Genomic DNA, 55,420 nt, shown 5'->3' on the forward strand with positions numbered 1-55,420 from the left:
GCGTCGTGGAACTGGTGGTTGCAGGCGTCGAAGCGAAAGCCGTCCACGCCGCGCTCGCACCAGAAGCGCACCTCGCCCAGCAGGGCTTGCTGCATCTCGGCGCAATGGAAGTTCAGGTCGGGCTGCTCGGCCAGGAAGCTGTGCAGGTAGTACTGCCTGCGGCGCGCGTCCCACTGCCAGGCCGAGCCGCCGAACACCGACAGCCAGTTGGTCGGCGGCGTGCCGTCGGGCCGGGGGTCGGCCCACACGTACCAGTCGGCCTTGGGGTTGTCGCGGCTGCTGCGGCTCTCGGCGAACCAGGCGTGCTGGTCGGAGGTGTGCGAGAGCACCTGGTCGATGATGAGCTTCAGGCCCAGCGCGTGCATGCGCGAAAGCATGGCGTCGAAGTCGGCGAGCGTGCCGAAGATCGGATCGACCGCGCGGTAGTCGGACACGTCGTAGCCGAAGTCCTTCATCGGCGAGCGGAAGAAGGGCGAGACCCAGATCGCGTCGACCCCGAGGCTGGCCACGTGGTCGAGCCGGGCCGTGATGCCGGGCAGGTCGCCGATGCCGTCGCCGTTGCTGTCCATGAAACTTCGGGGATAGATCTGGTAGATCACCGCACCGCGCCACCAGTCGCGGTGGCTGTTTCTGCTGTCGCTTTTGCTGCCCATGCCGGTCCCTGTGGTCGAAAAACATTGTGGCATGCGAAATTCGGGCCAGTGATACGGCCTTGTCACGTTCTGCGCGCCGCAGGCTTTGCCCGGGCGCGATAATCCGCGGTTCCCGGCCGCCTTGCGCCGGGCTCTTGCCGAACCGTCATGAACCCCAGCTACAAACCCAGCGACGTCGAGTCCGCTGCCCAGGCGCAGTGGACAGCCGCCGATGCCTACCGCGTCACCGAGGACGCGAGCCGCAAGAAGTACTACGCCTGCTCGATGCTGCCGTACCCCAGCGGCAAGCTGCACATGGGCCATGTGCGCAACTACACCATCAACGACATGCTCACGCGCTACCTGCGCATGAGCGGCTACAACGTGCTGATGCCCATGGGCTGGGACGCCTTCGGCCTGCCGGCCGAGAACGCGGCGCTGAAGAACGGCGTGCCCCCGGCCAAGTGGACCTACGAGAACATCGCCTACATGAAGGGCCAGCTGCAGGCCATGGGCCTGGCCATCGACTGGAGCCGCGAGATCGCCACCTGCGACCCGAGCTACTACAAGTGGAACCAGTGGCTGTTCCTGAAGATGCTCGAAAAGGGCATTGCCTACCGCAAGACCCAGGTCGTGAACTGGGACCCGGTCGACCAGACCGTGCTGGCCAACGAACAGGTGATCGACGGCAAGGGCTGGCGCACCGGCGCCACGGTCGAGCGCCGCGAGATCCCCGGCTACTACCTGAAGATCAGCGACTACGCCGAAGAGCTGCTCGAACACACCCAGCACAAGCTGCCGGGCTGGCCCGAGCGCGTGAAGCTGATGCAGGAAAACTGGATCGGCAAGAGCGAAGGCCTGCGCTTCGCCTTCACGCACGACATCCAGGACGCGAACGGCAAGGCCATTCAGGACGGGCGCATGTACGTGTTCACCACGCGTGCCGACACCATCATGGGCGTGACCTTCTGCGCCGTGGCGCCCGAGCATCCACTGGCCGCGCACGCCGCCACGCTCGACCCCAAGGTCGCCGCCTTCATCGAGGAATGCAAGAACGGCGGCACCACCGAGGCCGAGCTCGCGGTGCAGGAGAAAAAGGGCGTGCCCACCGGCCTCACGGTGACGCACCCGATCACCGAGGAGCAGGTGCCGGTGTGGGTCGGCAACTACGTGCTCATCGGCTACGGCGACGGCGCCGTGATGGGCGTGCCCGCGCACGACGAGCGCGACTTCGCCTTCGCCAACAAGTACGGCATCGAGATCATCCAGGTGGTGCTGGTGGACGACGAGCCGCACTTCGACTATCACAAGTGGCAGGACTGGTACGGCGACAAGCAGCGCGGCGTGACCATCAACTCCGACAACTTCAGCGGCATGACCTACAAGGAGGCCGTGGCCGCCGTGGCGCACGCGCTGGGCCAGAAGGGCCTGGGCGAGCTGCAGACCACCTGGCGCCTGCGCGACTGGGGCGTGAGCCGCCAGCGCTACTGGGGCACGCCGATCCCGATCATCCATTGCGATGAGCACGGCGCGGTGCCGGTCCCCGAGAAGGACCTGCCGGTGGTGCTGCCCACCGACTGCGTGCCCGACGGTTCCGGCAATCCGCTGACCAAGCACGAAGGCTTTCACGCCGGCGTGGTTTGCCCCGTGTGCGGCAAGGCCGCGCGGCGCGAGACCGACACCATGGACACCTTCGTGGACTCGTCGTGGTACTTCATGCGCTACTGCGACCCGAAGAACGACCAGGCCATGGTGGCCGGCGGCGCCGACTACTGGATGCCGATGGACCAGTACATCGGCGGCATCGAACACGCCATTCTTCACCTGCTGTACGCGCGCTTCTGGACCAAGGTGATGCGCGACCTGGGCCTGGTGAAGGCCGACGAGCCCTTCAGCAAGCTGCTGACGCAGGGCATGGTGCTCAACCACATCTTCTACAAGCGCAACGAGAAGGGCGGCAAGGACTACTTCCCGCCCACCGAGGTCACGAACGTGCTCGACGCGCAGGGCCGCATCACCGGCGGCACCACCGCCGACGGCACGAAGGTCGAGTACGGCGGCGTCGGCAAGATGGGCAAGAGCGAGCGCAACGGCGTCGACCCGCAGGACCTGATCGAGAAGTACGGCGCGGACACCGCTCGCCTGTACACCATGTTCACCGCACCGCCCGAAGCCACGCTCGAGTGGAACGACGCGGCCGTGGAGGGCAGCTACCGCTTCCTGCGGCGCGTGTGGAATTTCGGCGCCGCGCAGGCGGATGCCGCCCCGGTGGCCCTCGCCGGCCAGACCTTCGGCAAGGGCGCCCAGGCGCTGCGCCGCGAGGTGCACACCCTGCTGCGCCAGGTCGACTACGACTACCAGCGCATGCAATACAACACCGTGGTGTCGGGCGCGATGAAGCTGCTCAATGCGCTGGAAGGCTTCAAGCCCGACGGCAGCAAAGGCGACGCCGCCGCGCTGCGCGAGGGCTTCGGCATCCTGCTGCGCTGCATGTACCCGGCCACGCCGCACATCGCCCAGCAGCTGTGGAACGAACTCGGCTACGACAAGGACCTGGGCGGCCTGCTCGACGCGGCCTGGCCCACGGTCGATGTCGGCGCGCTGGTGCAGGACGAGATCGAGCTCATGCTGCAGGTCAACGGCAAGCTGCGCGGCAAGCTGCTGGTGCCCGCCGGCGCCTCCAAGGACGAGATCGAAAAGCTGGCGCTGGCCTGCGACGACTTCGTCACCTTCGCCGAAGGCGCGCCGCCCAAGCGCGTGATCGTGGTTCCCGGCCGCCTGGTCAACGTGGTTCTCTGACGAACGACTCAAGCATGAACACTCGCAATGTCTCGCTGCCGCGCCGCGGCTTTCTCATGGGCCTGACGGTGGCGGGCGCCTCGCTCGGCCTGGCCGGTTGCGGCTTCGAGCTGCGCAAGGCGCCGGTCTTCGCGTTCAAGACGCTGTCGATATCGGGCAACACGGCCATGATCAACCAGATCCGGCGCGAGCTGCGGGCCACGGGGTCGGTAACGCTGGTGACTGTCGAGCCGCCCGTTGCTGGCAATCCGCCCCCCGTGTCGACCGCCGATGTGGTGCTCGAGATCCTGGGTGAGGAGCGCAACCGCTACGTGATTTCGACCAACTCCGCCGGCCTGGTGCGCGAGGTGCAACTTCAGCTGCGTGTGCGCTTCCGCCTGCGCACGCCGGGCGGCAAGGACTTGCTGCCGTCCACCGAGGTATCGCAGACGCGCGACCTGAGCTTCAACGAAACCAATGCGCTGGCCAAGGAAGGCGAAGCCGACCTGCTGTTCCGCGACATGCAGTCGGACATCGCCCAGCAGCTGATGCGCCGCATCGCTGCCGTCAAGGAACTCTGAGCCCTGGCGCCCAGGTCATTCCCCGGTCATTCCATCTCCATGCAACTTGCCAGCGCCCAGCTCGGGGCCCACCTGCAAAAGGGCCTGAAGCCGCTCTACACGATCCACGGCGACGAGCCGCTGCTCGCGCAGGAAGCGGCCGACGCCATTCGCGCCGCCGCGCGCGCGCAGGGCTACACCGAGCGCAGTTCGTACACCGCGGCTGGCGCGCACTTCGACTGGAGCGCGGTGCTGGCGGCCGGGGGCTCGCTCTCGCTGTTCGCCGACAAGCAGATCGTGGAAATCCGCATCCCCTCGGGCAAGCCCGGCAAGGACGGCAGCGCGGCGCTGCAGCACATGGCCGAGGCCGCGCCGGGCAACGACAGCACGCTCACGCTGGTGATGCTGCCGCGCCTGGACAAGGCCACGCGCACCGGCGCCTGGTTCTCCGCGCTGGAGAACAACGGCGCGAGCATCCAGGTCGAGCCGATCGAGCGCAACGCGCTGCCGCAATGGATCGCGCAGCGCCTGGGGCTGCAGGGCCAGCGCGTGATGGCCGGCGACGAAGGCCAGCGCACGCTGCAGTTCTTTGCCGACCGCGTGGAGGGCAACCTGCTCGCCGCGCACCAGGAAATCCAGAAGCTCGCGCTGCTGCATCCGGCCGGCGAGCTGAGCTGGGAGCAGGTGGAAGGCGCGGTGAACAACGTGGCGCGCTACGACGTGTTCAAGCTGTCCGAGGCCGTGCTGGCCGGCAACCCGCAGCGCGTGGCGCGCATGCTCGACGGCCTGCAGGCCGAGGGCGAGGCCGAGGTGCTGGTGCACTACACCATCGCCGAGGACATCCGGGCGCTCAAGCGCGTGAAGGACGCCATGGCGTCGGGCCGCCCGTTGCCGATGGCGCTGCGCGAGAACCGCATCTGGGGCCCGCGCGAGCGCGCCTTCGAGCGCGTGCTGCCGCGGCTGGACGACCGCATGCTGGCGCGGCTGCTGCGTGCCGCTCACCTGGTGGACGGCATCGTGAAGGGCCTGAAGCAGCCCGACTGGCCCGCGAGCGGCTGGCAGTCGCTGCAGCGGCTGGCGCTGATGCTGTGCCGCGCGTGCAGCAGTGCGGCGGCTGCACCGCGACGCGGCTGATCCACGCCAAAGGCGTCTGTTCCGGTGGCGAGAGCCATCAAAAAGCTTGTGTCATCCAGGCCACAGGTTGGCGTGGGAAAATGCACACATGAATGCGTTCAACGTCAGCGAGCACATGCAGACCCTCGGTCTGCAAGCCAAAACCGCTGCATTCCTCATGGCCCGTGCGGATGCAGCTACCAAAAACATAGCGTTGAAGGCGCTGGCCCGGCGCCTGCGCGAAGCCGGCCCCGCGCTGGCCGCCGCCAACGAGAAAGACCTGGCCCGCGCCACGGCCGCCGGCCTGTCGGCCCCGATGGTCGACCGCCTCAAGCTCACGCCCAAGGTCGTCGAGACCGTGGCCCTGGGCTGCGAGCAGCTCGCCGGCATGGCCGACGTGATCGGCGAGATCATCGGCATGAAGCAGCAACCCAGCGGCATTCGCGTGGGCCAGATGCGCGTGCCGATCGGCGTGTTCGGCATGATCTACGAGAGCCGGCCCAACGTGACCATCGAGGCCGCGAGCCTGGCCATCAAGAGCGGCAACGCGGCCATCCTGCGCGGCGGCTCCGAGGCCATCGAGTCGAACAAGGCGCTGGCGCTGCTGGTGTCCGGTGCGTTGGCCGAAGCCGGCCTGCCGGTCGAGGCGGTGCAGCTGGTGCAAACCACCGACCGCGAAGCCGTGGGCCAGCTGATCGCCATGCCCGAGTTCGTCGACGTGATCATTCCGCGCGGCGGCAAGGGCCTGATCGAGCGCATCGCCCGCGACGCCAAGGTGCCGGTCATCAAGCACCTGGACGGCAACTGCCACGTCTATGTGGACGACACGGCCGAGTTCGACATGGCGCTGCGCATCGTCGACAACGCCAAGACCCAGAAGTACAGCCCCTGCAACGCCGCCGAAGGCCTGCTGGTGTCGGCCGCGGTGGCCGAGCACTTTCTGCCCGACATGGCCGCCATCTTCGCGGCCAAGGGCGTGGAAATGCGCTGCGACCCGGCCGCCGCCGCGATCCTGCGGGCCAGCGAGGCGCTGGGCGCTGCCGGTGCCAAGGCCAAGATCCTCGATGCGGTGGAGGCCGACTGGTCCGAGGAATACCTCGCCGCGGTCATCAGCATCAAGGTGGTGTCGGGGGTGGACGAGGCCATTGCCCACATCAACCGCTATTCGAGCCACCATACCGACGCCATCGTCACGCGCGACCACGTGCATGCCCAGCGCTTCCTGCGCGAGGTCGACTCGGCCAGCGTGATGGTCAATGCGAGCACCCGCTTCGCCGATGGCTTCGAGTTCGGGCTGGGTGCGGAAATCGGCATCAGCACCGACAAGTTCCACGCCCGCGGCCCTGTGGGCATCGAAGGCCTGACCTCGCTCAAGTACGTGGTGCTCGGGCAGGGCGAGGTCCGGACTTGATGCGCCTTCGCGCCGTCTTGTCATTGGGGCGGCCATCCCCAAATCCTACAATTCCGCTCCACCTTTAAGCAAAAAACCAACAAGGCCGCCGCATGGTTCCGCATCTCGTCACTGCCCTGACCGGCCCGATCAATGAACTGGAGCAGCGGGTGCTCGACTCGATGCCCGCCATCGAGCGCTGGTTCCGGCTCGAATGGATGGAGCACACGCCGCCGTTCTACAGCGCCGTGGACATCCGCAACGCCGGCTTCAAGCTGGCGCCGGTCGACACCAACCTGTTCCCCGGCGGCTGGAACAACCTCACCAAGGAGATGCTGCCGCTGGCCGTGCAGGCCGCGCAGGCCGCCATCGAGAAGATCTGTCCGGAGGCGCGCAACCTGCTCGTCATTCCGGAAAATCACTCCAAGAACACGTTCTACCTGGCCAACGTTGCGCAACTGGTGCGCATCTTCCATATGGCGGGGCTCAACGTGCGCGTCGGGTCGATCGACCCGGCCATCAAGTCGACCAAGAAGATCGAGCTGCCCAACGGCGAGGTCGTGACGCTCGAACCGGTGGTCCGCACCAAGCGCCGCCTGGGCCTGAAGAATTTCGATCCCTGCACAATCCTGCTCAACAACGAGCTTTCGGCGGGAACCCCCGGCATCCTCGAAGACCTGCACGAGCAGTACCTGCTGCCGCCGCTGCACGCAGGCTGGTCGGTGCGCCGCAAGAGCAACCACCTGCACAGCTACGAAGAGCTGTCCAAGCGCTTCGGCAAGCTGCTGGGCATCGACCCCTGGCTCATCAACCCGATCTATGCGCGCGCCGAGGGCGTGGACGTGGCCGAAGGCCGCGGCATCGACGTGCTGACCAGCCACGTCGACGCGGTGCTGACCAAGGTGCGGCGCAAGTACAAGGAATACGGCATCAACGAGAAGCCGTTCGTGGTCGTCAAGGGCGGCCACAGCGGCAGCGGCAGTCCGGGCGTGGTGACGGTGCGCGACGCCAAGGAGGTCGAGGCGCTGATCGGCAAGTCGCGCACGAGCACGTCGTCGGTCGCCAAGATCTCGGGCGGGCGCGACCTGCGCGAGCCCACCGAACTGATCGTGCAAGAGGGCGTGCTCACCAACGAGCGCGTGCACAACGGCATGGCCGAGCCGGTGGTCTACATGATGGACCGCTACGTGGTGGGCGGCTTCTACCGCGTGCATGCCGAGCAGGCCGCCGACGAGAACCTCAAGCTGCCGGGCGCGAGCTACGTGCCGCTGGCCTTCTCCGAAAGCGCGCACATGCCGCAACCCGGCGCCAAGCCCGGCGCCAGCGCGCCGAACCGCTTCTACATGTATGGCGTGGTCGGCCGGCTGGCCATGGTGGCCGCCAGCTACGAGATGGAGGCGACCGACCCGGACGCCGAAATCTACGAATGAAAATCTAAATGAAGGGCCGCAGCTTGCGGCGGCGGCGGGCAACGGCAAAATAGCGGCCCCACAGCAAAGGAAACAAAAGGGCGGGAGGGGTGATGCGGGCGTGTCTGACGCGTCGATATTCCAGCAGCCGGCCCTTTTCCCATCGACCTCGTGTCAGCCCCCAAAAACCTCTCAGCCGGCCTGATCGTCGGCGCCATCGGCGTCGTCTATGGCGACATCGGCACCAGCGTGCTGTATGCCGTCAAGGAAGTGTTCGGCCACGGCCATGTGCCGTTCACGGTCGAGAACGTCTACGGCATCCTGTCGATGTTCTTCTGGACGCTCACGGTCATCGTCTCCATCAAGTACGTGGTGCTGGTGCTTCGGGCGGACAACGAAGGCGAGGGCGGGCTGGTCGCGATGCTCGCGCTGGCGTCCCGCGCGGTGGCCGACAAGCCCAGGCTGCGCCATGTGCTGCTGGTGGTGGGCATCTTCGGCACCTCGCTCTTCTATGGCGACGGGGTCATCACCCCGGCCATCTCGGTGCTGTCGGCGGTCGAGGGCCTGGAGGTGGTGTCGCCGCACTTCTCTCACTACGTGATTCCCATCACCCTGGTCGTGCTGTTCTGCCTGTTCGCGGTGCAAAAGCGCGGCACCGCGGGCATCGGCAAGTTCTTCGGTCCGGTCACGCTGGCGTGGTTCGCGGCCATTGCGGTGCTGGGTGTGTGGCAGATCCTGCACCACCCCGAGATCGTCAAGGCGCTCAACCCCTGGTATGCGCTGAAGTTCATCTGGGACAACCCGGGCACCAGCTTCATTCTGCTGGGCGCCATGGTGCTGTGCGTGACCGGTGCGGAGGCGCTGTATGCCGACCTGGGCCACTTCGGCAAGAAGCCGATCCGCATCGCGTGGTTCTCGGTCGTCATGCCGGCGCTCACGCTCAACTACCTGGGCCAGGGCGCGCTGCTGCTGGAGAACCCCGAGGCCGTGAAGAACCCCTTCTTCATGATGGCGCCCGAGTGGGCACTGGTTCCGCTGGTGCTGCTGGCCACGCTGTCCACGGTCATCGCGTCGCAAGCGCTCATCACCGGCGCGTTCAGCGTCACGCGCCAGGTCATCCAGCTGGGCTACCTGCCGCGCCTGAACATCGAGCACACCAGCGTGCGCACCGCCGGGCAAATCTACATTCCGCTGGTCAACTGGGGCCTGTTCGTGGCCATCGTGCTGGCGGTGGTGATGTTCCGTACCTCGAGCAGCCTGGCGGCGGCCTACGGCATCGCGGTGACCACCGACATGCTGATCACCACCATCCTGACCTTCTTCGTGATCCGCTACGCGTGGAAGCTGCCGCTGGTGCTGTGCATCGCCTCGACGGCCGTGTTCTTCTTCGTCGACTTCATGTTCTTCGCGTCGAACCTGCTCAAGCTGTTCGAGGGCGGCTGGTTCCCGCTGATGATCGGCGGCTTCGTCTTCACGCTGATGATCACGTGGAAGGAAGGCCGGCGCCTGATGGGCGAGGCGCAGCATGCGGATGCCATCGACCTGAAGTCCTTCCTCGGCTCGGTGTTCGTCAGCCCGCCGGTGCGCGTGGAAGGCACGGCGGTGTTCCTCACGGCCGAGCCCGGCACCGTGCCCAACGCGCTGCTGCACAACCTGAAGCACAACAAGGTGCTGCACGAGCAGAACATGTTCGTCACCGTGCGCAACCACGAGGTGCCCTGGATCCCGATGGACAAGCGCATCGAGATCGACGCGCTGGGCAACCATTGCTGGCAGGTGATGGTGCACTACGGCTTCAAGAACGACATCGACCTGCCGCGCGCGCTCGACAACGCGCGCCTGCGCGGCTGCCAGCTGGAGCCGATGACCACCAGCTACTTCCTGTCGCGCGACGTCGTCATTCCCACGCTGGGCAGCGGCATGGCACCGTGGCGCGAGAAGCTGTTCGCGCAGATGCACCACAACGCCAGCGGGGCGGCCGCCTTCCTGGGGCTGCCGAACAATGCGGTGGTGGAGCTGGGCTCGAAGATCGAGATCTGACGCGGCCGCGGGTGTGTGCGTCGGGGTGCCGGTTCAGCCCAGCCCCAGCATCTGCCCCAGGCTGCGCTGCGCCGCCGGCCGGTCCAGCGCGATGTTCCGCTCGAGCACCAGCAGGTGCGCTTCCATCAGATGCACGGCCGTGTCCGCGTCGCCCCGCGCAATGGCGTCGACCACCTCCGCATGCTCGCCGTGCTCGCACGCGGCGTTGCCTGGCGGCTCGTACAGCGCCACGATGAGCGAGCAGCGCGACATCAGCTCCGTGAGGTAGCGCTCCAGAATCGGGTTGCGCGCGAGCCGCGCCACGCGCAGGTGGAACGCGCTGGCCAGCCGCGCCCACTCGGGCTGCGTGTGGCGGTGCATGGCTGCATGCTCTTCTTTCAGGTGCCGGCGCAGCTCGGCCACTTCGGCCCTGGTCGCGTTGCGCGCCGCCATGCGCACCAGCGCGGCTTCGAGCGCGCGGCGCGCCTCGAAGATCTGCCGCGTTTCTTCCGGCGAAGGCATCGCGACGATGGCGCCGCGGTGGGGCCGCAGGTCCACGATGTGGTCGTGCGCCAGCCGCTGCAGCACCTTGCGCACCAGCGCGCGGCTCACGCCGAACAGCTCGCACAGCGAGGCCTCGGGCAGCTTGGTGCCGGGCGCCAGGCGCTGGTGGGTCACGCCCTCGAAGACCGAGCGGTAGATGCGCTCCTCGATGTCGCCTTCATCGCCTTCGCCCGTGGTCGTTGCGGCTTTCGTGGCCGGCGACGGCTTGCGCCGGGCGGCAGCGGGCTTCGACGGCGAGGGAGAACGGGCCATGGGGTGGAAAGGGGGCGGTGGGAGCGCGCCGATTATCGAGTGCGCCCGCGCACCCCGCGGCTCAGTCGAATTCTCCGGGCCGCTGCGCGGCCAGCTGTGTCATGTGCGCCGCAATGGCCCCCGGCGTGGTGAACCAGATGTCGCCCCGGTCGCGCGCCTGCGCCAGGTGCGCGAGCGCGGTGCGCAGGTGCCGCAGCCGGTAAGGCTGGCCCACGATGTACGGGTGCAGCGCCAGGCCCATCACCAGCGGCTGGCTGCGCGACTGCATGAGCATTTCTTCGAAGTTGTCAACCACCATCGCGCTGAAGTCCTTCGCGTCCATCAGGCGCCCGACGATCATCGGAATGTCGTTGAGCTCCTGCGGGTAGGGCACCGACCACAGCGCACCGCCGCCGCGCGTGCGCATGCGAATCGGCTGGTCGTCGTGGCACCAGTTCAGCGTGTAGCCGTAGCCCGTTTCGGCCAGCAGGTCGGACGTGACGGCGCTCTCCGAGATCCACGGCGACAGCCACCCCGAAGGCGCCTGCCCGCTCTCGCGCACCATGCGCTCGCGGCAGCGCTGCAGCAGCGAGCGCTCGTGCGCCTCGTCGAGCACGCCCTGGCGTTCGGCGTTGCTGTGGCCGTGGCCAATCAGCTCGTCGCCGCGCGCCACCAGCGCCTGCACCAGCTCCGGGCAGTGGTCGTACAGCGCGGTGTTGATCAGCGCACCCGTGGGCAGCGCGAGCGCGTCGAACAACTCCAGGCAGCGCCATGCGCCCACGCGGTTGCCGTACTCGCGCCAGCCGTGGTTGAGCACGTCGGGCTGCGGCGAGGCCGGGCCGATGCACGCACCCAGCCCGTCGCCGAAGGCGAAGTGCTCCACGTTGAAGCCCAGGTACACCGCCAGCCGCGCGCCGTTGGGCCACACGTGGTCGGGCCGCCGCGTGATGGGCCGGTAGTCGAAACGGTCGTGCGAGGGCAGCAGTTCGGGCCAGCGCGTGGTCATGCGCCGGTCCTCACAGCACCGCGAGGCCGGCGCGCACCAGCAGCCATTCGGCGCTGTCGTTCCACACGTCCATCTGCACGATGAGGCCGTGGCTCACCACGTAGCGGTCGACGTAGCGGTTGTCCTCGAACGCGGTGCCGTCGGGCCATGCGCCGTACAGCGTACCCAGGCTGTAGACCACGGTGGCTTCGGGCGTGCCGCCGGCCACCGTTTCGGTTCGCTCGATCTTCTTCTTCACCCACGCATAGCGCTGGGCATTGAAGGCCGAGGTGTCGCCGGGCGCCTGCATGGCCCGGTTGCCGGTGAAGCGGATGCGGATGCCGGGCGCGGTGAAGCGCGAGGCCGACTGCGGGTCGGGAATCATCACCAGGCGAAGGAACTCGTCGACCACGGCGGCGGGGTCTGGCGTGTGGGGTGCCGGTGCGGCGGGCGCGGTCATGCGGTGCTCCAGTCGTGGTGGGCCATGGCGGTGCATGGCGGTATGCGATGGCGGTATACGATGGAGAAATCCAGCAATTCCTGTGCCCGATCGTTGACATTCTTGAATTGAGATTGTCGACAATTCGATGGCTGAATTGTCAATGTGGCGTGCCGTTTGCACACGGGTCGAGCCTGCCGCCTGGACGCATGCCGGCATGCCGCAGCACGGCGGCACAATCGCGCGATGCGATTTTTCAAGGACCTGAGCCTTTCGGCTTTCACCGCGGGCTTCGTTGCCGTGCTCGTGGGCTTCACCAGCTCGGTGGCCATCGTGTTCCAGGCCGCCCAGGCGTTCGGCGCCACGCCGGAAATGGCGGCCTCGTGGATGTGGGCGCTGGGCATCGGCATGGGCCTGGCCTCGGCGCTGCCGTCGCTGTGGTGGCGCCAGCCCGTCATGATTGCCTGGAGCACGCCCGGCGCGGCCGTGCTGGCGGTGGCGGGCATGGGCTACAGCATGAACGAGGCGGTCGGCGCCTTCATCGTCTGCGCGGTGCTGATGGTGCTGGCGGGTGCCACCGGCTGGTTCGAGCGCGTCATGAACAAGATCCCGATGGCCATCGCGTCCGCGTTGCTCGCCGGCGTGCTGGCGCGCTTCGGGCTCGGCGCCTTCATCGCGGCGCAAACGGCGCTGCCGCTGGTGCTGCTGATGCTCGGCACCTACCTCGTCGCCAGGCGGCTGATGCCGCGCTACGCGGTGCCGCTCACGCTGCTGGTGGCCATCGTGTTCGTGGCGGCGCGCGGCCAGCTGGCATGGTCGGCGGTGCATTTCTCGCTCACCTGGCCGGTGTTCACGATGCCGGTCTTCAGCTGGCAGGCCATCGTCAGCCTGGCGCTGCCGCTGTTCGTGGTGACCATGGCCTCGCAGAACCTGCCGGGCGTGGCGGCCATCCGCGCGGCGGGCTACGGCGGGCTGCCGGTCGGCAAGCTCATCACCATCAGCGGGCTGACCACGCTGGTGCTGGCACCGTTCGGCGCCTTCGCGCTGAACCTGAGCGCCATCACCGCGGCCATCTGCATGGGCCGCGAGGCGCACGAAGACCCGGCGCGGCGCTACACGGCCGCCGTGAGCTGCGGCGCGATCTACGTGGTGATCGGGCTGTTCGGCGCGGCCGTCACGGGGCTGCTGACAGCGTTTCCCAAGGAACTGGTCGCGGCCATCGCCGGGCTGGCGCTGCTGGGCACCATCGGCGGCGGGCTGGCGGCTGCCGTGCGCGACGAGTCGCACCGCGAGGCGGCGCTGATCACCTTCCTGGTCACGCTCTCGGGCGTGACGCTGGCGGGCATCGGCTCGGCTTTCTGGGGCGTGGTGGCCGGGGCGGTGGCGCTGGCGGTGCAGCAGATCGGCCGCTCGCCAGGCTCGAAAGCCTTTGAAAAGGCCCCGCCCGGCAAGGACATCGCCCCTTCCGGCAACATCGCGCCCGATACCCCTCACGCCGCCGCTCCCGGCGCCGGAAAGAACATCTGATGAAAAACATCCTCTTCGTCGCCGATCCGCTGGCCCAGTTCAAGATCTACAAGGACACCACCTTCTCGATGATGCGCGAGGCCCAGCGCCGGGGCCACCGCATCGCGGCCTGCCTGCCGCAGGACATCCAGTGGAAGTCGGGTGGGCTGGTGACGGCCAACGTGCAGCAGATCACGCTCACCGGCGATGCGAAAGACTGGTACACGGTCGACATCGCCGAAGGCAAGGCGCTGAAGGACTTCGACGCCGTGCTCATGCGCAAGGACCCGCCCTTCGACGCCGAGTACATCTATTCGACGCACCTGCTGCAGCAGGCCGAGCGCGAAGGCGCGCGGGTGGTCAACTCGCCGCGCGCGCTGCGCGACCACCCCGAGAAGCTCGCGATCATGGAGTTTCCGCAGTTCGTGACGCCCACCCTCGTGACGCGCAGCGCGCAAGCCGTGCGCGACTTCCATGCGGAGCACGGCGACATCATCCTGAAGCCGCTCGACGGCATGGGCGGCATGGGCATCTTCCGCGTGAAGCAGGACGCGCTGAACCTGGGCTCCATCGTCGAGACGCTCAACAAGGACGGCGCCGAGACGATCATGGTGCAGCGCTTCGTGCCCGAGGTGGTGCAGGGCGACAAGCGCATTTTGATCATCGCGGGCGAGCCGGCGCCCTTCGTGCTGGCGCGCATTCCGCAGGGCACCGAGGTGCGCGGCAACCTGGCGGCCGGCGGCAAGGGCGTGGCGCAGCCGCTCACCGCGCGCAACCGCGAGATCGCCGAGGCCATCGGCGGCGTGCTGGCACCGCGCGGTCTGCTCTTGATCGGGCTCGACGTGATCGGCGATTCGGTCACCGAGATCAACGTGACCAGCCCGACGTGCTTTCAGGAGATCACCGACCAGACGGGCTTCGACGTGCCGAAGATGTTTGTCGATGCGCTGGAGGCGCACCTCGCGCACCTCGCCAATTAAGTAGCGCGAGGGGCGCAGGCGCCTGCGGTCAGAAGTCGATCGTGCCGCTCACAGCGAAGGTGCGCGGCGCGCCCAGCACCAGGTAGTTGGAGCCTTGCGTGCCGCCCACCGACGCCCAGTACGACTTGTTGAACAGGTTGTCGATGCGCGCGCGCAGCGTGAGCGCGCGTCCGTTGCCCAGGTCGACCAGGTAGCGCGCGCCGATGTCGAAGCGCGTCCACGACGGCACCGACTGCGTGTTGGCGGCGTTGGCGTACTGCTTGGAGGTGTAGAGCAGGCGTGCGTTCAGCGCCAGGTTACGCAGGCCGGGCACGTCCCACTCGGCGCCCAGGTTGGCTTGCTGCCTGGCCACGCCGATGGCGTTCAGGCCGTCGGTGGCGCCGCCTTGGGTGTTCTTCTGCTTGGCGTCGAGCAGCGTCACGCCGCCGAGCAGGCGCAGGCCCTTCACGGGCTGGCCGAACACCGAGAACTCCAGGCCCTGGTTGCGCTGCTTGCCGTACAGGCCGTAGGTCTGGCCCGCGTAGGCGTAGGTGGGCTGGTCGGTGGTGAAGAACGCGGCGCTGGCGCCGAGCGTGCCGCCGTCGTACTTGACGCCGACTTCCTTCTGCTTGGCCTGGTACGGCGCGAAGATCTCGCCGCTGTTGGTGACCGGGCGGTTGTTCGCCGTGCCGGGCGCCACGTTGCCCTTGACCAGGCCTTCGATGTAGTTGGCGTAGGCCGACACGTTCGGCGTGATCTTGAACACGATGCCGGCCACCGGCGTGGTCTTGCTCTTGTCGTAGGTGCTCGTCTGCTTGAGCGTGGTGTAGGCGAAGCTGGTCTGCTCAATGGTCTGGCGGCGCGCGCCGAGCGTGACGAGCAGGCGGTCGTCCATGAAGGTCATGGTGTCGGCGATGGCCACGCTGGAGGTGTCGATCTTGTCGGTCAGGCGCGGGTCTGCCAGCGTGTTGCCGACGAAGCCGCCCGCGCCGTTGGCGATGGGGTACGGCGATGCGTACGGCGCGTAGATGTTGTTGCGCACACTGCCCGACGAGATGGCGTAGGCGTTGTCGCGGTCGTTGCTGTACCTGGCCACCGAGGCCACCACGGTGTGCTTCACCGGGCCGGTGGCGAAGTTGCCGCGCACGCCGAGTTCGGCCGTGCCGATGCGGTCCTTGCGGGTGTTGCTGAAGCGCGTGTTGCTGGTGTCGCCGAAGGCGTTGGTCAGCGTCGGGTTCGACAGCACGTTGTCTTCGTCGCTGCGGCGCACGCCGCCGGCGGCCCAGGCCGTGATGTTGTCGGTGATGTCGACTTCGCCGCGGAAGGTGGCGAACTTGTCCTTTTCCTTGGAGTAGGTCCAGGGCTGGGCGAAGTTGGCGCGGGCGTCGGGCGCGCGCGGAATCGGCAGCGTGGAAGAGGGCGTGACGCTGGGTCGGCCGTCCTTCAGGTCGAAATCCTGGTAGCCGAAGTCGGCCGACAGGCGCACGTTGCGGTTGTGCCAGTCGAGGCCCACGCCGAAGGCGCTGAGCTGCTGGCTCTCGTTCTTGATGCCGGTGCCGCCTTCGCGGCGTACCGCGTTCACGCGCACGCCCAGGCTATCGTCAGGGCCGAAGCGGCGCGCCAGGTCGAGGTTGACGAAGCCCTGGCCGCCGGTCTGCACGCCGAAGCCCACGCGCGTGAGCGGTTCGTTGGGCGCGCGCTTGGGCAGCAGGTTGATGGCACCGCCGATGCCGCTGCCGCCGGGGGCCGCGCCGTTCAGGAAGGTGTTGGCGCCGCGGAACACTTCCACGCGCTCGAAGAATTCGGAGGCGATGTACTGGCGCGGCAGCATGCCGTACAGGCCGTTGTACGAGACGTCGTCCGAGAACACGGGGAAGCCGCGCACCACGTACAGCTCCTGGAAGTTGCCGAAGCCGCGGGCCTGGCGCACCGACGGATCGTTCAGCAGCACGTCGGCCACGCTCTTGGCCTGCTGGTCCTGGATCAGCTCGTTGGTGTAGTTGGTGCTCGAGAACGGCGTGCTCATCATGTCCTGGTTGCCCAGGATGCCGACCCGCCCGCCGCGCGCGACCTGGCCGCCGGCGTAGGGCTTGGTGAGGCCTTCGGCCGAGGCGTCGGCGCTGGCTTCCACGTTCACCGTGGACAGCGTGCCGCTGGAGGCCGCAGCAGCAGCGGGTACGGCCGTGGTGGTCTGGGCCAATGCCGCTACGGCATGGAGCGCAAGCAGCGATGCGGCCACGGTAGGCCGGAGATGGAGCGAAGGAGCGGGCATGGGTCGTCCGAAAAGATGCAAATGAGAACCGTTATTGTTCCCGTGTTCGTACCTGCCCACCGATACTTTCATGCGCTGTTGCTAAAAAGTGTCAGTCCAAAGACCGCACTTTGTTTGCAGTCAGACCCCCGACAAGCGCCCGTCCACGAACACATGCAGCTCACCGGGCACGAACTGCGTCCACGTTTCGTTGGTGGTGAGCGGCGCGGTCACCACCACGGCCACGCGGTCGGTGGGCGTGGTGTGCTGCGCGAAGTCGATGGCCAGGTCTTCGTCCGACAGCTGCGCGGTCACGAAGGGGTGCCGGCGCTCCACGTACCAGAGGTTGGTGGAGGCATGCGCCCACAGTGCCTGGCCGTTGGACAGCATGAAGTTGAAGGTGCCGTGGCTCGCGAGCTGCGGCGCCAGTTCGCGCAGCGTGAGCGTCAGCTCCTCGATGCTCGGCACGCCGGCGTGCGACTTGGCCAGTTCCTGCATCAGCCAGCAGAAGGCGTGTTCGCTGTCGGTGTTGCCCACGGGGTGGAAGTTGCCGTGCAGCCGCGGGCGAAAGTTCTTCAGGTCGCCGTTGTGGGCGAACACCCAGTAGCGCCCCCACAGCTCGCGCACGAAGGGGTGGCAGTTCTGCAGGTTCACCTCACCCTGCGTCGCCTTGCGGATGTGCGCGATGACGTTGCGGCTCTGTATGGGGTAGCGGCGAATGAGCTCCGCCACCGGCGATTCGCACGCCGGCTGGTGGTCGACGAAGTGGCGCAGCCCCAGGTCCTCGAAGAATGCGATGCCCCAGCCGTCCGCATGGTGGTCGGTGCGGCCGCCGCGTTGCGCGAACCCCGTGAAGCTGAAGGTCACGTCGGTCGGCGTGTTGCAGTTCATCCCTAGCAATTGGCACATGGCAGTGATTAGACCGCGATTCGCGCCAGCCCCTGCCCGCCGAACCGCTTGCCTGACCGTCGGACTGCGGCTAGCGGATGAATTTGCCCTCTTTGGTCACCCGCACCATTTCGATGAAGCGCGAACCCGTGTTGCTCGGGCCCGTGAAGTCGATCTCCATGCCCCCGATGCGCAGCTTCATCGCCTTCAGCGCCGTGTGCAGCCGGGCGCGCGTCAGGTCGCGGCCGGTGCGGCGCAGGCCCTCGATCATCACCAGCGCGTTCACATAGCCCTCGTAGGCCAGGTAGCCGATGTCCACCTTGGCGCGTTCGGCCAGCTGGCGGAACTCGCGCGCGGCCGTGTCGACCTCGCTCCACGGGTAGGGCACGATCTGCGAAATGGCCAGCCCGCTGGTTTTGTCGCCCACCAGCTTGGCCGTGACGTCGCCCGGCACGATCGACATGCCGTAGTACATCTGGCGCCCGCCGGCCGCCCAGGCCGCCTTCATCACCTCGCCGCCGATGCCGCCGCCCAGGTACATGATCACGGCCTGCGCCTTGCTGTCGGCCAGCGCCTTGCCCGATGCCTCGTTGGTCGTGCCGTCACCCTTGACCGCCACGGCGGCCTCGGGCTTCAGCTTGAGCGTGGCCAGCGCGGCCTCGACCAGCTGGGCCACTTCGGCGCCGCCGGGGTTGTCGAGGTAGGCCACGCCGATCCGCGTCACGCCGATGGTGGTCAGGTGCTGCACCAGCGCCTGGGCCTCGCGGGCGAAGGTCGCGCGCACGAAGTACCCGGCGCCGCCCATCTTTTCGCGCGCCGTGTCCGACACCGCATAGCCGCCCACCGTCGGCGCGCCGCTCTGGTTCACCACCTTGGCGCCCGCTGCCGTGGTGCCCGAGCCCACGCAGCCGAAGAAGGCGAAGACGCGGTGCTCCGCCAGCAGCTTCTCGTAGTTGGCCAGGGCCTTCTCGGGCTTGAGCTCGTCGTCGAGCGAAACCACCTTGATCTTGCGGCCCGACAGCCCGCCCTGCGCATTGACCGCATCGAAGGCCAGCCCGGCCCCCGCCATCACCACCTTGACCGGCACCCCGAGCGGGCCGCTCAGGATGCCGGTGTGGCCCAGCACGATGTCGGTGTCGGTGACACCGTTCTCGGCGGCGAAGGCGGACGAAACAGGGCCGAGAGGGCCAAAGACGGCCCCGGCCGCGGCCGAGGCGGCGATGAAGTTTCTGCGGTGCATGGGAACCCGAGTGCGATCTGGACCATTTGGATACAACTGATAACAATTGAATGCCAAAGTCCCCGCTTCCGTCGCCGGGGTTTACCCCGTGTTGCGTGCAGGCCCACTGGCCGTCGTGGCCCCTGTGCGCAACTGCCACGCCGCGCAGATCGCCAGCGCGCACAGCCCGGCCAGCATGGCGAACACCTCGTCGAAGGCCGCCAGCCGCGCCGGGCTGGTCATCGGGTTGGCCAGCGAATCGCCGTGCGCCGCCAGCCGCCACTCGAGCACGATGGCGCACAGGCTCACGCCGGCCGCGCCGCCCAGCATGCGCACGAAGTTGATGGCGCTTGCGCCCTGCGGAATCAGCGGCTTGGCCAGCGGGCGCATCGAGCCCAGGTTGAGCGAGGGCAATATGAACCCCAGCCCGATGCGCCCGATGACCGCGAACGCCACCAGCAGCCACAGCGCGCTGTCCAGCCGCAGCACGATCATCAGCGCGAACGACGCGGCCAGCAGCGCCAGGCCGATGGTCACCAGCAGCCAGGTCGGGTGCCGGTCGGCCAGCCGGCCCACGCCGGCGATGGTCAGCGCCAGCACGAGGCCCGCCGGCAGCAGGATGGTGCCCACGTGCGACGCCGACAGCTGCAGCCCCACCTGCATGTACACCGGCAACAGGTAGGTCGAGCCGAACAGCGCCGTGCCATAGATGAAGGCCACCACGCTGCCCATGGCGAACTGCCGGTACCGGAACAGCGCCAGGTTCATCAGCGGCGTGCCGCCCGAGGCCGCCAGCCGCCGCTGCCACCACACGAAGGCGGCGAACCCCGCCAGCGCGCCCAGCAGCAGCAGCGCGGCCTGCAGCGGCGAGTCGCCGCGCAGCGCCACCAGCCCGTTCAGCAGGCACAGCGTGCCCACGGTGCCCAGCGCCAGCCCGCGTGCGTCGAGGCCGCTGCCGCGCACCGCGGCCACGCCGCCCGGCGCCGTCTTGGGCACGAACTTGTAGGCCAGCCAGATCGAGGCCAGGCAGAACGGCACCACCATGAAGAAGATCGAGCGCCAGCCGAACAGGTCGACCAGCACCCCGCCGATGCTCGGCCCGATGGCCGGCGCCAGCACCACGCCCATGCCGAAGATGCCGCTCGCGCGCCCCTGCTCGTGCGGCTCGAAGGCGCGCAGGATGATGATGGCCGGAATGGGCTGCACCACGCCCGCCGCCAGCCCCTCGGCCACGCGCGCGAACAGCACCAGCGAAAAATTGTTGGCCAGCCCGCCCGCGATGCCCCCCGCGAGCAGCAGCAACATGGTGCCGACGTAGGTGCGCCGGTAGCCGTAGCGCGACAGCAGCCACGGCGTGGTGAGCATCGACACCGTCATCGCCACCATGAAGCCAGAGCTCACCCACTGCGCGCGCTCCTGGCCGAGCGAGAAGTGGTGGCTCATGCCGGGAATCGCCACGTTGACGATGGTCGAGGACATGATCGACGCCATCGTTCCCACCATCACCGACAGCAGCAGGTACCAGCGGTAGCGCTCGCCGTAGCGTTCGCGCAGGGTGCCGATGGACGGTGGGGCCGGCGCGGTCGCGGCTTCTGAAGGCTGTGGGGAGGTCATGGGGCGGCGGGATGTCTGGGGGTCCGTCGTCCTACAAGCATATCGGCGATTGCATGGCGGAGGACGCGGTGGGCAATCGCACAATGCAGCGGCTGTCCCCTCCGCGTCAAGACCGATACACCCCATGAACTCCCCCGTGAACGAACAAGCCGCCCTTGCACAGGACGTGGCGTCACAGCCCGAAGGCGCGACCACGCTCGCCACCGAACTTGCCGCACCCACCGTCAGCCGTTCGTACCGCTGCCAGTGCGGGCGCCCCGTGTTCCTGCGCAACAGCCAGTGCCTGGCCTGCCGCACGCCGCTCGGCTATGTGGCCGACCGCTTGGGCGTCATGCCGCTGGCACCGGCGCAAGGCGCGGGCGCACCGCCCGACACCTTCACCGTGTTCGGCGACCCGCAAGGCCCCGTGTACCGCCGCTGCGCCAACCTCATGACCTCCGCGGCCTGCAGCTGGATGGTGCCCGCCGCGCGTGACGGTGAAGCGTTGCCCATCGACATGCACGGCCTGGCGCCGGGCTTCTGCCTGGCCTGCAGCGTGACGCGCACCATTCCCGACCTGTCGCAGCAGGCCAACGGCGTTTTCTGGGGCAAGCTCGAACAGGCCAAGCGCCGGCTCGTCTCGCAGCTGCTGGCGCTGGGCCTGCCGGTGGTGAGCCGCCACGCCGACCCGGTACACGGCCTGGCCTTCGATTTCCTCAGCAACATGCCCGGCGCCCCACACGTGATGACGGGCCACGACGACGGCGTGATCACCCTGAACGCCGAGGAGGCCGAAGACGCGGTGCGCGAGCGCATCCGCGCCGAGATGCGCGAGCCCTACCGCACGCTGCTGGGCCACTTCCGCCACGAGATCGGCCACTACTACTGGGACCTGCTGGTGCTGCCCACGCCGTGGATCGACGACTTTCGCGCGCTGTTCGGCGACGACCGCGCCGACTATGCGACCGCGCTGCAGGTGCACTACGACCAGGGCCCGCCGCCCGACTGGGCCGACCGCTATGTGAGCAGCTACGCCAGCACGCACCCGTGGGAAGACTGGGCCGAGACCTGGGCGCATTACCTGCACATGGCCGACACGGCCGACACCGCCATGAGCTTCGGCGTGGACGCCTCCAACGTCGAGTTGACCAGCGACCTCTTCACCGTCGACGACCTTTGGCAGCCCGACCACGCCGACGCGGCGAAGTTTCTCGACTTCATCAACGGCTGGGTCAAGCTCACCAACGTGCTGAACGAGCTGTCGCGCAGCATGGGCCAGCCCGACTACTACCCCTTCGTGCTGCCGCGCGCGGCCGTGGGCAAGCTGCAGTTCATTCACCGCGTGATCACCGAGCAGCGCCCGGGCAGCGCGCCATCGATGGTGGTGGCCAGCGAGGTGACTGCGGCACCGGCGCTCGACGCTGCGGCGCCCATGCAGTCGCAATCGCAGGGCCAGTCGCAAAGCCAATCGCAAACGCAGTCGCAGGATTTCGTTCAGTCCTGAGGCGCTGGCGCGTCCGTCGCTCCCGTGGCGCAGCGCGCGCATATGCATGCCAGGCCGCGCATGTCTTCGGGCAGGTTCGTGAGCGGCGCGTTGCTGAAGTCCACCTGCATGCACCAGCACGCAGGCTGCGGCTGGCCGGTTTCGCGCTCGACTTCCATCGCGCATCGGTTCGGCGCGCCGCAGAGCGGGCAGCGTGTGGCGTCGATGACCGCGGCGGCGGGGGTCATGCGAGCTCGAAGGCCGGCAGCTTCTTCGCCACCGAGACATTCTTCAGCGTCACGTACACCGGCAGGCCGCCGCTGTAGGCCGGGTAGTCCTCGCCCTCGATCAGCGGCAGCAGGTAGCGCCGGCACTTCTCGGTGATGCCGTAGCCGTCGTGCGAAATGAAATCGCGCGGCATCGGCTTCTCTACATTGGCGACCGACTCGAGCGGCGCGCTGCCCAGCGTGTAGGCGTAGGGCACGTCGGACGTGCGCTCGATGGTCGGCATCACCGCGTTGCGGCCTTCCAGCGCGAGTTCGACCGCGCGCTGCCCCAGCTCGTAGGCCTGCTTCACGTCGGTGGCCGAGGCGATGTGCCGCGCCGCGCGCTGCAGGTAGTCGGCCACCGCCCAGTGGAACTTGTGGCCCAGCGCGTCCTTCACCATCTGCGCCACCACCGGCGCCGCGCCGCCCAGCTGCGCATGGCCGAAGGCGTCGCGCGTGCCCTGCTCGGCCAGGAAGGTGCCGTCGGGGTGGTGGCAGCCTTCGGACACCACCACCGAGCAGTAGCCGTGCTGCTTCACCAGTTCGTCGACACGCGCGATGAAGCGCGCCTTGTCGAACTCGATCTCCGGGAACAGCACCACCACCGGAATGCCCTGGTCGGCGGCCAGCCCGCCCGCCGCGGCGATCCAGCCCGCATGCCGGCCCATCACCTCGAGCACGAACACCTTGGTGGAGGTGGCCGCCATCGAGCGCACGTCGAACGAGGCCTCGATCGTCGACACCGCCACGTACTTGGCGACGGAGCCGAAGCCCGGGCAGCAGTCGGTCAGCGGCAGGTCGTTGTCGATGGTCTTGGGCACGTGGATGGCCTGCAGCGCATAGCCCATCGACTGCGACAGCTGGCTTACCTTGAAGCAGGTGTCGGCCGAGTCGCCTCCGCCGTTGTAGAAGAAGTAGCCGATGCCGTGCGCCTTGAACACCTCGATGAGCCGCTCGTACTCGCGCCGGTTCTTCTCCAGCGACTTGAGCTTGTAGCGGCACGAGCCGAAGGCGCCCGAGGGCGTGCTGCGCAGTGCGGCGATGGCTTCGGCCGATTCGGCGCCGGTGTCGATGAGTTCCTCGGTCAGCGCGCCGATGATGCCGTTGCGTCCGGCGTAGAGCCGGCCGATACGCTCGGGGTGTTTTCGCACCGTCTCGATCACGCCGCAGGCCGACGCGTTGATGACCGAGGTGACACCGCCCGACTGGGCGTAGAAGGCGTTGAGGATGGGCATGCGGGCATTCTCCCGCAGCCCTCCGGCAGGCGCCAGTGTCAGGATGTCAGCGCGCTCAGCGGCTTTCGAACACCGGCGGGCGCTTCTGCAGGAAGGCGCTCACGCCCTCGCGGAAGCTGGGGCTGTCGATCAGCGTGCGCTGGCGTTCGCTTTCGTAGTGCAGTTGTTCCTTGAGCGTGTGGCGCTCGGAGGCCTCGAAGGCTTCGCGCGCCTCCACCACCGCGTGCGCGGGCAGTCGTGCCAGGCGTTGCGCGATGGACCTGGCTTCTTGCGTCAGCTGCTCGTCGTCCACGCAGGCCCAGATCAGGCCCCACTGCACCGCGCGTACCGCGTCCACGCGCTCGTCGAGCAGCGCCATGCCCATGGCGCGCGCCCGGCCGGCGAGGCGCGGAATCGCCCAGGTGCAGCCCAGGTCCGGCACGATGCCCAGCTTGGGCAGGAAGGGCAGGTAGAAGTAGGCGCTGCGTGCCGCAATGGTCACGTCGGCCGCCAGCGCCAGCCCCACGCCGGCACCGGCCGCCGGTCCGTTCACCGCGGCCACCACCGGCACGGGCAGCGTGCGCAGCGTTTCGATCAGCGGGTTGCTCAACGCCTGCATCGCCTCGGCAGTCTGCGTGCCGAGCGACTTGCCGGCCTCGCCCGGCGCCATCGCGCTCAGGTCCGCGCCCACGCAGAAGGCCTTGCCCGCGCCCGTGAGGATCACAGCGCGCACCGCGCGGTCACCGCGAATGCGCTCCAGCGCATCGCGCAGTTCCACTTGCAGGTCGCGCGCGATCGGGTTGAGCTTGGCCGGCAGGTTCAGCGTGAGCGTCGCGATGCCGTCGTTCAGGTCGTACAAGACGAATGGCTGGTCGCTCATGCTCACAGCCTTTCGACGATGGTCACGTTGGCCATGCCGCCGCCTTCGCACATGGTCTGCAGGCCGTAGCGCTTGCCGCGCTGGCCGAGCGCGTGAACCAGCGTGGTCATCAGCTTGGTGCCCGAGGCACCCAGCGGATGGCCCAGCGCGATGGCCCCGCCGTTCACATTGAGCCGCGCCGGGTCGGCGCCGAGCGCCTGCAGCCAGGCGATGGGCACGGGCGCGAAGGCTTCGTTCACTTCGTACAGGTCGATGTCCTCGATGCGCATGCCGGCTTTCTTCAGCGCGCGCTGCGTGGCGGGCAGGGGCGCCTCCAGCATGACGACCGGGTCGTGCCCCATCACGCTCATGTGGTGGATGCGCGCCAGCGGCTTCACGCCCAGCGCCTTCAAGCCGCGCTCGTTCACCACCAGCACGCCGCTGGCGCCGTCGCAGATCTGGCTGGCCGTGGCCGCGGTGCAGCGCCCGCCCTCGGCGATGAGCTTCACGCCCGCGATGCCTTCCAGCGTGGCCTCGAAGCGGATGCCTTCGTCCACCGTGTGCCGTTCGCCGGCGCCTGTGCCTGTGCCGGTCCCGTCCCCCAGCAGGATCTCGATGGGCACGATCTCCTCGTCGAACGCGCCCGCGCGGGTGGCCGCGATGGCGCGGTGGTGGCTCTCCAGCGCATAGCGGTCGAGCGCGTCCTTCTCGATGCCGTAGTTCTTCGCGATCATCTCGGCGCCGGTGAACTGGCTGAACGCCACGCCGGGGTAGCGCCGCGCCATCGCGGGGCTCATGTAGGTGCCCAGTCCGGCCTTGGCCGGCAGCGCATTGGGCGTGAACATCGGCACGCGCGTCATGCTCTCGACGCCGCCGGCAATCACCGCGTCCATCGCGCCCGACATCACCGCCTGCGCCGCGAAGTGCAGCGCCTGCTGCGACGAGCCGCACTGCCGGTCGACCGAGGTGCCCGGCACGGATTCGGGCAATCGTGACGCCAGCACCGCGTTGCGCGCGATGTTGGTCGCCTGTTCGCCCACCTGGCTCACACAGCCGAGGATCACGTCCTCCACCGCCGCAGGGTCGATGCCGCTGCGCGCCACCAGCGCGTCGATCACCTGCGCCGCCAGGTCCGCCGGGTGCCAGCCCGCGAGCTTGCCGCCGCGCCGGCCGCCGGCCGTGCGTGCCGCGGCCACGATGTATGCCTCTGCCATGTTCATGTCCTTCAGGTAACGGGAATTCGGGGTGCCCCAAAGCAGAAAGGCCGCCCGTCACGGACAACGGCGGCCATCGATGCGTCAGGACTCATGGGCATCGATGGTTCGACGCCCATGGCCCTCGGTCAAGCCGGGGACAACCCGTGGGGCAGGAGTCGCCAAGGCGACCGTGCCTGCGTGCGGCGCGTCAGGGGAATGGCAGCGGCTTGCGCGTCGGACACCGTGATGCACGAGGCCTCCAGCGCGGAGACCAGCACGCGCCGGTGGTCGGTGCTTTCGAAGCGTTCGCCCGGCGCGAGCACGATGTCGCGCGGGTCGCGGTCGAGCGTGACCCAGACCGAGCCGCTGCGGCATTCGATGCCCACCCCGGCACCGTCGGGCACGGCGAAGACGGCGCGGTGCGGCAGGCTGACGTGGAAGCGGGAGGCGTCCGAGGATGGATGGGAGGGGTAGGTGTTGCTCATGGCAAGCTCCATTGCATTCGTGATACGAATGAATATAGTGAGCCGCACCCTCCTTTACACGCGGTCATTCGGAACTCGTTGCATGCACCCAGAGAATGCGAAAGCCTTCGGCGCGCAGCCTGCCGACCTGCCGCCGCTCGAGCTGCTGCGCAGTTTCGAGGCGGCCGCGCGCCGGCTGAGTTTCACGCTGGCGGCCGGCGAACTGCACCTGACGCAATCGGCCGTGAGCCGGCAGATCCAGCAGTTGGAAGCCAGCCTGGGCGTGCCGCTGTTCGAGCGCCGGCACCGCGCGCTGTCGCTCACCGAGGCCGGCGGCGTGCTGCAGCGCGCCGTCACCGACAGCCTGGAGCGGCTGCGCGACGCCACGGCACGCGTGCGCGCGGCCTCCGCGCCGCGCCAGGTCGCGATCACCACCACGCCGGGCTTCGCTTCGCTGTGGCTCATTCCGCGGCTCGCGCGCTTCACCGGCAACCATCCGCAGGTCGACGTGCGCGTGTCGGCCACGCTGGACGTGCTCGACATGGAGCGCAGCCGCATCGACGTCGCGGTGCGGCTCATGCCCATCGGCAAGGGCGTGGGGCCCGCGCTGTTCGAGGAATCGGTGGTGCCGCTGTGTTCGCCCACGCTGGCCGATGCCTTGCGCGTGCCTGCCGACCTGGCCGCGCTCACGCTGCTGACGGTCGACTATCCCGACCACAGCGAAGCGCCCCTGGCCGACTGGGAACCCTGGCTCAAGGTGATGGGGCTGGAAGACCTGCGCATGAAGAGCACGCTGCGCTTCACGCAGTACGCCGATGCGGTGGCCGCCGCGGTGGCGGGGCAGGGCGTGGTCATCGGAAGGTTGCCGTTGCTGCGCGAACTGCTGCTCGAGGGCCGGCTGGTGGCGCCGCTGGGCGAGCAGGCCGTGTCGCGGCGCGGCTACTTCGTGGAAACAGCAAAGCGCGCCACGGGCAACCGCGACGCGCTTGATTTTGCGCAGTGGCTGCGCGACGAGGCGGAGGCTGCTCAGCGAACCTGAAAGCTCGCCGCGCCGGTGCCTTGCCGGGAAAGAATCAACCCGGCAGCAGCACCTTGTTCACGACGTGGATCACGCCGTTCGACTGGTACACGTTGGCGATGGTCACCATCGCCGTGCCGCCCTTGGCGTCGGTCACCAGCACGTTGCCGCCGCTCATGGTGGCGGTCAGCGTGCCGCCGCTGGCGGTCTTCAGCACGGCCTTGCCGCCGCCTGCGTTGATGGCGCTCATCAGGGCCGGGCCGTCCATCTTGCCGGGCACCACGTGGTACGTCAGCACCTTGGTCAGCGTGGCCTTGTTCTCGGGCTTGAGCAGCGTGTCGACGGTGCCGGCCGGCAGTGCGGCGAAGGCCGCGTTGGTCGGTGCGAACACGGTGAACGGGCCGGGGCTCTTGAGCGTGTCGACCAGGCCGGCGGCCTTCACTGCAGCCACCAGCGTGGTGTGGTCCTTCGAATTGACGGCGTTGTCGACGATGTCCTTCGTCGGGTACATCGCGGCGCCGCCGACCATCGGGTTCGACGACATGCCGGTGCTGCCGCTGCCGCTCATGCCCATGCCGCCCGCGCAAGCGCCGAGCAGGACCGAAACGCCGACTGCAATCATGAGTTTTTTCATTGAAGGCTCCTGGATAGAAATGGTTCTTGGAAGGTGTCTGTGGAAACCGCCATCAGCTCGGGGGCGCGATGCGCTTGAATCGAATACGGGGGCGCTTCGCGTTTGGATTCGCAGCCGGTTTCAGATTTGTTGCGCGTCGGCTTTGCGCCACAGCCGCGCAGGGCACGCTTGCGCATCGCGCGCGTGCTCGCCAGAATCCGCCCTTCGTTTTTCAGCAACAGTTTCTTTTCACCGCGCCTGGTGACGATCGACCTCCCGGGCGCTCAACGCAACCAATGAACCGTTTCCTGAACACCTGACCCGCACACCGACCGCCCCGGCCGGATGTGCATCCATGCATCCGCCCGAGGCCCTGACGACAAAGGCCCCGCGCAGCCATTCGCCGGGGCTTTCCTGTTTCTGGAGTGTGCGCACAGATGAGTGCTCAACGAAGGGCCCGCGACGACGACAAGCGTCTGGGCCGGTTTTACTTTTCGGTGCCCATGGCGGTACCTCGCAATCCCGTGGTGGCCGCATTGGCCCGCGGCGAATCGAACCAGAACGCAGGCCGCCACCTGCGCACGCACCGCGCGGAGCGGCGTGCGCAGAAGGTGGCGTTGCAGAAGGCTGCGCGCAGCCTGCACCGGGAGGACTGACGGCATGCGCGAAGACATGAGCAAAGTCATCGTCGAGCGGCCTCGCCGCGGCCGCGGCGGCGGTTGCTGCGGCGGCGGTTGCGGCTTCGAGGTTCCCCTGCCCGTGCCGTCCGGGTGACGAGCGGTGAGCGCGCTATGCGGCCGGAGCCGGTGCGGTGCCCTGCGAGCGCGGCAGCCAAAGAAACGCGAGCGTTCCCACGGCCAGCATGCCCGCCACCGTGAGGAACACCGCGCGGAAGGGCTCGGCACCGTGGTCCACGGCCCACGACGCGGCCACGCCGGTGGTCCACTGCATGAGCGACACGCCGAGGAACATGGCCATGTTCATCAGCGCCAGGGCGCGTCCCGTCATGGCCGCGGGGTACGCGTTCTTGGTGTACGCGTACTGCAGCACGCTGTAGCCGGAGAGCAGGCCATAGACGATCGGCAGGCCGATGTCGATCGCGCGCGAATTCGTGAACGCCATGGCGGCGAACATCAGTGCGCCGGCGAGCGCGCAGCCCATCATCCAGCGAGCGCGCCGTGCACCGCCCGGGTCCATGCGCCCGAACAGTGCCGGGCTGATCATGCCGGCGACCGTCATCACCAGCGCCACGTTGCCGCTGGCGACCAGCGACAGGCCGTGGCGGTCGTGCAGCACCGGTCCCAGCCACAGGCCGCGCAGCGTGATGAACGCCGCGTAGGACACGCAGGCGAAGCAGAGCAGGCCCAGCGTGTGCGGCATGGCGAACAGCGGCAGCAGTTCGCGCACCGCCTTGCCCAGCGACTTGCGCTCGGCCGGTGCAGCCTGCGGATCCACGTGGTCTGTTGCACGGGCAGGTTCGCGCACGCGCCAGAAGATGACCACCCACGAGAGCACCGCGAAGCCGGCCAGCACCGCATAGCCGGCGCGCCATGAAGCCGCCTCGATCAGCAACGCCAGCGGCGTGCCAGTGAACACGATGCCCAGGCCGGCCATGCTCATCACCAGCCCCGACATGGCGGTGAAGCGCGAGGCATCGAAGTGCCGCGCGATGAACACCGTGCACGCCAGGAAGGCCGGCGCGCAGCCGATGCCGATCAGCGCCTGTCCCAGCAGCAGCGCGTGGTAGTTCGGCGCCACCGCGCACAGCGCGGCGCCGGCAACGGCCAAGGGGAAGGCGGTGAGCACCGTGCGGCGTACGCCGAACATGTCGATCGACACGCCCATCGCGAGCTGCATGATGCCGAAGGCGAAGTGAAAGGTGCCGGCCCACATGCCGAGCTGCTGCGGCGTGAGTCCGAAGTAGCCGGTGAGCGGCGTGGCCATCATCGCGCCGACCGTGCGGAAGGCCTGGCTCAGCGCGAAGGCCGAGGCCAGCGCGACCAGCATGGCGGCTGCCGAAGACGACCAGCGGGGGGGAGGGGAAGGAGAAGGAGATGCCTGCGCGGCATGGCCGGCGCGCGGCGGGGGCGGCGGGGCCGCGTTCGTGTTCATCGAGAGGGAGGGCGCTGGAAGAAGGGAGGGCGGCATGGATGCTAATGGCATGCCGCCCTTCATGCAGAACGGCGCCCTCGGGCGCCGTTCGTTCGCTTCAGCCCGGCGGAGTGCCGGGCAGGGAAAGGATCAAGCCTCGCCCTTGACCTTCAAACGCCACGCGTGCAGCAGCGGCTCTGTATACCCGCTCGGCTGCTCGATCCCCTTGAAGACCAAGTCCTGCGCCGCCTTGTAGGCCGCCGAGGTATCGAAGTGCCCGGCCATCGGCAGGTACTGCGCGTCGCCCGCGTTCTGCTCGTCCACCACCTTGGCCATGCGCTGGAAGGTCTCGTCGACCTGCGCCCTGGTCACCACGCCGTGCAGCAGCCAGTTGGCGATGTGCTGGCTGGAGATGCGCAGCGTGGCGCGGTCTTCCATCAGGCCCACGTTGTGGATGTCGGGCACCTTGGAGCAGCCCACGCCCTGGTCGATCCAGCGCACCACGTAGCCCAGGATGCCCTGCACGTTGTTGTCGATTTCCTGCTGGCGCTCTTCGGCCGTCCACTTGGCTTCGGCCGCAATCGGCACCTGCAACAGCGCATTCAGGATGTTGTCGCGCTCCGCGTCGGCGTCGATCTTTTCCAGCTCCTGCTGCACGGCTGTCACGCTGACCTGGTGGTAGTGCAGCGCATGCAGCGTGGCGGCGGTGGGCGAGGGCACCCACGCGGTGTTGGCGCCGGCCTTGGGGTGCGCGATCTTCTGTTCGAGCATCGCGGCCATCAGGTCGGGCATGGCCCACATGCCCTTGCCGATCTGCGCCTTGCCGCGCAGGCCGCACGACAGGCCCACCAGCACGTTGTTCTTTTCGTAGGCGCCGATCCACGCGCTGGACTTCATGTCGCCCTTGCGGATCATCGGGCCGCCCTGCATGGCGGTGTGCATCTCGTCGCCGGTGCGGTCGAGGAAGCCGGTGTTGATGAAGGCCACGCGCGCAGCCGCTTCGGCGATGCAGGCCTTCAGGTTCACGCTGGTGCGGCGCTCCTCGTCCATGATGCCCAGCTTCACGGTGTTGGCGGGCAGGCCGAGCAACTGTTCGACGCGGCCGAACAGCTCGCTCGCGAAAGCCACTTCGGCCGGGCCATGCATCTTCGGCTTGACTATGTAGATGCTGCCGGTGCGCGAGTTGCCCTTGCGCTTCAGGTCGATGGTGGCGATGGTGGTGGTGACCACGGCATCGAGGATGCCTTCCGGAATTTCCTTGGTGCCCTGGCCGGAGGCATACAGGATGGCCGGGTTGGTCATCAGGTGGCCCACGTTGCGCAGGAACATGAGCGAGCGGCCGTGCAGCTTCACGCTCTGGCCGTCGGCGCCGGTGTATTCGCGGTCGGGGTTCAGGCCGCGCGTGAAGGTCTTGCCGCCCTTGGCGACTTCTTCGGTGAGCGAGCCTTCGACGATGCCCAGCCAGTTCGCGTACGCCACCACCTTGTCGGCCGCGTCGACCACGGCCACCGAGTCTTCCAGGTCGAGGATGGTCGAGAGCGCGGCTTCGAGCACCAGGTCGCTCACGCCGGCCGCGTCGGTCTTGCCGATGGCGGTGCTGCGGTCGATGCGGATGTCGAGGTGGATGCCGTTGTGCTTGAGCAGCACCGACGACGGCGCGGCTGCGTCGCCCTGGTAGCCGATGAACTGCGAAGCGTCGGCCAGGCCGGTGCTGCTGCTTTGCAGCGCGACGACGAGCTTGCCGTCTTTCACGCTGTAGCCGGTGGCCTGCTTGTGCGAGCCGTTGGCCAGCGGCGCGGCCTGGTCGAGCACGTTGCGCGCGAAGGCGATGACCTTGGCGCCGCGCACGGGGTTGTAGCCCTTGCCCTTTTCAGCGCCGTCGGCTTCGGAGATGGCGTCGGTGCCGTAGAGCGCGTCGTACAGCGAGCCCCAGCGCGCGTTGGCGGCGTTGAGCGCATAGCGCGCGTTCAGGATCGGCACCACCAGTTGCGGGCCGGCCTGCAGCGCGAGTTCGGAGTCGACGTTCTCTGTGGTGGCCTTGGCGCCCTGGGGTGCCGGCAGCAGGTAGCCGATCTTTTCGAGGAAGGCGCGGTAGGCCGGCATGTCGGCGATGGGGCCGGGGTTCGTCTTGTGCCAGCCGTCGAGCTCGGTCTGCAGGCGGTCGCGCTCGGCCAGCAGGGCGATGTTCTTCGGTGCGAGGTCGCTCACGATGGCGTCGAAGCCCTTCCAGAAGACGTCGCTGGCCACGCCGGTGGCGGGCAGGACCTTGTCTTCGATGAAGCGGTGGAGCTCGGTCGCGACCTGGAGTCCGTGGGCGGTGGTGCGGGCAGTCATGGGGTTTCTCCTTGAGAAAGATGCAATCTTGGATCGAACTTTATTCGATACTTTGCTGGCGAGTAAGAGCCGGAAGCGGGATTTATCTGTGACAAAAATGAATGTAATCGACGGTGCTTGACCAGCGATGCAAAGGGTAGGCACTGACAGGTGCCCCGCAAGCGCGAGATATATTTAACTTCTTAAATGAATCCGGACCCGCTCCCATGATCCTCCTGGCCTCCAACGAAAACCCCCTCGGCATGCCCGAATCGGCCCGGCGCGCGGCCGCCGCGGCGCTCGAAGGCGCGGGCAATTACCCCGACAGCAACGGCACCGCGCTGAAGAACGCGCTGGCGGCCCGGCTCGACGTGCCGCCCGACTGGCTCACCCTCGGCAGCGGGTCGAGCGAAATCCTCGAGCTGGCGGCGCAGGTGAGTCTGAAGCCGGGCGAGGGCGTCGTCTATTCCCAGTACGGCTTCGTCGTCTATGCGCAGGCTACGGCGCATGCGCATGCGCGCGCCACCGTCGTGCCGGCGCGGGAGTTCGGCCACGACCTGGGCGCCATGCGCGCCGCCATCGGCGACGACACCCGGCTGGTGTTTGTCGCCAACCCCAACAACCCGACCGGCACCTTCATCGATGCCGCACCGCTGCTGGCCTTTTTGCAGTCGGTGCCGTCGCACGTGACGGTGCTGCTGGACGAGGCCTACACCGAGTACCTGTCGCCCGCGCAGCGCTACGACAGCGTCGCGTGGGTGCGGCGCTTTCCGAACCTGATCGTGGCGCGCACCTTTTCCAAGGCCTTCGGCCTGGCCGGGCTGCGCATCGGCTATGGCGTGTCGCAGCCGCCGCTGGCCTTGCGCATGAACGCGCAGCGCCCGCGCTTCAACGTAACCACGCCGGCGCAGGCCGCCGCGGTGGCCGCGCTGGACGATGCGGAGTTTCTGGCGCGCACCTACGAACTCAACACCACCGGACGCGACCAGCTTGCCGCGGGCTTCACCGAACTGGGCCTGGCGTACATCCCTTCGTCGGGCAACTTCCTGATGGTGCAGGTCGGCGATGCGCAGGCCGTGCATGCGCGCCTGCTGGTCGCGGGCATCGAGGTTTCGCTGCTCGGCCCGTACGGCCTGCCGCAATGGCTGCGCGTGAGCGTCGGCCTGCCCGAGCAGAACAAGGCCGTGCTCGCAGCGCTGAACTGACTCCGTATTTCTCCCTCCCCTTCCGGGGGAGGGCCGGGGTGGGGGCCATCGGCGTATCAGGCACCAGCGGCGCATCCAAGGCCGCGTGCCCCCATCCCAGCCTTCCCCCGGGAGGGGAAGGAGCAATGCCGAAGGCCGCGTCAGACCTGTCCGCCGAGCTCCGTCGCCGCGGCGCGCACGGGCTCGATGTAGCGCTCGTCGTATCGGTGCGTGGGCATCGTCAGCGTGACGGCCGCGGCCAGGCTGCCGTCCGCATGGAACACCGGCGCCGAGATGCCGGCCAGCTCGGCCGTGCGGTCGCCCACCACCGCGCAGTAGCCCTGCGCGCGAATGCCGTCGTACAGCTTTCGCTCCTTCGCGCCGCGCGGCAGCCCGGCCTCGGGCCCGAAGGCGATCAGCACCCGCGCGCCCGCGCCGCGGTCGTTGGGCAGCAGGTCGCCCACGCGCACGTGGTCGCGCACCACGTGCGACGAATCGATGCGGAACTGGCACAGCCGCGCCCAGCTGTCGCCCTGGACTTGCCGCACGTGGTAAGCCGCGCTTTCGCCCGTGGCCGCTGCCAGTGCGCGCAGCACTGGCAGCACGATGCGCTCCAGCGACTGCGACACCGTGTACAGCCCGTGCAGCCGCGCGATCTCCATGCCCAGCGCATAGCGCCCGTCGTCCTGTCGGCGGATCAGCCGCGCGTGCTCCAGCGAGGCCAGCAGCCGCAGCACCGTGCTCTTGTAGAGCTGCGTGCGCTCGGCGAACTGGGCGAGCGACAGGGCTTCGTCGCCCGGCTGAAAGGCCGACAGCAGGCTCAGCGCGCGGTCCACCGCGGCGGCGCCGCCGGGGGCGGCATTGAGGTCGGAAACCGATTCGGTCTGGGCTTTGCGGGGCATGGGTGCGCTTGACAGTGAAAGTCGATTGGCAGTCTAATTCTGTTTAACGGAATTTAGTTCTGTCTAGCAGAACTGTCAAGCGGCCCACTCCGAACCCTGCCGGACCGCTTCAAGGAGACAAAGTCGATGACATCCCCCGACGTCCTCATCAGCGAGGTCGGCCCGCGCGACGGCCTGCAATCGGTCAAGGCCACCATGCCGACCGCGGACAAGCTGCGCTGGATCGATGCGCTCTACGCCGCCGGCGTGCGCGAGATCGAGGTCGCCTCTTTCGTGCCCGCCAGGCTGCTGCCGCAGATGGCCGACGCGGCCGACGTGGTGCGCCACGCCGTCACGCTGCCCGGCCTCGTGGTGATGGCGCTGGTGCCCAACCGCAAGGGCGCGCAGGCCGCGCTCGAAGCCGGCGTGCACAAGCTCACGATGCCGGTGTCGGCCAGCGTGGCGCATTCGCTGGCCAACGTGCGCAAGACGCCCACCGAGATGGTCGAAGAGGTGCGCGCCATTGCCGACCTGCGCCGCGCCATCGCGCCGCAAGTGAAGCTGGAAGCCGGCATTTCCACCGCCTTCGGCTGCACGCTGCAGGGCCTGGTGCCCGAAGACGAGGTGATCCGCCTGGCCGCGCAGTGCATCGAAGCCGGCGCCGACGAGTCGGGTCTTTCGGACACCGTGGGTTATGCCAACCCCGCGCAGGTGCGCCGCCTGTTCAAGCGCCTGCGCGCCGAAATCGGCCGGCATGCCGGCGCGGCCCACATGCACAACACGCGCGGCCTCGGCATTGCGAACTGCCTGGCGGCGTGGGACGAAGGCGTGCGCACCTTCGACGCCTCGCTCGGCGGCCTCGGCGGCTGCCCCTATGCGCCGGGCGCCTCGGGCAACGCAGTCACCGAAGACCTCGTGTTCATGTTCGAAGCCATGGGGGTGCGCACCGGCATCGACATCCACAAACTCATCGCGGCGCGCGCGCCGCTCATGGCCGGCCTGCCCGGCGAACCGGTCTACGGCATGACGCCCGAAGCCGGGCTGCCCAAGGGCTTTGTCCAGGAAACCACCGTGCATGTCTGAAGCCAATCCCCTGCCGTACGCCGGCATCCGCGTCGTCGAGTTCACGCACATGGTCATGGGCCCGACCTGCGGCCTGCTGCTGGCCGACCTGGGCGCCGAGGTCATCAAGGTCGAGCCCATCGAGGGCGACAACACGCGCCGCCTGCTGGGCTCGGGCTCGGGCTTCTTCCCGACCTTCAACCGCAACAAGAAGAGCATCGCGCTCGACCTGAAGCAGCCCGAGGGCGTGGAGGCCGCGCTGCGCCTCATTGCCACGGCCGACATCGTGAGCGAGAACTTCAAGCCCGGCACCATGAAGAAGCTGGGGCTCGACTACGAGACGCTCGCCAAGCTCAACCCGCGCCTCGTCTATGTGAGCCACAAGGGCTTCCTGCCCGGCCCCTACGACCATCGCACCGCGCTCGACGAAGTGGTGCAGATGATGGGTGGCCTCGCCTACATGACCGGCCGCTCGGGCGACCCGCTGCGCGCGGGCACCAGCGTGAACGACATCATGGGCGGCATGTTCGGCGCCATCGGCGCGATGGCCGCGCTGCGCCAGCGCGAGCTCACGGGCAAGGGCTGCGAGGTGCAGTCCGCGCTGTTCGAGAACAACGTGTTCCTGGTGGCGCAGCACATGATGCAGTTCGCCGCCACCGGCAAGCCCGCCGACCCGATGCCCAGCCGCATCTCGGCCTGGGCCGTGTACGACGTGTTCACCGTGAAGGACGGCGAGCAGATTTTCCTGGCGGCCGTGAGCGACAAGCAGTGGGCCATCTTCTGCAAGGCCTTCGGCCTGGAAGACATGCTGGCCGACCCGCGCCTGAAGACCAACAACGACCGCGTGCGCGCGCGCGACTGGATGATGCCGATCCTGCGCTCGCACCTTGCGAACCACAGCGCGGCCGAACTCAGCGCCGTGTTCGAGCAGAACGAGCTGCCCTTCGCCCCCATCACCAGGCCGCAGGACCTGTTCGACGACCCGCACCTGAACGCCACCGGCGGCCTGGCGCCGGTGCGCATGAACGACGGCCGCATGGCCAAGGTGCCGCTGGCGCCGTTCACGCTGGGCGGTGAACGCCCCGGCATCCGGCTGCAGCCGCCGCACATCGGCGAGCACAGCCGCGAGCTGCTGAAAGAAGTGGGCTACAGCGATGAAGAAATCGCTGCGCTCCGGACACACCACATCACCCTCGGAGACTGACCCCATGTTTTTCACCACACGGCGTGCGACGCATGCCGTTCTCACCACCCGGCGCGCACTGCTCGCCTGCGCCGCGGCCGCGGCATGCCTGAACGCCGCACCCGTCCTTGCCGACACCACCTGGCCCGACAAGCCCGTGCGCCTCGTCGTGCCCTACACGCCCGGCGGCGCCACCGACATCGTGGCGCGCCTCGTCGCGCAGAAGCTGGTGGAGGACACGAAGTGGACCTTCATCGTCGACAACCGCGCCGGCGGCAACGGCAACATCGGCATGGACGTGGTCGCCAAGTCCAGGCCCGACGGCTACACCGTCGGCCTGGGCCAGACCGCCAACCTGGCGATCAACCCGACGTTGTTTCCCAAGATGCCCTACGACGCGCTGAAGGACCTGGTGCCGGTGGCGGTCGTGGCCTCGCAGCCGGTGGTGCTGGTGGTGCGCGCCGATGCGCCGTACAAGTCGCTGGCCGAGTTGATTGCCGCCGCAAAGGCCAAGCCCGGCGAGATCAAGCAGGCGCTCGCGGGCACCGGCACGCTGGGCCACATGGCCGGCGAGGTGCTGGCGCAGCGCGCGGGCTTCAAGGTGCTGAACGTGCCGTACAAGGGTGCCGCGCCCGCCATCACCGACCTGCTCGGCGGGCAGACCGACTACATGTTCGCCACGCCGCAGGGTGCGCTGGCCATGGTGAAGGGCGGCAAGCTGCGCGCGCTGGCCGTCACTTCGGCCAAGCGCCTGCCGGTGATGCCCGAGGTGCCGACCGTGGGCGAGAGCTACAAGGGCTTCGAGGCGGTGGACTGGAAGGCACTGGTGGTGCCGGCCGGCACGCCGGCCGACATCGTGAAGAAGCTCAACGCCGCCGTCGACAAGGCGCTGGCCAAGCCGGCCACCATCTCGCAGCTTCTGGCCGAAGGCAGCACGCCCGTCGGCGGCAGCCCGGAGCAGGCGGCGCAGTACGTCAAGTCGGAGCACAAGCGCTGGGGCGCCGCAGTGCGCGAGGCCGGGGTGCGGCCGGAATAAGCCGCAACAGGCCGTGCGTGCCCGGCGGTGGGCGATATAGTTCCGCCGCCATGGACCGCCTCAAGCAGCTCGAATCCTTCGTCTCGGTCGCGACCCGCGGCGGGCTCACGGCCGCGGCCAAGGCCGAGGGCGTGGCGCCGGCCATCATGGGGCGGCGGCTCGACGCGCTGGAAGAGCGGCTGGGCGTGAAGCTGCTGGTGCGCACCACGCGGCGCATCACGCTCACGCACGAAGGCACCGCTTTTCTCGAAGACTGCCAGCGGCTGCTCACCGAGTTCGCCAACGCCGAGGCCAGCGTGAGCGCCGGCGGCGTCAAGGCCAGCGGGCATCTGCGCGTGACCGCGCCGGCCGGCTTCGGCCGCCGCCACGTCGCGCCGCTGGTGCCGCGCTTTCATGCACTGCACCCGGAAGTGACCATTTCGCTCAACCTGAGCGACCGCGTGGTCGACGTCACCGGCGAGAGCTTCGACTGCGCGGTGCGCGTGGGCGACCTGCCCGATTCGTCGCTGGTGAGCGTGCGGCTGGCCGACAACCGCCGCCGCTGCGTGGCCACGCCCGAGTTCGTGCGCCGCCACGGCAGGCCGTCGCACCCCGGCGAACTGTCGCGCTTTGCCTGCCTCACGCTGTCGAGCGACGCCTCGCAAACGCGCGGCTGGGCCTTTCGCGTTGCCACCGAGGGCGGCGCGCAGGAGCTGATCCACCTGCGTCCCAGTGGCCCGCTCGATTGCTCCGACGGCCAGGTGTTGCACGACTGGTGCCTGGCTGGCCACGGCATCGCCTGGCGCAGCACCTGGGAGGTCGAGGCCGAGATCGACGCCGGCCTGCTGGTGCCGCTGCTCGACGACTTCGCCGCGCCGCCCAACGGCATCTACGCGGTGTTCGCGGGCGCCAAGCACCTGCCGCTGCGGGTGCGGCTGTGGCTGGATTTCCTCAAGGAACAGTACGGGAATCCGGAATTCTGGGGTGGCAGGGCGTAGCTTGGAGGCAACGACCTGGGAGCGGCGGCACAATCTGTTCTCAATTGCAAACCCGCTGCATTGAGAAGAAAGCCATCGATGACGATCCTCGAAGCCATCCTCGCGTACATGCATCTTCTGGCCATTCTCACGATGGTCGTGTTCATCTCGAGCGAGGCGGCGCTGTGCCGCGTGCAGTGGCTCAATGCCGCGGTGGTGGAGCGGTTGGCCAGGATCGACATGGTCTACGGCATCGCGGCCATCGCGGTGCTGGCCACCGGCATCGCGCGCACCGTGTGGGGCGTGAAGGGCACGGCCTGGTACTGGACCAACCCGCTGCTGCACGTGAAGCTGGGGCTCTTCGTGATCGTGGGCGTGCTGTCGATCTTTCCGACGCTCACCTACTTCCGCTGGCGCAAGACGCTGCGCGCCACCGGCAAGCTGCCGGCCGAGGACGACATCAGGAAGACGCGCAAGCTGGTGATGGTGCAGGCGCACGTCATCGCGGTGATCCCGCTGGTGGCGGTGTTCTTCGCGCGGGGCTTCGGCAAGTAACGCCAGGGCGCGGGCGACCGCCCCATTGAGACCGCGCCATTGAAAAAGCCCGCACGGGGCGGGCTCCTTCTCGTTGCGCCAACTTCAGCGCAGCATGGGCTTCGTCAAGCCTTGGCGTCTTTCTCGCACTTCTTGACGAAGCTGCTCTTGGCGGCGCCGGCCAGCGGCTTGCCGTTCTTGTCGATGGCCTTGTCGGCGCAGGCGGGAGCGGTGGCAGCCTTGGTGTCTTTCTCGCACTTCTTGACGGAGCTGGCCTTGGCGGCGCCGGCGAGCGGCTTGCCGTTCTTGTCGATGGCCTTGGCGTCGCAGCTGGCGCCGGCAGCCGGGGCAGCCATGGCGGCGGGGGCCGCGGCAGGCGCGGCGGCCTTGTCCTGCGCGAAGGCGCTGAACGACAGGCAGGCGCCGAGCGCGACGGTGGAGGCGACCAGGGAAAGGAGCTTTTTCATGATGGGATGTGTCCTTGCAAGGTTGGGTGGAGTGACGGTTGCCCCGCCCCGGGGCCGACCACCCTAACGGGCGAAGACAACAATCGGATGACGATCGTCAACTGAGTCCGGGTTTGCCCCCGGTAAAATTCCCGGATGCTATTGGTCAAACAGGAGCTGCTCGCGGCGCTCGCGAACACGCTCGAATCCCTCTCGCCCGGCGCTGGCTCCAAAGCCGCGTTCGAGTCGCCCAAGGTGGCTGCCCATGGCGATTTCGCCAGCACGGCCGCCATGCAGCTCGCCAAACCGATGGGGCGCAAGCCCCGCGAACTGGCCGAGCAACTGAGCACCGCGCTGCTCGCCACCCCCGCTTTCGGCCAATGGGTCGAGGGCATCGAGATCGCTGGTCCCGGTTTTCTCAACATCCGTCTCAAGACGGCGGCCAAGCAGCAGATCGTGCGCGAGGTGCTGGCCGCGGGCGAAGCCTTCGGCCAGCAGCCGCCCACCGGCGAGAAGGTGCTGGTCGAGTTCGTCTCGGCCAACCCGACCGGCCCGCTGCACGTGGGCCACGGCCGCCAGGCTGCGCTGGGCGACGCCATCTGCAACCTGCGCGCCTCGCAGGGCGAGAGCGTCTGGCGCGAGTACTACTACAACGACGCCGGCGTGCAGATCCAGACGCTGGCCAACAGCACGCAGCTGCGCGCGCGCGGCTTCAAGCCCGGCGACGCCGAATGGCCCGCCGGCGAAAAGGCCCCGGCCTACAACGGCGACTACATCGCCGAGATCGCCGAGGACTTCAAGGCGAAGACGACCGTCAAGTCGCAAGACCGCGAAGTCACCGGCACCGGCGACATCGACGACCTGGACGCCATCCGCGAGTTCGCCGTGGCCTACCTGCGCCGCGAGCAGGACCTGGACCTGCAGGCCTTCCGCGTGCGCTTCGACCAGTACTACCTGGAGTCCAGCCTGTACACCAGCGGGCGCGTCGAGGCGGCCGTGGCCAGGCTGGTGGCCGCGGGCAAGACCTACGAGCAGGACGGCGCGCTGTGGCTGAAGTCGACCGACTACGGCGACGACAAGGATCGCGTGATGAAGAAGCAGGACGGGACGTACACATACTTCGTGCCCGACGTCGCGTACCACATCGCCAAGTGGGAGCGCGGCTTTCACAAGGTCATCAACATCCAGGGCACCGACCACCACGGCACCATCGCGCGGGTGCGCGCCGGGCTGCAGGCGGCGGGCGAAGGCATTCCCGAGGGCTACCCCGACTACGTGCTGCACACCATGGTGCGTGTCATGAAGGGCGGCGAAGAGGTCAAGATCAGCAAGCGCGCGGGCAGCTACGTCACGCTGCGCGACCTGATCGAGTGGACCAGCACCGACGCCGTGCGCTTCTTCCTGCTGAGTCGCAAGCCCGACACCGAGTACACCTTCGACGTCGACCTGGCCGTCGCCAAGAACAACGACAACCCGGTGTACTACGTGCAGTACGCGCATGCGCGCATCTGCTCGGTGCTGGCCGGCTGGGGTGGCGATGCGGCCACGCTCAAGGGCGTGGACCTGTCGCCGCTGGAAAGCCCGGCGGCCCAGGCGCTGATGCTGCTGCTGGCCAGGTACCCCGAAATGCTGACGGCCGCGGCCAAGGACTTTGCGCCGCACGACGTCACCTTCTACCTGCGCGAACTGGCCGCCAGCTACCACAGCTACTACGACGCCGAGCGCATCCTGGTGGACGACGAGAAGGTCAAGCTGGCCCGCCTGGCGCTGGTCGCCGCGACCGCGCAGGTGCTGCACAATGGCCTCGCGATTCTTGGCGTCAGTGCGCCGAGCAAGATGTGAACCTCACCATGAAGAAGACAACCAGACAACGCGGCAACATCGTCATCGGCCTGATCATCGGGCTGGTGCTAGGACTTGGCGTCGCGCTGGGCATCGCGGTCTACGTGACCAAGGTGCCGATCCCGTTCGTGACCAAGACGCAAAAGGGCGGCGCCGAGCAGGACGAGGCCGAAGCCCGCAAGAACCGCGATTGGGACCCGAACGCGCCGCTGGCTGGCAAGGCCGGCGCCGCCAAGCCGGCACCGGTCGCCACCGGTCCGGTCAACCCCGTCACCGGCGAGCCGGCCACCGCCGTGGCTCCGGGCGCGTCGCCGCCCACGACGGCACCGCCCGTGCCCGTGGTGGTGGCGCCCAAGCCGCCGCGCACGGCGCCGGTGCCGGCCGAGGCTTCGAACGATCCGCTGGGCGACCTGGCCCGCGCGCGATCGGGCAGCGTGACCACCGCGTCGGCCGCCCCGAGCAGCAGCACCAACAGCACCGCCGCCAGCAGTTCCGGCGCCGATCCGTTCATGTACTTCGTGCAGGCCGGCGCCTTCCGCACCACCGACGACGCCGAAGCGCAGCGCGCCAAGCTGTCGCTGATGGGTGTGGAGGCCCGGGTCACCGAGCGCGAGCAGGCGGGCCGCACCGTCTACCGCGTGCGCGCCGGCCCGTTCAACAAGAAGGACGACGCCGACCGCCTGAAGGACCGGCTCGACGGCGGCGGCATGGAGTCGGCGCTGGTGCGCGTGCAGCGCTGACCCGGCGCCCGGCGCGAATAGCCCTTAAGCTTCGCGCCGCGGCGTTTGTCGCCACCATTCATCGACCTGATCGCGCCTGGGCGCACCGGCTGCGGGGGAACTCCCCGCGGCGCGACGGCTCAGTCTGCCGTACCAACTGGAGAACCCTTTCAATGAAACGTCGTGACTTTTCGCTGGCCGCCACTTCGCTCGGGCTGTTGTCCCTGGCCGCCAGCCCGGCCCATGCCCAGCGCGCGCCGAAGGCCGGCACCGAGTACCTGGTGCTCGACAAGCGCGCACCGGTCGACGCACCGGCCGGCAAGATCGAGGTGGTCGAGTTCTTCTCGTACAACTGCCCGCATTGCAACGACTTCGAACCGGCCCTCGAAGCCTGGGTGAAAACGCTGCCGAAGGAAGTCGCCTTCCGCCGCATTCCCGTGCCGTTCGTGGGCAACGACGTCGAAGCCAAGCAGCGCCTGTACTACGCGCTCGAAGCCATGGGCAAGGTCGACGAGTTCCAGCCGAAGGTGTTCAGCGCGATCCATGCCCAGCGCCAGAACGTGAACGGCGACGCCAACATCATTGCCTGGGCTTCGGCCAACGGCCTGGACGGCGCCAAGTTCAAGGAAACCTTCACCTCGTTCAGCGTGGCCAGCAAGGCCAAGCGCGCGACGCAGATGACCGACGCCTACAAGGTGGCCGGCGTGCCGGCGATGGCCGTGGCCGGGCGCTGGTACGTAGACGGCGAGACCGCCGGTAACATGACCAAGGTGCTGCAGGTCGTCAACTACCTGGTTGGCGAAGCGAAGAAGGGTTGAGCCTTGAGGCGGCGCGCATTTGCTGCCGCTGCCTTCTCCCTTTTTGCAAGGGATACCTGGCCCGCTTCGGCGGGCTTTTTCATCTGTGCGTGCGGGGCTGGCGCAATCAGCCGCATACAATGCCGAGCAAGTTTCGTGCCTCTATGACATTGCATTCTTACCCCATCACCACTCCCTTCCTTCGTCGCATCGGCCGCCTGGCCGGCGCCGTGCTGTTGCTGGCCGGCCTCGCCTCGGGCGCGCTGGCCGAAACCGCCGACCGCACCAAGCCGATGAACATCGAGTCGGACGCCATGCGTTACGACGACCTGAAGCAGACCAGCGTGTTCACCGGCAACGTGCTGGTCACGAAGGGCACGATCATCATCCGTGGCGCGCGCATGGACGTGCGACAGGACGCCGAGGGCTACCAGTACGGCGTGGTCACGGCGGCGCCCGGCAAGCGCGCTTACTACAAGCAGAAGCGCAATGCGCCCGACGAGTGGATCGAGGGCGAGTCCGAAGTCATCGAGTACGACAGCCGCGCCGACAACGTCAAGTTCATCCGCAACGCCGTGATGCGCCGCCTGCTGGGCGCCACGCCGAACGACGAGAGCCAGGGCGCGCTGATCGTCTACGACCAGAGCAACGACACCTACACCGTCAACGGTTCCACCGTGCCGGCGAACTCCGCCGTCAACGCATCCGCCCCCGGCGGTCGCGTGAAGACCATCCTGACCCCCAAGGCCGCGGCCGCGCCGGCCGCCGGTGCCTCGGCCCCGGCGGGCGCCAAGGCTGCGCCGGCGGCACCCACCCCGGCGCCCGGCAAGGGCCTGCGCCAGAGCACCACGCTCGACGACGGAGACACCCGCAAGTGATAGAAACCGCTGGATCGCACGACGCCAACGGCGCGCCGGGCAGCCGCCTGGTGGCGCGCGGCCTGAAGAAGAGCTATGGCAGCCGCACGGTGGTGAAAGACGTGTCGCTCAACGTGCAGAAGGGCGAAGTGGTCGGGCTGCTCGGCCCCAACGGCGCGGGCAAGACCACGTCGTTCTACATGATCGTGGGGCTGGTGCGCGCCGACGCGGGCGAGATCACCATCGACGGCGAGCCCATCGCCCACATGCCGATCCACCGGCGCGCCCGCATGGGCCTGAGCTACCTGCCGCAGGAAGCCTCGATCTTCCGCAAGCTCACGGTCGAGGAAAACGTGCGCGCCGTGCTCGAACTGCAGCAGGAGCCCGACGCCAGCGGCAAGCTGGCGCCGCTGTCCAAGGCGCACATCGAGGAGCGCCTGTCCGAGCTGCTGGCCGACCTGCGGGTAGACCACCTGCGCGATTCGCCCGCGCTGGCGCTGTCGGGCGGCGAACGCCGCCGGGTGGAAATTGCGCGTGCGCTGGCCACCCAGCCGCGCTTCATCCTGCTGGACGAGCCCTTTGCCGGCATCGACCCGATCGCGGTCATCGAAATCCAGCGGATCATCAGTTTCCTGAAGGAACGCGGCATCGGCGTGCTCATCACCGACCACAACGTGCGTGAGACGCTGGGCATCTGCGATCACGCGTTCATCATCAGCGACGGGCATGTGCTGGCACAAGGCACGCCCTCGGAGATCGTCGACAACGCCGAGGTACGACGCGTCTACCTTGGCGAGCACTTCCGGATGTAAGGGCGGGTGGGCTCTCCATGAAGCAAGGGCTGTCCCTTCGCGTCTCGCAGCACCTGGCGCTCACGCCGCAGCTGCAGCAGTCCATTCGCCTGCTGCAGCTCTCCACGCTCGAACTGAGCCAGGAGGTCGAGCAGATGCTGGACGAGAACCCGTTCCTCGAGCGCACCGCGGAAGAGGCGGCACGCGAGGAGTTCGGGCTCGACACGGCCGATGCGCCGGTACCGCGCGATGACGGCGGCAGCGATGGAAGCGACGCCATCGAAAGCGAAGGCGACTTCGCCCCGCCGGCTGCCAGCACCTCCACTTCTTCCACCGAGACGACCACCACCAGCACCGCCGAGTCAGACGGACCGGCCACGGAAATCAACGAGCGCGAGCCCGACTGGGAAGGCGACGGCACCGTCGACATGGCCGCGCCCGACGACAGCGAGTGGGGCAGCGACGCCCCCGCGCGCCAGAACAACCTGGGCGACGACGAGCGTGCCGACGCCACCGAGCTCGCGCGCAGCCAGGAGTCGCTGCAGTCGTTCCTGCACCGCCAGGCGCTGAGCCTGCGCCTGAGCGAGAACGACAGTGCCGCGCTGCGCTTCCTGATCGAGTCGCTCAACGACGACGGCTACCTCGAGGACTCGCTGCCCGCGCTGGCCTCGGGCCTGGCCGGCGACGACAACGACCAGTTCGACGACCTGGTGCACCACTTCCAGGTGGCGCTCGGCCTGCTGCAGAGCCTGGAGCCCGTGGGCGTGGGCGCGCGCGACCTGGGCGAATGCCTGGGCATCCAGCTGCGCGCGCTGGCCCGCCCCAACGAGACCGAGCAGGAACAACTGGTCCGCAAGACCGCCATGGCCGTGTGCAAGCAGTCGATGGAGCTGCTGGCGCGGCGCGACTTCAAGCGCCTGGCCACGCTCACGCGCACCAACGAAGAGCTGGTGCGCCTGGCGCTGCAGATCATTGCGCGGCTGGAGCCCAAGCCGGGCCGGCGCTTCGTGGACGTGGAGCGCAACATCGTGGTGCCCGACGTGATCGTCACCAAGACCGGCCGCGGCACCAACATCAAGTTCCGCGTCATGCTGAATCCGGAAGTCATGCCGCGCCTGCGCGTGCACGACATCTACGCGGGCGCCCTGAAGGCGCACAAGGGCGAGGGCAGCCAGGCGCTGTCGCAGCGCCTGCAGGAGGCGCGCTGGTTCATCAAGAACATCCAGCAGCGCTTCGACACCATCCTGCGCGTGAGCAACGCCATCGTCGAGCGGCAAAAAAGCTACTTCGTGCACGGCGAGCTCGCCATGCGCCCGCTGGTGCTGCGCGAAATTGCCGACGAGCTGGGCCTGCACGAGTCGACCATCTCGCGCGTGACCACGGCCAAGTACATGTCCACGCCGTTCGGCACGGTCGAGCTCAAGTATTTCTTCGGCTCGGCGCTGGGCACCGAGACCGGCGGCAATGCGTCGAGCACCGCGGTGCGCGCGCTCATCAAGCAGTTCGTCAGCTCGGAAAGCATCAAGAAGCCGCTGTCGGACAGCCAGATTTCCGAAATGCTGAAAGAGCAGGGCATCGAGTGCGCGCGCCGCACCGTGGCCAAGTACCGCGAGGCGCTGCGCATAGCGCCCGCCAACCTGCGCAAGGCGCTGTAGCGACCCGGCCATGAGCCCTTGCCTCCCTCGCCGCCCGCATCCGTTGTCGCGCCGGGGGCTCGGGTTCTTCGCCTTGGTGGCCGTGCTGCTCTTGCTGCTGTCCACCGGCTGCGCCACCTTGCCCGACGAGGCGCCGCGCCCCGCCGTCAAGGCCATGGCGGTGTCGGGAGACACGGCGCTGGGCAAGATCGCGATGGCCGCCCAGCCCGACCCCGACCTGAGCGGCTTTCGCCTCATGCCCGGCGGCGACTTCGCCTTCGACACCCGCATCCAGCTGGCGCGCCGCGCCCAGCGCACGCTCGACGTGCAGTACTACCAGATCGAGAACGACGAGACCGGCCGCTACCTGCTGCGCACCCTGCGCGACGCCGCGTTGCGCGGCGTGCGGGTGCGCCTGCTGATGGACGACCTCTACACCTCGGGCGAAGACGATCTGCTGCTGGCCTTCGCCGCCACGCCCAACGTCGAGCTGCGCCTGTTCAATCCGTTCCCGGCCGGGCGCGGCAGCATGCTCAAGCGCTTCGCCGCCTCGCTGTTCGACTTCAGCCGCGTGAACCGCCGCATGCACAACAAGCTGTTCATCGCCGACGGCGCGATGGCGGTGGCGGGCGGGCGCAACATCGGCAACCAGTATTTCCGGCGCACTGCGGGCGAGAACTTTCTCGACCTCGACACCTTCGTGACCGGCGCGCTCGTTCCGCGGCTGGGCAGCCTGTTCGACCAGTACTGGAACAGCGTCTACGTGCGGCCCATCGGCGCCGTGGTGCGCACGGAGGTGCCGCGCGACGAACTGCAGCGCCGCTTCGAGGCCGCCACCGGCCCCGACACCACGCCGCCCCCGCCGCCGCCCGCGCCCAACGACCTGCTCGGCTACAGCCCGATGGCGGACGACCTGAACACCGGCAAGCTCAACCTGATCTGGACCCTGGCCGAGGCCTACGCCGATTCGCCCGACCGCGTGATCGGCAAGACGGCTTCCTACGGCGGCGTGCCGCTGCTGGACGTCGACAGCGTGCGCTACAACGTGGTCGAGCAGATGCGCCGTGCGCGCTCCGAAGTGACCATCGTCTCGCCGTACCTGATTCCCGGCGCCACGGGGCTGGAGGTGATGCGCGAGATTCGTCGGCGCGACGTGAAGATCAGCGTGGTCACCAACTCGCTGGCCGCCACCGACGAGCCGCTGGTGCACACCGCCTACCGCCGCTACCGGCCCGACATGCTCAAGCTGGGCGCCGACCTGTACGAGCTGAGCTCCAGCCGCACCCGCCGCAGCGTGCGGCTCGGGCTGTTCGGCACCTCGGTGGGCCGGCTGCATGCCAAGTCGGCGGTGATCGACCGGCGCACGCTGTTCGTCGGCTCGATGAACTTCGACCCGCGCTCCGAGTCGGCCAACACCGAGATCGGGCTGATCATCCACAGCCCCGAGATGGCCCAGCAGATGCTCAAGCTGCTCGACGTGCTCAAGCAGCAGGGCGCCTACCGGCTGCGCTTTGCCGAGGGCAGCAACGAGTCGCGCATCGAGTGGACCAGCGACGACGCCGGCAAGCTCACCGTGCTGACCGAGGAGCCCGACTCGGGCTTCTGGGACCGCACGATGCTGGAGATCCTGGCGCCGCTGACGCCAGAGAGCCTGCTGTAGCGGCGCGGTGGCCGCCCACGGTCACTTGCCGCTGACCGCCGACCACACCAGGCGCAGGCCCAGCAGGCCCATCACGCCGCCGGCGGCGCGATCGATCCACACCTTGTAGCGCAGGTAGGCCAAGCGCGGCGCGGCCGAGGAAAGCGCCAGCGCGACGACGGTGTACCAGCCGGTCTCGATGCAGAAGATCACCACCGGCACGGACAGCGCCAGCACCAGCGGCACGTCGCGCGGCAGGAAGGCCGCGAAGATGCTGGCGTAGACCACCGCCGTCTTCGGGTTGCTCACCTGCGTGGCCAGGCCGAGAAGGAAGGTGCGCAAGGGATGTGCGCCCCTACCCTGCGCGCCCGGCGAGGTACCCCCCGGGGCCGCCGCCATGGCCAGCGGCTGCCGCGCGCCACGCCAGATGCGCACGCCCAGGTACACCAGGTAGGCGCCGCCGAAACCCTTGATGGCAAGGTACAGGCCCGGCACCGCCAGGAACGCCGCCTGCAGGCCGGCCAGCGCGGCAACGGCGAAGACCAGTCCGCCTGCTCCCATGCCCAGCGCGGCCGCCAGCCCGTCGCGCCGGGAGGCCACCGCCGTGCGGGCGACCATCACGAAACTGGGGCCGGGACTCATCGCGCCGACGGCCATGGCGCCGGCAATGCCGAGCAGGGAAAGGGTGGTGTTCATCGGTTTCGACGCATCGCCTCGAGACTGAATGGTCGATCAGCGTGCATTAATGCACGCTGATCGGCGTTTGAAAACTAAACTTTAAGTAGTACTTGGGTAACTTTTGGTTTACATTTTCTGCATCGGAGTTACTGCGATGCAAAAAATGAAAAACCTCATTCTTCTGGCCGTCTGGGCAGTGGTGCTGTCGTTTTTGCTGAGTTTCTTCTACTGGAGCGACGCCCCGCTGGCCGAGCAGCTGTTGTTCGGCGCGCTCATGACGGTCGCAACCGGCGCCTGGATGCTCGTGCTGTTGAATCTCCCCCGCGCTTTCGTCGCCTCCCGCAGGTGGTTGACGGTGCCCAAGGACGGCGAGCGCAAGCGCATGGGGTCCGGCGTCTAGGGCTGGATGTTGACGGCTTCGACCTGCACCAGCAGTTTCACCTTGTTCTCGAAGCCGAAGTTCAGCCCCCAGGTCATTCCCCAGTCGCTGCGCTCCACCGTCGTTTCGAAGTCGCCGCCGCAGACCTGGCGGTTGATGAGCGGGCTCAGGTAACAGTTGAAGCGCGCGGCCTTCAGCGTCACCGGCCGGGTCTGGCCCATCAGGGTGAGCGTGCCGGGCACGTCGGCCACCTTGTCGCCGCTGAAGTCGATGCGATCGGCCACGAAGCGCGCGGTCGGAAACTCCGCCACATTGAAGAAATCCTTGCTCTGCACGTGACGGTTGAGCAGGTCGACGCCCGTGTTGATGGAGCTGATGTCCATCGTGATGTCGACCGCGCCGCTGGTGCCGGTGCCGTCGATCTTCACCGTGCCGTCCTTGGTGCTGAAGCGGCCCCGGTTGGTGGTGGTGCCGTAGTGGCCCATCTCGTACATCACGAAGGTGTGGGTCGGGTCGACCACGTAGCTGGCGTTTTTCACCGGTCCGCCCGCGGGCTTGGCGGCCACGGGCAGCGCCGTGTAGTCCTGGGCCCTGGCGGGGGTGCCGGCGAGGGCGCAGGCCGAGAGCGCCGTGGCGAGGAGGAGCTTCTTCATGGCGTGGGGTGTGTGAGGCATGGGCGGGTGATGGGGTGGGCGGTGCGGCGGTTTCGGGGGGTCAAAGCGGCCCGAAGCCCGCGAGCGTGAACTTGAAGCGCACCTGCACTTCGTTGCCGACCATCGAGGTGTCGGTCCATTCGCCGTCGCCCACCTTGAAGTCGAGCCGCTGGATCGTAAAGCTTCCGGTGGCCACCGCGTAGCTGCCGGCTGCGGCGATGCTGACGGGCACCGTCACGGCCCTGGCCGTGCCCTTGAGGGTGAGCTTGCCCGCCATCTCGAACCTGCCGTCGCCCAGCGCCTTGATGGCGCCCGACTGGAAGCTCGCCTGCGGGAAGTGCGCGGCGTCGAACCAGGGCGCCTTGGGCAGCTCGGCGTCGCTCATGGGAATGCCGAAGCCGGCGCTGGCCGTGTCGATCTGCAGCGCCACGGTGCCGCCTTCGGGCTTCTTCGGGTCGAAGGCCACCTGGGCATCGAACTTCTTGAAGGTGCCTTCCAACGGCACGCCCATCTGCTTGGTGACGAAGACGATCTGGCTCTTGTCGGCCACCAGCTTGGTGGCCATGGGCTCGGCCACTGCGAGCGCGGGCATGGCCGCGGCAAAAGCCAATGCGGCGCAAGGCAGCAGGCGGGAGAAAAGGCGCGTCATCGAGCAGATTCCTTGCGTGGCCCGGGCCACATGCGTTTCATGAGACCGTCGCGGTCGATGCAGTGGTGCTTGAGCACCGCCGCCACGTGCAGCAGCGTGACGCCCGCCAGCATGAAGGCGCTGTACTTGTGCAGCGGCTGCAGCGCCGCCTCGGCGAAGACCCGGTCGACCGGCACGAAGTCGGGCAGCGCCAGCACGCCGAACCACGCCACCGGCATGCCCATGGCCGAGCTGTAGGCCCAGCCCGAGAGCGGCACCGCGAAGAACAACAGGTACATCAGCGTGTGGCTCACGCGGTAGCTCGCCAGTTGAAGGCGCGACATGCCCGCCGGCAGCGCGGGCGGCCGGTGCCCGATGCGCCACAGCAGCCGCAGGGCCGACAGCGCCAGGATGGTGAGGCCCGCCCACTTGTGCCAGCTGTACACCTTCAGGCGCAGCGGCGAAAACGGCAGGCCCGTCATGTAGAGCCCCACGCCGAGCGAGCCGAGGATCAGGGCCGCGAGCAGCCAGTGCAGCGCGATCGCGAATCCGTCGTAGCGCAGGGGGCGGGCGTCGGCGGCAAGGGAAAGTGAGGAGGTGTCGGCGGACATCGGAAGCAGGCCCGGCGGCCTGTGCGCGGAGCATATATCGGAAGCGGTGACAGCTGCACTGCACGGCCCGTGCCAGCCGGGCCGCGCGGCTTCAGCCCGGCTGCTGCGCCCGCAGCAGCATGCCGTGCTGCTGCGCCTGCAGAAGCACCCCGTGCAGGTCGCCGGGCTGCACCGGCTTGCGCAGCGCATGCCAGCCGCGCTCGGCCGCGAGCCGTTGCGTGGCTTCGTTGATGTCCGCCGAAATCAGCGCGATGGCCAGCGACGGCTTCTGTTGCTGCAGCGCCTGCGCCAGCGCAATGCCGTCGAGCGCCCCCGGCAGGCGGATGTCGCACAGCGCCGCGTCGAGCGCGCGCAGGTCGGCCAGCGCCAGCGCTTCGGCCGCGCTGGCATACACGCGCGGCTCCACCTGCCATTGCCGCAGCAGCGCGCACAGGCTGTCGGCCACCACCGCGTTGTCTTCCACCACCAGCACGGCCAGTCCGGGGCGCAGCGTGCTCACGGCACGGGTGCCATCGGCAGGGGGCGTGGAAGCGGCGTGCGCGGGCACTGCCGCGCTTGGCGAGGCGCTCGACATCTCCGCGCCCGGCAACGCAGCCGGCAGCTCGAAGCTGAACACCGACCCCCGCCCCGGCGCCGAGCGCAGCGACACCTCGATGCCCAACTGCGCCGCCAGCCGCCGCACGATGGCCAGGCCGAGCCCGTGGCCGCGCTGCAGGTTGCGCTCCACGTTGCCGATCTGCTCGAAGTCGTTGAACACCCGCGCCTGCGCGTCCGCTGCAATGCCGATGCCGCTGTCGCGCACTTCCACGCGCCAGTCCAGGGCGTGGGGTCCGCGCCGGCGCGCGCGCACCGCCAGCAGCACCCGCCCGCGCGGCGTGAACTTGACGGCGTTGTCGGCCAGGTTGGCCAGCACGCGGCGCAGCGACACGGCGTCGGTGAAGGCCACGGCGTCGGCCGGGCAGCGCACCCGCACGCGGGCGTCACCGGCCTGGCGCGCCAGTTCCTGCAGCAGCGGCGCCAGCGCCACCGCCGCCAAGCGCAGCGGATCGACCGCCGCCTCGATGCGGCCGATTTCCAGCAACTGGTTGGTCAGCCCTTCGAGCGCCTGCTGCGCGCGCGCCAGCGAGCCCACCGTGTGCTGCACCGCCTGCATGTCGGCGCCGCCGTTCAGTTGCTGGCGCAGCACCTCGGCCTGCAGCCCGATGGCCATCACCGGCTGGCGCAGGTCGTGGTTGGCGGCCGAGAAGAAGCGCAGCCGCTCGGCCTGCGCCTGCTCGGAGGCGCGCAGGCCGGCCAGGGCCTGTTCGCGCAAGGTGCGTTCGTTGAGCCGCAGGCCGATGTTTTCCTCGAGCTGGCGCGAGCGCTCGGCCACCAGCTTCCACATCATCGCGATCAGCCCGCAGCCGATGACCGACACCGCCATCATCACCGGCGCCCCCAGCCAGAGGCCGGTGACGATGACCGGCGCCAGCAGCAGCGTGATCGCCAGCTGGGTGGCCGGTGTGTAGAACGACACCGAGAAGGCCGAAGACAGCGTCATGCCCATCAGGATCAGGCCCAGCAGCAGCTGCAGGTCGGCGCGCTCGGGGTTGAACAGCAGCAGCCCGGCCAGCCCGTGCGCCAGCTCCCAGACGGCCGTGCGCAGCGTGTGCGTGCGCTGCGCCTCGCGCAGGCTGCGCGGTGTGAAGGGCTGCGGCAGGCGCTGCGGGAATAGGCCGCGCATGGCCGTGACGGCGGTGATCAGCGCGATCCAGGCCAGCGCGCGCGGCAGCGAATACTGCCAGGCGAACAGCGCCGCCACGCCGCAGTTCAACAGGTATTGCACCAGCAGCACCGGCCCGATGGGGCGGATGGACAGCCGCAGCACCTCGCACTGGATCTCGAAGCGATCACTGCCGCCGGCGGGTTCGCTCGAAGGTGCGGGGGTGGAGTTGGGGGTCATCGGCGAATTGACTATATAGAGAAGGACTGTGACGCGGCGACAATGGAGGGCCCGAGTCGGGCTTCCCGATAGCGAAATTCCCGTGAACGATCTCTCCCTATTCCTGCCTTGCGCCGCCGGCGTCGAGGAATTCCTTGCCCAGGAGGTGCATGCCCTGACCGGCCGCTCCGGGCAAGACCTGCTCACGCTGCGCGGCGGCGTGCGCGTGCGTGCCGACTGGCGCGACGCCCTCAAGCTCAACCTGCACAGCCGGCTCTCGCAGCGCGTGCTGGTCGAGCTGGGCCACGCGCCCTACCGCAACGAGAACGACCTGTACGCCATCGCCAACGGCGTGGCCTGGGAGATCTGGTTCACGCCCAAGCAGACCTTCAAGATCGAGACCACCGCGCAGCACAGCCCGCTGCAGAGCCTGAACTTCGCCACCCTGCGCATCAAGGACGCCATTGCCGACCGCTTTCGCGCCAAGGCCAACGGCGTGCGCCCCAGCATCGAGACGCAGTGGCCCGACTGCCGCGTGTTCGCGCACCTGACCACCGAGACCTGCACGCTCTACATCGACACCTCGGGCGAGCCGCTGTTCAAGCGCGGCTGGCGCCAGGACAAGGGCGACGCGCCGCTGAAGGAAACCCTGGCCGCCGCCATGCTGGCCGCCAGCGGCTGGTGGAACCCCGAAACCGGCGCCGTGTCCGACCAGCCGCTGTACGACCCCTGCTGCGGCAGCGGCACCATCGCCATCGAGGCGGCGCAGATCGCGCGCGGCATCGCCGCGGGGTCGCTGCGGCACTTCGGCTTCGAGAAGCTGCTGCCGTTCCAGCCGCACGTATGGGCGGTCATCAAGCAGGAGTCGCAAGCCCAGGTGCGCGAGGGCGGCGTGGCGATCTTCGGCTCCGACGTGTCGCACCGCATGGTCGACTTTGCCGAGCGCAACGCCGAGCGTGCCGGCGTGGCGCAGGCCATCGAGTTCCGCGGCGGCGACGCGCTGCAGCGCATGCCGCCGGTCGAGGCCGGCACGATCATGCTCAACCCGCCGTACGGCGAGCGCATCGAGGTGGGCGGCGTGGCCGGCCCGGGCCGTTCCGGTGCGCGCGAATCGGCGCAGACCGCCGAAGGCGCGGGCGGTGAAGCAGGCGACGGCGGCGAATTCTTCCCGCAGCTCGCCACCCACTGGAAGAAGAACTACGCCGGCTGGACCGCCTGGGTGCTCACGCCCGACCTGAAGCTGCCCAGGCAGATGCGCCTGAAGGAGTCGCGCCGCGTGCCGATGTGGAACGGCCCCATCGAATGCCGGCTGTTCCGCTTCGACATGGTGGCCGGCTCAGCGCGGAAGTAGCTCGCCCTCGGCCGCGGACGGCGCTTTCTGTTCCCTGGGCCGCACGCTGCAGGCCGCGTTGACGGTGCGCCCCGCCAGGTCGCGCGGTGCGTTGTCCAGCGTCATGGGGCGCACGTCGTCGTCGGCGAAGTGCCGCACCGCGATGGGCTCGCCCACGAAGTTCGGCTGCCCGAAGTAGGTAGCGCTCACATAGCGCGCATTGCGCGCCGCGCAGTCGACGTCGACCCTGGCGTCGAACGACCGGAACAGGATGCCGTCGCGCGTGGTGCGCTCGCGCGCCAGGCTCAGGCGCAAACGCACGATGCGGTGTGCGCCGTCGACTTCGACGCTGGTCGGATCGACCTGCACATAGCTGTTGCCGGCGTCGCCCGGCGAGCCCACCAGGGTCAGCCACTCGGCCCGGGCACCCGCACAGGCAAGCAGGGCGAGGCAGAGCAGCGAAAGTCGTTTCATGAAGGAAGAAGTAGGAAGCAAGGGGGCGAGAGGGGTGCCCGCGGCATTGTCCGGCAGCGAACCGACGCGAGCCTGACACAGCCCATGGTGCAACATCGGCCCTGTTCCCCCCACATTCCATGACGTTGACAGAAACCGCCCCCGTCGTCATCGACACCAACATCGCGCTCGACCTGCTGGTGTTCGACAACCCCGACTGCCTGCCCCTGCGCGCCGCGCTGGCGGCCGGCGCGCTGCGCTGGCTCGCCACCGCGCCGATGCGCGTCGAGCTCGCGCGCGTGCTGGGCTATCCGCTCATCGTGAAGCGGCTCGCGCAGCGGCAGATGGCCGCGGCCAGCGTGCTCGAAGCCTTCGATGCACAGGCGCACCTGCTGGCCGACACGCCGCCGCGCGCACCCTGCGTGTGCAAGGACCCCGACGACCAGGTGTTCATCGATCTCGCGGTCGCGCAGCGCGCGCAGCTCATCAGCAAGGACCAGGCGGTGCTCGACCTGCGCAAACGCTTGGCCGCGCACGGCGTGACGGTGCAGGCGGTGCTGGCGACGACCTGAACCTTCGTGGACGAGCGAAAAAAACTGACGTTGCGACGGCCTCGCAACGGCTTCTAGACAAGCACCGCCCGCGCATCTACTGGGCGGCAAATCACAGAGGGAGTCGCCGTTGCCCGAGCTGTCTAGACAACGCCGGCAGGTGTGCAAGGCACCTGTCGCACGCGCCTGCCATGCGCGCATATCTTCTGCCGCCACCCGCATAGGGTCTGGCAATTGCATGGCCCCCCCACTATCGTCCGCCGCGCCGAAGTGGTTGACGCACACCTCTTGCGGGCCCGTGTGATGCGGGCCATGCCGACTTCGAAGACCGCGACCGTTTGCAGCGCTTTCGCGCCGAGCATCCGTGCGCTGCAAACGCCTCCTGTCCTTCAAGAAAAGTCATGCAGAGTCCACACCAGCGATCGCCGCGCCAACTGTTGCCCGAACTCGAAGTCGAGCTCGCCCGTTCCACCGAACTGGGCTACGAACCCTCGGAAGAGGTGGGGCTGGTGCGCTGCCTGGAGCACGGGTTTCCCACGCCGCTGGCGCGCTGGCATTGCCACGAAGAGTACGAACTGCACCTGATCGTGGCCACCTCGGGC

53 protein-coding genes (2 of these 53 running past the window's edge) are annotated in these 55,420 nt (G+C 68.4%); 28 read left to right on the plus strand and 25 right to left on the minus strand.

Annotated features, from left to right (window positions below; all coding sequences use genetic code 11):
* Positions 1-653 carry the 5' portion of an alpha-glucosidase gene (locus ACSFA5_RS25885; protein ID WP_435446910.1) on the minus strand. Its footprint begins 1,057 nt before the window's first position, so 653 of the gene's 1,710 nt are visible here — the first part of the coding sequence; its start codon is at positions 651-653; its stop codon lies off the left edge, out of view.
* Between the two features lie 147 nt (positions 654-800).
* Between ACSFA5_RS25885 and leuS the strand changes: the two genes are divergently transcribed.
* The 6 genes from leuS (at position 801) to ACSFA5_RS25915 (ending at position 9,922) form a co-directional block, all read left to right on the plus strand.
* Positions 801-3,431, plus strand: coding sequence for a leucine--tRNA ligase (gene leuS, locus ACSFA5_RS25890; protein ID WP_435446911.1), 2,631 nt, complete (start codon positions 801-803; stop codon positions 3,429-3,431).
* A 14-nt stretch (positions 3,432-3,445) separates the two neighbouring features.
* A complete protein-coding gene (locus tag ACSFA5_RS25895; protein WP_435446912.1) occupies positions 3,446-3,991 on the plus strand; it encodes an LPS-assembly lipoprotein LptE in 546 nt (181 codons plus the stop codon).
* Between the two features lie 39 nt (positions 3,992-4,030).
* Positions 4,031-5,104, plus strand: coding sequence for a DNA polymerase III subunit delta (gene holA, locus ACSFA5_RS25900; protein ID WP_435446913.1), 1,074 nt, complete (start codon positions 4,031-4,033; stop codon positions 5,102-5,104).
* An 88-nt stretch (positions 5,105-5,192) separates the two neighbouring features.
* On the plus strand, positions 5,193-6,494 hold the full coding sequence (locus ACSFA5_RS25905; protein ID WP_435446914.1) for a glutamate-5-semialdehyde dehydrogenase: 1,302 nt from the start codon (positions 5,193-5,195) through the stop codon (positions 6,492-6,494).
* Positions 6,495-6,586: 92 nt separating this feature from the next.
* Entirely contained in the window at positions 6,587-7,903 is a 1,317-nt protein-coding gene (gene gshA / locus ACSFA5_RS25910) for a glutamate--cysteine ligase (protein ID WP_435446915.1), read from the plus strand.
* 150 nt (positions 7,904-8,053) lie between these two features.
* On the plus strand, positions 8,054-9,922 hold the full coding sequence (locus ACSFA5_RS25915) for a potassium transporter Kup (protein WP_435446916.1): 1,869 nt from the start codon (positions 8,054-8,056) through the stop codon (positions 9,920-9,922).
* 33 nt (positions 9,923-9,955) lie between these two features.
* Here the strand turns inward: ACSFA5_RS25915 and ACSFA5_RS25920 are convergent, their stop codons facing one another.
* The 3 genes from ACSFA5_RS25920 to ACSFA5_RS25930 all read right to left on the minus strand — a co-directional run bounded on the left by ACSFA5_RS25920 (position 9,956) and on the right by ACSFA5_RS25930 (position 12,141).
* On the minus strand, positions 9,956-10,717 hold the full coding sequence (locus tag ACSFA5_RS25920) for a GntR family transcriptional regulator (protein WP_435446917.1): 762 nt from the start codon (positions 10,715-10,717) through the stop codon (positions 9,956-9,958).
* 61 nt (positions 10,718-10,778) lie between these two features.
* Positions 10,779-11,702: a polysaccharide deacetylase family protein gene (locus ACSFA5_RS25925; RefSeq protein WP_435446918.1), complete on the minus strand. Its 924-nt coding sequence runs from the start codon at positions 11,700-11,702 to the stop codon at positions 10,779-10,781.
* A gap of 10 nt (positions 11,703-11,712) precedes the next feature.
* Complete coding sequence (locus ACSFA5_RS25930) at positions 11,713-12,141, minus strand: nuclear transport factor 2 family protein (RefSeq protein ID WP_435446919.1); 429 nt, start codon at positions 12,139-12,141, stop codon at positions 11,713-11,715.
* Between the two features lie 180 nt (positions 12,142-12,321).
* On the opposite strand from ACSFA5_RS25930, the gene ACSFA5_RS25935 reads away from it, so the two are divergent.
* Together ACSFA5_RS25935 and gshB are read left to right on the plus strand one after the other, a co-directional pair.
* Complete coding sequence (locus tag ACSFA5_RS25935) at positions 12,322-13,647, plus strand: benzoate/H(+) symporter BenE family transporter (RefSeq protein WP_435447065.1); 1,326 nt, start codon at positions 12,322-12,324, stop codon at positions 13,645-13,647.
* Positions 13,647-14,606 (plus strand): glutathione synthase, encoded by a 960-nt coding sequence (gshB, locus tag ACSFA5_RS25940; RefSeq protein ID WP_435446920.1) that lies wholly within the window; start codon positions 13,647-13,649, stop codon positions 14,604-14,606. Before ACSFA5_RS25935 ends, gshB begins: the two co-directional genes overlap by 1 nt.
* Positions 14,607-14,634: 28 nt before the next feature.
* Here the strand turns inward: gshB and ACSFA5_RS25945 are convergent, their stop codons facing one another.
* From ACSFA5_RS25945 to ACSFA5_RS25960, 4 genes are all read right to left on the minus strand, one after another.
* Positions 14,635-16,857, minus strand: coding sequence for a TonB-dependent receptor (locus ACSFA5_RS25945; protein WP_435446921.1), 2,223 nt, complete (start codon positions 16,855-16,857; stop codon positions 14,635-14,637).
* A 120-nt stretch (positions 16,858-16,977) separates the two neighbouring features.
* Positions 16,978-17,745, minus strand: a complete 768-nt coding sequence (locus ACSFA5_RS25950; protein ID WP_435446922.1) for a class II glutamine amidotransferase — start codon at positions 17,743-17,745, stop codon at positions 16,978-16,980.
* Positions 17,746-17,815: 70 nt separating this feature from the next.
* The gene (locus ACSFA5_RS25955; protein WP_435446923.1) at positions 17,816-18,964 is read right to left on the minus strand and encodes an ABC transporter substrate-binding protein; all 1,149 of its coding nucleotides are present in this window, start codon (positions 18,962-18,964) and stop codon (positions 17,816-17,818) included.
* A gap of 81 nt (positions 18,965-19,045) precedes the next feature.
* Positions 19,046-20,557: a DHA2 family efflux MFS transporter permease subunit gene (locus ACSFA5_RS25960; RefSeq protein ID WP_435446924.1), complete on the minus strand. Its 1,512-nt coding sequence runs from the start codon at positions 20,555-20,557 to the stop codon at positions 19,046-19,048.
* 124 nt (positions 20,558-20,681) lie between these two features.
* Between ACSFA5_RS25960 and ACSFA5_RS25965 the strand changes: the two genes are divergently transcribed.
* Positions 20,682-22,040 carry a zinc-binding metallopeptidase family protein gene (locus tag ACSFA5_RS25965; protein ID WP_435446925.1) on the plus strand — a complete coding sequence of 453 codons (1,359 nt, stop codon included), beginning with the start codon at positions 20,682-20,684 and terminating at the stop codon, positions 22,038-22,040.
* Here ACSFA5_RS25965 and ACSFA5_RS25970 read toward each other — a convergent pair.
* The 5 genes from ACSFA5_RS25970 to ACSFA5_RS25990 form a co-directional block, all read right to left on the minus strand.
* The gene (locus tag ACSFA5_RS25970) at positions 22,031-22,267 is read right to left on the minus strand and encodes a cysteine-rich CWC family protein (protein ID WP_435446926.1); all 237 of its coding nucleotides are present in this window, start codon (positions 22,265-22,267) and stop codon (positions 22,031-22,033) included. The two genes, ACSFA5_RS25965 and ACSFA5_RS25970, sit on opposite strands and share 10 nt — an antisense overlap.
* Positions 22,264-23,520 (minus strand): 6-phosphofructokinase, encoded by a 1,257-nt coding sequence (locus ACSFA5_RS25975; protein ID WP_435446927.1) that lies wholly within the window; start codon positions 23,518-23,520, stop codon positions 22,264-22,266. The genes ACSFA5_RS25970 and ACSFA5_RS25975 overlap by 4 nt, the downstream gene beginning before the upstream one ends.
* 55 nt (positions 23,521-23,575) lie before the next feature.
* Positions 23,576-24,379 (minus strand): enoyl-CoA hydratase-related protein, encoded by an 804-nt coding sequence (locus tag ACSFA5_RS25980; protein WP_435446928.1) that lies wholly within the window; start codon positions 24,377-24,379, stop codon positions 23,576-23,578.
* A 2-nt stretch (positions 24,380-24,381) separates the two neighbouring features.
* Positions 24,382-25,572, minus strand: a complete 1,191-nt coding sequence (locus ACSFA5_RS25985) for an acetyl-CoA C-acetyltransferase (RefSeq protein WP_435446929.1) — start codon at positions 25,570-25,572, stop codon at positions 24,382-24,384.
* Positions 25,573-25,700: 128 nt separating this feature from the next.
* Positions 25,701-26,039: a DUF2917 domain-containing protein gene (locus tag ACSFA5_RS25990; RefSeq protein ID WP_435446930.1), complete on the minus strand. Its 339-nt coding sequence runs from the start codon at positions 26,037-26,039 to the stop codon at positions 25,701-25,703.
* 82 nt (positions 26,040-26,121) lie between these two features.
* Between ACSFA5_RS25990 and ACSFA5_RS25995 the strand changes: the two genes are divergently transcribed.
* Positions 26,122-27,057: a LysR substrate-binding domain-containing protein gene (locus ACSFA5_RS25995; RefSeq protein WP_435446931.1), complete on the plus strand. Its 936-nt coding sequence runs from the start codon at positions 26,122-26,124 to the stop codon at positions 27,055-27,057.
* A 34-nt stretch (positions 27,058-27,091) separates the two neighbouring features.
* On the opposite strand, the gene ACSFA5_RS26000 is transcribed toward ACSFA5_RS25995, so the two are convergent.
* On the minus strand, positions 27,092-27,670 hold the full coding sequence (locus ACSFA5_RS26000) for a fasciclin domain-containing protein (protein WP_435446932.1): 579 nt from the start codon (positions 27,668-27,670) through the stop codon (positions 27,092-27,094).
* Positions 27,667-27,888, minus strand: a complete 222-nt coding sequence (locus ACSFA5_RS26005; RefSeq protein ID WP_435446933.1) for a hypothetical protein — start codon at positions 27,886-27,888, stop codon at positions 27,667-27,669. Before ACSFA5_RS26005 ends, ACSFA5_RS26000 begins: the two co-directional genes overlap by 4 nt.
* A gap of 198 nt (positions 27,889-28,086) precedes the next feature.
* Between ACSFA5_RS26005 and ACSFA5_RS26010 the strand changes: the two genes are divergently transcribed.
* Positions 28,087-28,305 carry a hypothetical protein gene (locus ACSFA5_RS26010; protein WP_435446934.1) on the plus strand — a complete coding sequence of 73 codons (219 nt, stop codon included), beginning with the start codon at positions 28,087-28,089 and terminating at the stop codon, positions 28,303-28,305.
* A gap of 133 nt (positions 28,306-28,438) precedes the next feature.
* On the opposite strand, the gene ACSFA5_RS26015 is transcribed toward ACSFA5_RS26010, so the two are convergent.
* Together ACSFA5_RS26015 and ACSFA5_RS26020 are read right to left on the minus strand one after the other, a co-directional pair.
* Entirely contained in the window at positions 28,439-29,761 is a 1,323-nt protein-coding gene (locus ACSFA5_RS26015; protein ID WP_435446935.1) for an MFS transporter, read from the minus strand.
* A 129-nt stretch (positions 29,762-29,890) separates the two neighbouring features.
* A complete protein-coding gene (locus tag ACSFA5_RS26020; protein WP_435446936.1) occupies positions 29,891-32,074 on the minus strand; it encodes a malate synthase G in 2,184 nt (727 codons plus the stop codon).
* A 143-nt stretch (positions 32,075-32,217) separates the two neighbouring features.
* Between ACSFA5_RS26020 and hisC the strand changes: the two genes are divergently transcribed.
* Positions 32,218-33,258 (plus strand): histidinol-phosphate transaminase, encoded by a 1,041-nt coding sequence (gene hisC / locus ACSFA5_RS26025; protein ID WP_435447066.1) that lies wholly within the window; start codon positions 32,218-32,220, stop codon positions 33,256-33,258.
* A gap of 140 nt (positions 33,259-33,398) precedes the next feature.
* Here hisC and ACSFA5_RS26030 read toward each other — a convergent pair whose 3' ends face one another.
* Entirely contained in the window at positions 33,399-34,139 is a 741-nt protein-coding gene (locus tag ACSFA5_RS26030; RefSeq protein ID WP_435446937.1) for an IclR family transcriptional regulator, read from the minus strand.
* A gap of 126 nt (positions 34,140-34,265) precedes the next feature.
* On the opposite strand from ACSFA5_RS26030, the gene ACSFA5_RS26035 reads away from it, so the two are divergent.
* From ACSFA5_RS26035 to ACSFA5_RS26055, 5 genes are all read left to right on the plus strand, one after another.
* Positions 34,266-35,201, plus strand: a complete 936-nt coding sequence (locus ACSFA5_RS26035; protein WP_435446938.1) for a hydroxymethylglutaryl-CoA lyase — start codon at positions 34,266-34,268, stop codon at positions 35,199-35,201.
* Positions 35,194-36,384: a CaiB/BaiF CoA transferase family protein gene (locus ACSFA5_RS26040; RefSeq protein WP_435446939.1), complete on the plus strand. Its 1,191-nt coding sequence runs from the start codon at positions 35,194-35,196 to the stop codon at positions 36,382-36,384. Before ACSFA5_RS26035 ends, ACSFA5_RS26040 begins: the two co-directional genes overlap by 8 nt.
* Before the next feature lie 4 nt (positions 36,385-36,388).
* The gene (locus ACSFA5_RS26045; RefSeq protein WP_435446940.1) at positions 36,389-37,399 is read left to right on the plus strand and encodes a Bug family tripartite tricarboxylate transporter substrate binding protein; all 1,011 of its coding nucleotides are present in this window, start codon (positions 36,389-36,391) and stop codon (positions 37,397-37,399) included.
* Positions 37,400-37,449: 50 nt separating this feature from the next.
* Positions 37,450-38,376 (plus strand): LysR family transcriptional regulator, encoded by a 927-nt coding sequence (locus ACSFA5_RS26050; protein WP_435446941.1) that lies wholly within the window; start codon positions 37,450-37,452, stop codon positions 38,374-38,376.
* Positions 38,377-38,454: 78 nt separating this feature from the next.
* Positions 38,455-38,910: a DUF2214 family protein gene (locus ACSFA5_RS26055; RefSeq protein ID WP_435446942.1), complete on the plus strand. Its 456-nt coding sequence runs from the start codon at positions 38,455-38,457 to the stop codon at positions 38,908-38,910.
* Positions 38,911-39,014: 104 nt separating this feature from the next.
* Here the strand turns inward: ACSFA5_RS26055 and ACSFA5_RS26060 are convergent, their stop codons facing one another.
* Entirely contained in the window at positions 39,015-39,356 is a 342-nt protein-coding gene (locus ACSFA5_RS26060) for a hypothetical protein (protein ID WP_435446943.1), read from the minus strand.
* A 135-nt stretch (positions 39,357-39,491) separates the two neighbouring features.
* Between ACSFA5_RS26060 and argS the strand changes: the two genes are divergently transcribed.
* From argS to ACSFA5_RS26095, 7 genes are all read left to right on the plus strand, one after another.
* Positions 39,492-41,177, plus strand: coding sequence for an arginine--tRNA ligase (gene argS, locus ACSFA5_RS26065; RefSeq protein ID WP_435446944.1), 1,686 nt, complete (start codon positions 39,492-39,494; stop codon positions 41,175-41,177).
* An 8-nt stretch (positions 41,178-41,185) separates the two neighbouring features.
* Positions 41,186-41,917: an SPOR domain-containing protein gene (locus ACSFA5_RS26070; RefSeq protein ID WP_435446945.1), complete on the plus strand. Its 732-nt coding sequence runs from the start codon at positions 41,186-41,188 to the stop codon at positions 41,915-41,917.
* Between the two features lie 152 nt (positions 41,918-42,069).
* On the plus strand, positions 42,070-42,714 hold the full coding sequence (locus ACSFA5_RS26075; RefSeq protein WP_435446946.1) for a thiol:disulfide interchange protein DsbA/DsbL: 645 nt from the start codon (positions 42,070-42,072) through the stop codon (positions 42,712-42,714).
* A 143-nt stretch (positions 42,715-42,857) separates the two neighbouring features.
* Positions 42,858-43,571: a lipopolysaccharide transport periplasmic protein LptA gene (gene lptA / locus ACSFA5_RS26080; RefSeq protein WP_435446947.1), complete on the plus strand. Its 714-nt coding sequence runs from the start codon at positions 42,858-42,860 to the stop codon at positions 43,569-43,571.
* Complete coding sequence (gene lptB, locus ACSFA5_RS26085; protein ID WP_435446948.1) at positions 43,568-44,362, plus strand: LPS export ABC transporter ATP-binding protein; 795 nt, start codon at positions 43,568-43,570, stop codon at positions 44,360-44,362. The genes lptA and lptB overlap by 4 nt, the downstream gene beginning before the upstream one ends.
* A gap of 17 nt (positions 44,363-44,379) precedes the next feature.
* The gene (gene rpoN, locus ACSFA5_RS26090) at positions 44,380-45,996 is read left to right on the plus strand and encodes an RNA polymerase factor sigma-54 (protein ID WP_435446949.1); all 1,617 of its coding nucleotides are present in this window, start codon (positions 44,380-44,382) and stop codon (positions 45,994-45,996) included.
* 10 nt (positions 45,997-46,006) lie between these two features.
* Positions 46,007-47,635 (plus strand): phospholipase D family protein, encoded by a 1,629-nt coding sequence (locus ACSFA5_RS26095; protein WP_435446950.1) that lies wholly within the window; start codon positions 46,007-46,009, stop codon positions 47,633-47,635.
* 21 nt (positions 47,636-47,656) lie between these two features.
* On the opposite strand, the gene ACSFA5_RS26100 is transcribed toward ACSFA5_RS26095, so the two are convergent.
* On the minus strand, positions 47,657-48,310 hold the full coding sequence (locus tag ACSFA5_RS26100; RefSeq protein ID WP_435446951.1) for a LysE family translocator: 654 nt from the start codon (positions 48,308-48,310) through the stop codon (positions 47,657-47,659).
* A 145-nt stretch (positions 48,311-48,455) separates the two neighbouring features.
* Here ACSFA5_RS26100 and ACSFA5_RS26105 point away from each other — a divergent pair, with 145 nt between their 5' ends.
* Complete coding sequence (locus ACSFA5_RS26105) at positions 48,456-48,692, plus strand: hypothetical protein (RefSeq protein ID WP_435446952.1); 237 nt, start codon at positions 48,456-48,458, stop codon at positions 48,690-48,692.
* Here ACSFA5_RS26105 and ACSFA5_RS26110 read toward each other — a convergent pair.
* From ACSFA5_RS26110 to ACSFA5_RS26125, 4 genes are all read right to left on the minus strand, one after another.
* Complete coding sequence (locus ACSFA5_RS26110; RefSeq protein WP_435446953.1) at positions 48,689-49,324, minus strand: YceI family protein; 636 nt, start codon at positions 49,322-49,324, stop codon at positions 48,689-48,691. The two genes, ACSFA5_RS26105 and ACSFA5_RS26110, sit on opposite strands and share 4 nt — an antisense overlap.
* A gap of 61 nt (positions 49,325-49,385) precedes the next feature.
* The gene (locus tag ACSFA5_RS26115; RefSeq protein WP_435446954.1) at positions 49,386-49,973 is read right to left on the minus strand and encodes a YceI family protein; all 588 of its coding nucleotides are present in this window, start codon (positions 49,971-49,973) and stop codon (positions 49,386-49,388) included.
* A complete protein-coding gene (locus tag ACSFA5_RS26120) occupies positions 49,970-50,563 on the minus strand; it encodes a cytochrome b (protein ID WP_435446955.1) in 594 nt (197 codons plus the stop codon). The genes ACSFA5_RS26115 and ACSFA5_RS26120 overlap by 4 nt, the downstream gene beginning before the upstream one ends.
* 91 nt (positions 50,564-50,654) lie before the next feature.
* Positions 50,655-52,505: a sensor histidine kinase gene (locus tag ACSFA5_RS26125; RefSeq protein ID WP_435446956.1), complete on the minus strand. Its 1,851-nt coding sequence runs from the start codon at positions 52,503-52,505 to the stop codon at positions 50,655-50,657.
* Between the two features lie 82 nt (positions 52,506-52,587).
* Between ACSFA5_RS26125 and ACSFA5_RS26130 the strand changes: the two genes are divergently transcribed.
* A complete protein-coding gene (locus ACSFA5_RS26130; protein WP_435446957.1) occupies positions 52,588-53,835 on the plus strand; it encodes a THUMP domain-containing class I SAM-dependent RNA methyltransferase in 1,248 nt (415 codons plus the stop codon).
* Here ACSFA5_RS26130 and ACSFA5_RS26135 read toward each other — a convergent pair.
* Positions 53,821-54,288, minus strand: a complete 468-nt coding sequence (locus ACSFA5_RS26135; RefSeq protein WP_435446958.1) for a surface-adhesin E family protein — start codon at positions 54,286-54,288, stop codon at positions 53,821-53,823. The genes ACSFA5_RS26130 and ACSFA5_RS26135 overlap by 15 nt on opposite strands.
* Positions 54,289-54,407: 119 nt before the next feature.
* On the opposite strand from ACSFA5_RS26135, the gene ACSFA5_RS26140 reads away from it, so the two are divergent.
* Positions 54,408-54,839, plus strand: coding sequence for a putative toxin-antitoxin system toxin component, PIN family (locus ACSFA5_RS26140; RefSeq protein ID WP_435446959.1), 432 nt, complete (start codon positions 54,408-54,410; stop codon positions 54,837-54,839).
* A 380-nt stretch (positions 54,840-55,219) separates the two neighbouring features.
* Positions 55,220-55,420, plus strand: the start of a protein-coding gene (locus ACSFA5_RS26145) for an AraC family transcriptional regulator (RefSeq protein ID WP_435446960.1). The gene runs 738 nt beyond the window's last position; 201 of the gene's 939 nt are visible here — the first part of the coding sequence; its start codon is at positions 55,220-55,222; its stop codon lies beyond the right edge, outside the window.

Source organism: Variovorax monticola (assembly GCF_051216855.1).
In the GTDB taxonomy this organism is placed as follows: domain Bacteria; phylum Pseudomonadota; class Gammaproteobacteria; order Burkholderiales; family Burkholderiaceae_C; genus Variovorax.

Coding starts and splice junctions, on each gene's coding strand:
- leuS (WP_435446911.1), top strand. CDS start 801: ATGAACCCCAGCTACAAACCCAGCGACGTCGAGTCCGCTGCCCAGGCG.
- ACSFA5_RS25895 (WP_435446912.1), top strand. CDS start 3,446: ATGAACACTCGCAATGTCTCGCTGCCGCGCCGCGGCTTTCTCATGGGC.
- holA (WP_435446913.1), top strand. CDS start 4,031: ATGCAACTTGCCAGCGCCCAGCTCGGGGCCCACCTGCAAAAGGGCCTG.
- ACSFA5_RS25905 (WP_435446914.1), top strand. CDS start 5,193: ATGAATGCGTTCAACGTCAGCGAGCACATGCAGACCCTCGGTCTGCAA.
- gshA (WP_435446915.1), top strand. CDS start 6,587: ATGGTTCCGCATCTCGTCACTGCCCTGACCGGCCCGATCAATGAACTG.
- ACSFA5_RS25920 (WP_435446917.1), bottom strand. CDS start 10,717: ATGGCCCGTTCTCCCTCGCCGTCGAAGCCCGCTGCCGCCCGGCGCAAG.
- ACSFA5_RS25925 (WP_435446918.1), bottom strand. CDS start 11,702: ATGACCACGCGCTGGCCCGAACTGCTGCCCTCGCACGACCGTTTCGAC.
- ACSFA5_RS25930 (WP_435446919.1), bottom strand. CDS start 12,141: ATGACCGCGCCCGCCGCACCGGCACCCCACACGCCAGACCCCGCCGCC.
- gshB (WP_435446920.1), top strand. CDS start 13,647: ATGAAAAACATCCTCTTCGTCGCCGATCCGCTGGCCCAGTTCAAGATC.
- ACSFA5_RS25945 (WP_435446921.1), bottom strand. CDS start 16,857: ATGCCCGCTCCTTCGCTCCATCTCCGGCCTACCGTGGCCGCATCGCTG.
- ACSFA5_RS25950 (WP_435446922.1), bottom strand. CDS start 17,745: ATGTGCCAATTGCTAGGGATGAACTGCAACACGCCGACCGACGTGACC.
- ACSFA5_RS25955 (WP_435446923.1), bottom strand. CDS start 18,964: ATGCACCGCAGAAACTTCATCGCCGCCTCGGCCGCGGCCGGGGCCGTC.
- ACSFA5_RS25960 (WP_435446924.1), bottom strand. CDS start 20,557: ATGACCTCCCCACAGCCTTCAGAAGCCGCGACCGCGCCGGCCCCACCG.
- ACSFA5_RS25965 (WP_435446925.1), top strand. CDS start 20,682: ATGAACTCCCCCGTGAACGAACAAGCCGCCCTTGCACAGGACGTGGCG.
- ACSFA5_RS25970 (WP_435446926.1), bottom strand. CDS start 22,267: ATGACCCCCGCCGCCGCGGTCATCGACGCCACACGCTGCCCGCTCTGC.
- ACSFA5_RS25975 (WP_435446927.1), bottom strand. CDS start 23,520: ATGCCCATCCTCAACGCCTTCTACGCCCAGTCGGGCGGTGTCACCTCG.
- ACSFA5_RS25980 (WP_435446928.1), bottom strand. CDS start 24,379: ATGAGCGACCAGCCATTCGTCTTGTACGACCTGAACGACGGCATCGCG.
- ACSFA5_RS25985 (WP_435446929.1), bottom strand. CDS start 25,572: ATGGCAGAGGCATACATCGTGGCCGCGGCACGCACGGCCGGCGGCCGG.
- ACSFA5_RS25990 (WP_435446930.1), bottom strand. CDS start 26,039: ATGAGCAACACCTACCCCTCCCATCCATCCTCGGACGCCTCCCGCTTC.
- ACSFA5_RS25995 (WP_435446931.1), top strand. CDS start 26,122: ATGCACCCAGAGAATGCGAAAGCCTTCGGCGCGCAGCCTGCCGACCTG.
- ACSFA5_RS26000 (WP_435446932.1), bottom strand. CDS start 27,670: ATGAAAAAACTCATGATTGCAGTCGGCGTTTCGGTCCTGCTCGGCGCT.
- ACSFA5_RS26010 (WP_435446934.1), top strand. CDS start 28,087: ATGAGTGCTCAACGAAGGGCCCGCGACGACGACAAGCGTCTGGGCCGG.
- ACSFA5_RS26015 (WP_435446935.1), bottom strand. CDS start 29,761: ATGAACACGAACGCGGCCCCGCCGCCCCCGCCGCGCGCCGGCCATGCC.
- ACSFA5_RS26020 (WP_435446936.1), bottom strand. CDS start 32,074: ATGACTGCCCGCACCACCGCCCACGGACTCCAGGTCGCGACCGAGCTC.
- ACSFA5_RS26030 (WP_435446937.1), bottom strand. CDS start 34,139: ATGCCCCGCAAAGCCCAGACCGAATCGGTTTCCGACCTCAATGCCGCC.
- ACSFA5_RS26035 (WP_435446938.1), top strand. CDS start 34,266: ATGACATCCCCCGACGTCCTCATCAGCGAGGTCGGCCCGCGCGACGGC.
- ACSFA5_RS26040 (WP_435446939.1), top strand. CDS start 35,194: ATGTCTGAAGCCAATCCCCTGCCGTACGCCGGCATCCGCGTCGTCGAG.
- ACSFA5_RS26045 (WP_435446940.1), top strand. CDS start 36,389: ATGTTTTTCACCACACGGCGTGCGACGCATGCCGTTCTCACCACCCGG.
- ACSFA5_RS26050 (WP_435446941.1), top strand. CDS start 37,450: ATGGACCGCCTCAAGCAGCTCGAATCCTTCGTCTCGGTCGCGACCCGC.
- ACSFA5_RS26055 (WP_435446942.1), top strand. CDS start 38,455: ATGACGATCCTCGAAGCCATCCTCGCGTACATGCATCTTCTGGCCATT.
- ACSFA5_RS26060 (WP_435446943.1), bottom strand. CDS start 39,356: ATGAAAAAGCTCCTTTCCCTGGTCGCCTCCACCGTCGCGCTCGGCGCC.
- argS (WP_435446944.1), top strand. CDS start 39,492: ATGCTATTGGTCAAACAGGAGCTGCTCGCGGCGCTCGCGAACACGCTC.
- ACSFA5_RS26070 (WP_435446945.1), top strand. CDS start 41,186: ATGAAGAAGACAACCAGACAACGCGGCAACATCGTCATCGGCCTGATC.
- ACSFA5_RS26075 (WP_435446946.1), top strand. CDS start 42,070: ATGAAACGTCGTGACTTTTCGCTGGCCGCCACTTCGCTCGGGCTGTTG.
- lptA (WP_435446947.1), top strand. CDS start 42,858: ATGACATTGCATTCTTACCCCATCACCACTCCCTTCCTTCGTCGCATC.
- rpoN (WP_435446949.1), top strand. CDS start 44,380: ATGAAGCAAGGGCTGTCCCTTCGCGTCTCGCAGCACCTGGCGCTCACG.
- ACSFA5_RS26095 (WP_435446950.1), top strand. CDS start 46,007: ATGAGCCCTTGCCTCCCTCGCCGCCCGCATCCGTTGTCGCGCCGGGGG.
- ACSFA5_RS26100 (WP_435446951.1), bottom strand. CDS start 48,310: ATGAACACCACCCTTTCCCTGCTCGGCATTGCCGGCGCCATGGCCGTC.
- ACSFA5_RS26105 (WP_435446952.1), top strand. CDS start 48,456: ATGAAAAACCTCATTCTTCTGGCCGTCTGGGCAGTGGTGCTGTCGTTT.
- ACSFA5_RS26110 (WP_435446953.1), bottom strand. CDS start 49,324: ATGAAGAAGCTCCTCCTCGCCACGGCGCTCTCGGCCTGCGCCCTCGCC.
- ACSFA5_RS26115 (WP_435446954.1), bottom strand. CDS start 49,973: ATGACGCGCCTTTTCTCCCGCCTGCTGCCTTGCGCCGCATTGGCTTTT.
- ACSFA5_RS26120 (WP_435446955.1), bottom strand. CDS start 50,563: ATGTCCGCCGACACCTCCTCACTTTCCCTTGCCGCCGACGCCCGCCCC.
- ACSFA5_RS26125 (WP_435446956.1), bottom strand. CDS start 52,505: ATGACCCCCAACTCCACCCCCGCACCTTCGAGCGAACCCGCCGGCGGC.
- ACSFA5_RS26135 (WP_435446958.1), bottom strand. CDS start 54,288: ATGAAACGACTTTCGCTGCTCTGCCTCGCCCTGCTTGCCTGTGCGGGT.
- ACSFA5_RS26140 (WP_435446959.1), top strand. CDS start 54,408: ATGACGTTGACAGAAACCGCCCCCGTCGTCATCGACACCAACATCGCG.